Source organism: Sphingomonas sp. CD22, from assembly GCF_034556155.1.
In the GTDB taxonomy this organism is placed as follows: domain Bacteria; phylum Pseudomonadota; class Alphaproteobacteria; order Sphingomonadales; family Sphingomonadaceae; genus Sphingomonas.
The window spans coordinates 1-56,470 of record NZ_JAYDYX010000003.1 but is presented as its reverse complement, the minus strand read 5'-3'; the positions used below and the strand labels follow the sequence as shown (position 1 = coordinate 56,470).

The following is a 56,470-nucleotide window of genomic DNA, read 5'->3' as shown; positions in this document are numbered from 1 at the left end:
CCGCGTGTCCGCGGCACTGACCGCCGCCGAATGCGCGCACATCGCCAATGCCGCGAACGACCTGCTGGCCCCGGCCGCGGTCGTCGACCCGCAAACCGGACGGCCGATCCCGCACCCGATCCGCACGTCGGACGCGGCGGTGCTCAGCCCGGTGCGGGAGGACCCGGTGATCCGTGCGATCAACGTGCGGATCGCCGCGCTCAGCCACACCCAGGTGTCGCAGGGCGAGGCGCTGACGATATTGCGCTACCGCCCAGGCCAGCAGTTCCGGCTTCACGCCGATATCCTGCCCCATGTCCGCAACCAGCGGGTCACAACGGTCCTCGTCTATCTCAACGACGGGTTCGGCGGCGGCGAGACGACCTTTCCCGACCACGGCCTGACTATCCGCCCAAAAGCCGGCGATGCGATCATCTTCGATAACGTCGACGCGCAGGGTCGGCCACTCACCACCGCCCGCCACGCCGGCGAGCCCGTCCGCAGCGGCGTCAAATGGCTCGCGACGCGGTGGATCCGCGCGCGGCCGTTCGACGTGTGGACCGGCCCCGAGGCGGTCTGATCACACCCACCCCCGCGCATAGCGCTGCCCCAGCAGCGTCAGCAGCTCATATTGCGACATCCCGCTCGATGCCGCCGCCGCGGGCAAAGCGAAATCGAGCGTGACCCAATCCCCTTCCGCCAGACCGGGCGCGGCGGTGACGTCGAGCGCCATCAGGTCCATCGAGACGCGGCCGATCACCGGCAACGTGCCGCCCGCCGCGCTGCCGGCGTCGGAAAAGCCGCGGACATAGCCGTCGGCATAGCCGAGGTTGAGGATCGCGACCTCGGTCGTGCGCGGCGCCGTCCAGGTGGCGTTATAGCCGACCGTCTCGCCGGCGGGAACGGTGCGGCGTTGCAGCACCTGCGCCTCGGGCGTCGCCACCTGACGGATCGTGCCGGCGAACTCCGGCCGGACGATGCCGCCGTACAAGGCGATCCCCGGGCGGGTGAGGTCGAAGGCATAGTCCGGCCCAAGCGCGATGCCGGCGGAATTGGCGAGGCTCATCCGCCGCGCGCGCGTCACCCCCGCCAGCGCCGCGAAGGCGGCGCGCTGGCGATCGTTCATCGCGCTGTCCTCGTCGGCGCAGGCGAGATGGCTGATCAGCGTCTCGATCCCCAGTCCGTCGAGCAGGCCGTCGCGCACCGCCGCGGGCGACACGCCAAGCCGGTTGATGCCGGTATCGACCATCACGTCGCAGGCGCCGCCGCCCGCCGTCCGCCAGCGCGCGACCTGCGCCTCGCTGTTGAGCACCGGGCGCGCGATGCCCTGTAGCGCCAGCGGCATATCCTCGGCGCGGACGCCGTGCAGCACCGACAGCGGCAGGCCGAGCGGCGCCAGCCGCGCCGCCTCGGCCCAGGTCGCGACGAAGAAGTCGCGGCAGCCGGCGGCGGCGAGGTGTTCCGCAACCGCGGTCGCGCCGAGGCCGTAGCCGTCCGCCTTGATCGCCGCGCCGCACGCCGCCGCGCCGCTCATCCGGTCGAGCGCGCGCCAATTGTCGGCGAGGGCATGGCGGTCGAGGCGGAGGCGGAGGGGAAGGGTCACGCGGGGGCGTGTAATCGCCCCGATGGCCGGCGTCGAGGTACGGCGGCTCAGTCGAGCCGCGCGCGTACCCCGATCCACAGCGTCCGCGGCGTCGCGCGTTCGACGATATCCGCGCCGCTGATCCCCGCCTCGACGCGGGCGTCGAAGACGTTCTCGGCGCGCGCCTCGATCGTCAGCACGCGCGTCAACGGCAGCGCGGCATAGCCGTCGAGCGTCGTCGCGGGGGCAAGGCTGCGGCTGTTCTGGTCGTCGTCGAACTGGCGCGCGACATGGCGCAGCGTCGCCGACACCGCCGCGCGCCGCTGCCGCCAGCCGAGCGTCCCGGATAGCGCGTCGCGCGGCGTCTGTGCCGGACGCAGGCCGTCGAGCGCCACCGCCGCGCCCGATGCGCGCACCCGCGCGTCGACATGGCTCCACGAGGCGAGCGCGGTGAACGGCCCGGTCGCATAACGCGCATCGACCTCGACCCCGGTCGAGCGGATCGCATCGAGGTTGCGGCGGACGCGCATGGCGCTGGTCGGCGTCGAGGAGAGCGTGACGTTGGCGATCGCGTCGTCGAGCCGGTTGTGGAACAGCGTCGCCGCCAGGCTGGCGCCGGCGAACGGGGTCAGCGTGACGCCGCCTTCGATCCCGGTCAGCCGTTCGGGCGAAAGCCCGGCATTGGCGGTGGTGACGTCGTTGCCGACCCGGAACGGACGATACAGCTCGTTGAGCGTCGGCAGCCGCCAGCCGCGATAGCCCGCGGCGCGCAGCGTCACCGCGGCGGCGGCGCGCCAGGCGGCGCCGAGCCGGCCGGTGAATTCGCTGCCGTCGCGATCGGCGAAGCGATTGTCGGTCAGCGCCGCGCCGCCGGCGAGCGGCCGCTCGCTGAGATAGCCGCCGTCGATCCGCCACCAGTCGACACGCCCGGCGCCGGTCAGCGTCAGGTCGCCGAGCGCGACGCTGCCATCGGCGAACAGGCCCTGAGTGCGGGTCGATCCGCCCGCCTCGCGGCGGCGGGTGGGGCTGGCGTTGACGAAGGTGAACAGCTCCTGCGTCTTGCCGGAGACGTCGCGGATGTCGGCGCCGAGCCGCAGGTCGATCGCCGCGCCGACCGGCGGCTGCACCTCCAGCCGCGCGCCGAGGCCGGTAGCCGGCGTGTTATATTGGTCGAGCGACTGGCTGATCGTCGTCCGCGCGGCGTTGATGCTGGCGAAGCTGGAGGCGAAGGCACGGGTCTGCAGATAGGCGAGCGCCGACCAGCCCCAGGCGCCGCGGCCGACGAGGCGCAGGCTGGCGTCGGCGCCGTCCGAACGATTGGCGGTGAACGCCGTGCCGCGGTCGCGTCGGTCGGTGAAGGCGCTGACATTGGCCTGCACTTCTGTCGACGGCGCGACCGTCACGACGGTGCGCAGCGCGCCCGACGCCTGTTCGTAGGGCGCGGCGCGATCGACCGGGCCGCGGCGCGACGCGACCGTCGGCACGAAACCGTCGCCGCGTGCATAGGCGCCCGACAGCGTCGCGAAGCCGCCGTCGCGGACGAGCGCCGCCGACCCCTGCGCCTCGACCGAATCGCGGCTGCCGTAGAACAGGCTGGCGTCGAGCGGCGCCAGCTGGTCGGGGGTCGCACTGTCGAGCTGGACCGTGCCGGCGAGCGCGCCGGGGCCGAAATAGCCGCTGCCGCCGCCGCGCGTCACCCGCACCTGGCCGAGCCGCCCGGTGGCATAGGCCGGAAAGGCGACCCAGCCGCCGAACGGATCGGCCTGCGGCACGCCGTCGAGGATCAGCAGCGCGCGGCTGGAGGCATTGCCGCCGATGCCGCGCAACGTGATGCCCTGGCTGGTCGGATTGGCGGTGCGGCTGTCGGAGCGGCGGAACTGCTGCAACCCGGCGACGTCGGCGAGCACGCTCTCCAGCCGCGCGCTGGCATTGGCCTGAAGCCGGTCGCGATCGATCGTGACGATGTCGAACGCGCGCTCGCCCGGCGAATCGGGCAGGCCGCGGCCGGTGACGACGATATCGGGCGCCGGGTCCGGGCCGGCCTGTGCGAGAGCGGGGACGACGATCGCCGAAGCGAGCAGGACGGCGGCGGGAAGCAGGAGACGCATCGCGCCCCCATGGCGGTTTCCGTCGGCGAGGAGAATGAAGAACCGCACTGATTCAGGTGGATGTACCGGCAAGCGCCTGCGGGATTACGGATTGGTTCGCGACCTCATCACCTACTACGACCGATCGACATTCATGTCGTGGACGATGACAATTCCTCCCCCTGGCGGGGGAGGAATTTCGCTCCGACGATGAATGTCGATCTCGCCCAAGCCGCCGCCATCCCGCCGGTATGTGACACGGACGTTGCAACGTCGCCGCGGATCGGGAACGATCTGGGTCGCGCTGCGCTTGCTGCTGAATCGAAGGAGACGATCATGGCCGGTCCTTATTCTCTGCCGCTCGCGCCAGTGCCGCAGCCGGTGTCGCGATGAGCCGGCCGGTGCTGGGGGCGTCGGCGCTGCGCGACGAGCTCAATCAGGCGGCGTTGCGGCTGTCGCTCGATAGCGAGGGAGCGAAGATCGAGTTCATGCTGCCGACGCTCGCCGATCCCTGGGACGGCAAGGCCGGCCACAATTGGGACGTGCAGGCCTTTTGCCCCGAAGAGCTGGACGCGATCGCGCGCCGTGCGGTCGAACAGGTCGCCGCGGCGTGGGACCTCGACCCGCACAATACCGAGGATGAAGTGACGTTCGTCGCCGACCGCTGATCGCGGTGCCTGCGTCTCTTGCGTCTCAGGTGCGCGATCGGCGCGACGTGCACCATTGTCGCGGGGCGATCGGGTCCCTAGAATAACTCTGACAATTTCCGAGAGAGGTATTTCCATGATCGACGGCGCCCTGCTGATCGGTGGCGAAGCACGCCAGGCCGCGAACCGGTTCACCGCGGTGAACCCGGCGAGCGGCGAGACGCTGACCCCGGACTTCTCGTCGGCGAATGCCGATGCGGTGACCGAGGCCTGCACGCTCGCCGAAGACGCGTTCCCGACTTATGCCGCGACCGACCTCGAAGCGCGCGCCGCGTTTCTGGAAGGCATCGCGCAGAACATCCTCGAAATCGGCGACGAGTTGATCGAGCGTGCGATCGCCGAAAGCGGCCTGCCGCGCGCCCGCCTGGAAGGCGAGCGCGGCCGTACGGTCGGCCAGCTCAAGCTGTTCGCCGGCGTCGTGCGCCAGGGCGATTTCCTCGACGCGACGATCGATCCCGCCCTGCCCGACCGCGCGCCGCTGCCGCGCCCCGACCTGCGCCGCGTCAATCTCGCGATCGGCCCGGTCGCGGTGTTCGGTGCGTCGAACTTCCCGCTCGCTTTCTCGGTGGCGGGTGGCGACACCGCCTCGGCACTCGCCGCCGGCTGCCCGGTGGTGGTGAAGGGCCATCCCTCGCACCCCGGCACCGGCGAGCTGGTCGCGCGCGCGATCCAGAAGGCGGTCGCGGACGCCGGCCTGCCCAGTGGCGTCTTCTCCTATCTGCCCGGCGAGACCAACGAGCTGGGCGGCGCGCTGGTCGCCGATCCCCGCATCCAGGCGGTCGGCTTCACCGGTTCGCGCGGCGGCGGCCTCGCCCTCGTACGCATCGCCGCCGAGCGTGACGAGCCGATCCCCGTCTATGCCGAAATGTCGAGCATCAACCCGGTCGTCCTCTTCCCCGCCGCGCTCGCCGCGCGCGGGGCGGCGCTGGCCAAGGAATTCGTCGGCTCGCTGACGATGGGCGCCGGCCAGTTCTGCACCAACCCCGGCCTCGTGCTGGCGGTCGACGGCCCCGATCTCGACGCCTTCGTCGAGGCGACAGGTTCGGCGCTGACCGAAAGCGCGCCGGCGACGATGCTGTCGCCCGGCATCCACGCCAGCTTCGAAAAGGGCGTCGAGGCGCTCGCCGGCCATCAGGCGGTGCGCACCGTCGCGCGCGGCAAGAGCGGCGATGGCGTCAACCAGGCGGTCGGCGCGTTCTTCGAGACGACCGCCGACCAGTTCCTCGCCGACGTCAAGCTGTCGCACGAGGTGTTCGGCTCGTCGTCGATGCTGGTCCGCTGCCGCGACCTCGGCGAGATCGCCTCGGTGATCGCCAAGCTGGAAGGCCAGCTCACCGCGACGCTGCAGATCGATCCTGCCGACGAGGCGGAGGCGGCGAAGCTCGTGCCCGTGATCGCGCGCCGCGTCGGCCGCATCCTCGCCAACGGCTGGCCGACGGGTGTCGAGGTGGCGCCGGCAATGGTCCACGGCGGCCCCTTCCCCGCGACGAGCGACGGGCGGACGACCTCGGTCGGCACGCTGGCGATCGCGCGCTTCCTGCGCCCGGTTTGCTTCCAGAACCTCGCGCCGGCGCTGCTGCCCAAGCCGCTGCACGACGACAACGCCTGGAGCATCGCGCGCCGCCTCGACGGCAAGCGCGAGGCGAGCCCGCGGTAAACCGAAACCGATCCCTCCCTCGCTTCGGCGGGGGAGGGCTATCGAACCGGATTGCCGGTCTGGGGTTCGCGTCCGCTTCCACCCGTTACCCCGGACGTGTTCGAGACGTCTGCGAAGCGCCTGACGTATCGCTGGTGTGGAGCGCACCGACTTTCGTAGAAGTCTCGACCCGTTCCGAAGTGACGAAGATGGTGGAAAACCGTTCCGAGCTTCAGGGACTGCCCGCCGAAACCGGCACCCCCTACAGCGCCACCGGCGTCACCGGCACGCCCGCCACACCGGGATCGAAGGCGAAGACGTTGCCCGCCTCGGGTTGGTCCGCCAGCGCTGCCTCGTCCAGTCCCTTGCGCGCGCTCGTCGCATAGGCCGTGCGCAGGTCTGCGCCGCCGAACGCGATCTTGGTGATGTTGGATGCCGGCAGCCTGACCGTGCCGATCAGCCGACCCGACGGGTCGTAGCGCCGCACGCCCCAGCCGCCCCACAGCGCCACCCAAAGGCAGCCCTCGGCATCGACCACCGAGCCGTCGGGATGCCCCGTGCCCTCCTCGATCGTGACGAACGGCACCGCCTCGCCGAGCGTGCCGTCGGCATCGATCGTCGCGCGCCAGATCGTCTTGCCGATCGTGTCGGTGTGGTAGAGCGTCACGCCGTCGCCGGCGATCGCGGGGCCGTTGGTGATGCACACCGGCGCGAGGCCGCTGTCGGTGACGACGCCGGTGGCGTGGCGATAGACGCGGCCGCTCCTATCGGTCTCGGCATCGTCCATCGTTCCGAACCAGATCCGCCCCGCACCGTCGGTCGCGGCGTCGTTGAGCCGGTTGCCGGCGGGATCGCCCTCGGGCCGGGCGAGGAAGGTGAAGCTGCCGTCCGCGGGGTGGAAACGGTGCAGCCCGGTGCGCAGGCCGGCGATCATCCCGCCATCGGCGCTCGGCAGCATCCAGCCGACCTGGTCGGGCGCATCCCAGCGCTGCGTATCGCCGGTCGCCGGGTCGTAGCGGTGGATGTGGCGGCTCTTGATGTCGACGAACCACAAGGCCTGTTCGCGCGCGACCCATACCGGCCCCTCGCCGAGCACCGCCTGCACCGGCACCACGGTACGAACATTATGATCGGTCATCGCCATTCCTCTCCTGATCTGGTCGCGCGCTTCATCCACCGAAGGGCGGCATCCGTCTAGTCTGACAAATGCCGCCGGACGCTTCAATCCATGTCGAACAGGTCGCGATACTGGCGCGGTTGCGAGCGCAGATACTGGTCGGGTGCCTTGACGTGCGCGCCGAGATGCGCGGCGGCATGCCACGGCCAGCGCGGATCGTAGAGGATGGTGCGGGCGAGCGCGATCATATCGGCATCGCCGGTGCCGACGATCGCCTCGGCCTGTTCGTATTCGGTGATGAGGCCGACCGCGACGACCGGCAATCCGCAGCCTTGTTTGACCGCACGCGCGAGCGGCACCTGATAGCTCGGGCCCGCCGGGATCTGCTGCCGCGGATCGAGCCCGCCGCTCGACACGTGGATCGCCGCGCAGCCGCGTGCCTCCAGTGCGCGGGAGAAGGCGACGGTCTGTTCGGCGTCCCAGCCGCCCTCCACCCAGTCGCTGCCCGAGACGCGCATCGTCACCGGCTTGTCCGCCGGGAAAGCGGCGCGCACCGCATCATGGACTTCGAGCGGGAAGCGCATCCGGTTCTCCAGGCTGCCGCCATAATCGTCGGTGCGTCGGTTGGAGAGCGGCGAGAGGAACTGATGCAGCAGATAGCCGTGCGCGCCGTGGAGCTGCACCGCGTCGATGCCGAGCCGCGCGGCGCGGCGGGCGGATTCGGCGAAGGCCTCGACGAGGCGCTTGAGATCGTCGGTGGTCAGCTCGGTCGGCGGATTTTCACCCTCGGCGAAGGATAGCGGCGACGGGGCGACGGTCTGCCAGCCCTCGGCGTGGGTCGGCGCGATCTGCTTGCCGCCCTTCCACGGCAGATCGGTCGACGCCTTGCGGCCGGCATGGGCGAGCTGGATCGCGATCGGCATGTCGGAATGGCGGCGGACCGATTCGAGCACGCGCGCCATCGCTGCCTCGGTGGCATCGTCCCACAGGCCGACGTCGCCATAGGTGATCCGCCCCTCCGGCACGACCGCGGTCGCCTCGATCGTCAGCAGCCCGGCGCCGGACAGCGCGAGATGGCCGAGGTGGATCAGATGCCAGTCGGTCATCCGGCCATGCTCGGCGGAATATTGGCACATCGGCGCGATGACGATGCGATTGGACAGGGTCGTGCTGCCGATGGCGATCGGCTGGAACAGGGCAGAAGACATGGAGACCTCGCGAAGGGGATGCAGGCGTTACGCTTCGGACGGCGATTGGTGCCGTGCGGGTACGCTGACCCGTGCCTCCAATCCGCCGCCCTCGCGCTCGGCGAGCGTCAGCCGGCCGCCGTGCAGCTCGGCCAGTTCGCGCACGATCGCGAGGCCGAAGCCATGGCCCTCGCCGCGCTCGTCGAGCCGCACGCCGGGCTGGGTGACGCGGGCGCGGTCGGCGGCGGGGATGCCGGGACCGTCGTCGGCGACGATCAGGTCGAGCCGGCGCGCGTCGCCGGGTTGCGCCCGTACCGCGACGGAGACCTGCGTCGCGGCGTGACGCGCGGCATTGTCGAGGAGGTTGCCGAGCAATTCGTCGAAATCCTGCGCGTCCATCGCCGCGACCGGATCGCCCGCGACCGCATGCGTGACGGCGATGCCGCGCCCGGCGTGCAACCGGCCGATCGCCACCGCGAGATCGGCGACCGCAGGGGCGACGCGGGTGCTGGCGCGGGCGTCGACGGTCCCGGCGCGGGCACGCGACAGATGGTGGCGGATCGTCGCGTCGATCCGCGCGACCTGAGCCGCCCGCGCCGGATCGTCGCGCACGCTCAGCGCCAGCGTCGCCACCGGCGTCTTGAGCGCGTGCGCGAGGTTCGCGGCGGACTGGCGCGCGGTGGCGAGCGCCGCGGCGCGATCGGCGGCGAGCGCATTGAGTTCGGCGGCGAGGCCGCGCAGCTCGACCGGCTGGTCCTCGTCGACCTGCGTCAGGTCGCCGTTGCGGATCGCGGCGACCTGCGCGCGCATCCGGCCGAGCGGCTTCAGGCCGAGCCGCAGCTGGACGATCGTGGCGAGCGCGAGCAGCCCGGCCAGGATCGCCAGCGCCGCGAGCAACGGCACCAGCGCATCGCGCAACGGCCGCGCAATCACCGACCGCGGCGCGGCGGCGAGCAATGCCACGTCGCCGCGGCCGGTCTTCAGTTGCAGCCGGCGTGCGTGGACGCTGCGCCCGGCATGATCCCAGCCCTCCAGCACCTGCGGACCCTCCGCGGCGTCGCGCAGCATCGGCGGCGGACCCGGCGGTCCTTCCCCCGGCTGCGGTCCGGCGCGGAGCAACGGCGTATCGGTCGAGCCGATCGCGCCGTCCGGCCCCTCGATCCGCCAGTGCCAGCCGCGCCCCGCCTCCAGCGCGCCCGCGCGCGCATCCAGCCGCGCGCGATCGACGCGGCCGTCGCGGTCGACCGTGCTGGCCAGCAACGCGATCTCCGCATCGAGCCGCCGGTCGATCCCCTCGGTCACGACGCGTTCGAGCACGCCGGCGATCGCCCAGCCGGCGATGGCGAGCGCGGCGAGGATCGCCACCGCCGACAGCAGCAGCATCCGGCCCTGAATTGATCTGGGCATAGGTTCAGCCCTCGCCGCAGGTCAGGCGATAGCCGCGACCGCGGATCGTCTCGATCATCTCCGCGCCGATCTTGCGGCGCAGTCGGCCGACGATCACCTCCAGGCTGTTCGAATCGACATCGGCGTCGCCTTCGTAGACGCGTTCGAGCAGGTCGAGCCGCTCGATCACCGCCTTGCGCCGCAGCATCAGCGTCGACAGGACGCGCCATTCGAACGCGGTGAGCTTGAGCGGCAGTCCGTCGAGCTCGAAATGGCCGATCTGCGTATCGAACGACAGCCGCCCGCAGGCGAGCACCGGTTGCGCATGGCCGGCGGCGCGGCGGACGAGCGCGCGCAACCGCATCACCAGTTCCTCGACGCGGAACGGCTTGACCAGATAATCGTCGGCGCCCGCCTTGAAGCCGGCGACCTTGTCCGACCAGCCGTCGCGCGCGGTGAGGATCAGCACCGGCAGCGCGCGCCCCGCCGCGCGCCAGTCGCGCAGCACGGTGATGCCGTCCTTGCCGGTCAGTCCGAGGTCGAGCACCGCCGCGTCATACGTCTCGGTCTCGCCGAGATGGCCGGCGTCGATGCCGTCGGCGACGAGGTCGACCGCAAAATGCTCGGCGCGCAGCGCGCGCGCGATCGCCGGGCCCAGTTCGTCATCGTCTTCGACTAGCAAGATACGCATGATGTGGCCCTATCCTCCCCCACTAAACCGAAACTGAACCGCCCGGTTCAGCGGGGGTCGGACGAATCACCCTAGAAGCCTGTCATCGACACACGAAATGGAGACGATCGATGGCAAGACTACATATCGGAACCCGCCAGCGTCTGGCACTCGGCGCAGCGGCCTTGATCGCGGTCGGCGCCGCCGGCGGCGCAGGTGCGGTCGCCCTGACCCGGCCGAGCATCGAAATGGCCCCGACGATCGCGACGCCGATCGCCAAGCTGGCGAACACCGGCGGCATCGTCACGATCAAGGGCCGCGTGGCGGAGGTGTTCGGCGACCGCTTCGTCGTTCAGGACGGCAGCGGCCGGGCGATGATCGACGCGGGGCGTGACGGCACCGCCAACGTCGCCCGCGGCAATGCGGTGCTGGTGCAGGGCCGCTACGACGAGGGTCAGCTGCGCGCCCACTTCCTCGTCGGCCCGTCGGGTCAGGTGAGCGAAGTCGGCCCGCGCCCCGGTCCGCACGGCCCCGGTGGTCCGGGTGGTCCCGGTGGCCCCGGCGGTCCTGGCGGCCCCGGCGGCCCCGGCGTCGGTCGCCCGGACGGCCCGCCGCCGCCCCCGCCGGGTGCAGGCCCCGCCGGCACCCCGCCGCCGCCGCCCGTCGCCGGTCGCGACGCACCGCCGCCGCCGCCGCCCGCCAACGGCCGCGACGTGCCCGCGCCGCCGCCCGCGGCCAATGCCCCGGCCGCAGCGCCCGCCCCGGCACCCACGCCGGCGCGCTGAAGCAACGAAGGACCGGTCGCCGCGTGCGGCCGGTCCTTTTCTTTGGGCGGACGGGAAGAGGTTCGCGCGAAGACGCGAAGACGCGAAGATGTTGCGCCTGCTCTCCCGCGAAGGCGAAGGGCAGTCGCATGGGCTGCGGTGATGAGGCTCGATCGATCGGTCCGAACGCCCCGTCACCCCGGACGCGTTCGAAACCGCTGCGAAACACCGGATGCACCCCGGCGAAGGCCGAGGCCCAGTTGGGAAAGCCGTTGTGGTCATTACAAACCTTCGCCCAACTGGGCCCCGGCCTCCGCCGGGGTACAATGCTGGTGTGGGGCGTACCGGCTTCCGCAGAGCGAGCGAGCAGCAAAGTGTTCCTGCGGAAGCAGGAGCCTAGGGCCACGCAGAACAACGTCTTACGGCGATCGAGACTCCTGGGCTCCTGCTTTCGCAGGAGCACTGGGGCGGTTGCAGGGGTCCAGACCGATACAGGGCGACGGGTCGGACGTCCGCGCCCAAGCCGTTACTTCGTCACCGCATTCGCATTGCCGACATCGTCGTCGGTGTCGCCGTCGCCGGTGCCGGAATATGGCATGCCGCTCTGCCCGCCGTGCCCCATGAAGCCGCCACCGACGTCGTCCTTGCTGCTCTTGCCGGTATGCGGGTTGGGATAGGCGCCGCCTTCGCTCTCGCCGGCGGACTTGCCCGACGGTTGCTCGACGCCGTCGTTACGGGCGGGCCTGGCGGCGGAATCAGGGTCGGTCGCTTGCATCGGCTGCTTGTCGGTCATCTCGAATCTCCTCGACTCCACCAACGATGCAGCGAGCGATTGCGTTGCGCGCCGCCCTCCCCCACATAGGTCCGTAATACACCAATGGGGAACCAATGGCCGATCCATATCAAACCTTGGGCGTCGCCCGCGGCGCGTCCGAGGCGGACATCAAGAAAGCGTACCGCAAGCTTGCCAAGGAACTGCATCCCGACCGCAACAAGGACAATCCCAAGGCGTCGGAGCGGTTCAGCCAGGTCACCAATGCCTACGACCTGCTGAGCGACAAGGACAAGCGCGCGCGCTTCGATCGCGGCGAGATCGACGGCGACGGCAACCCCGCCGCGCCGTTCGGCTATGGCGGCGCCCGGCCCGGCGCCGCGCGCGGCGGACCCGGCGGGTTCAGCAGCGCCGGCTACGAATTCGGCACCGGCGGCGACGCCGACATGAGCGACATCTTCGAGGGCCTGTTCGGCGGCGGTCAGGCGCGTGGCGGCGGCGGGGGCTTTGCCAGCGGCTTCGGTCGCCGGCCGCAGCCCAAGGGCGCCAACATCACCTATCGGCTGCAGGTGCCGTTCGTCGATGCCGCGACGCTCGCACCGCAGCGCGTGACGCTGGGCGACGGCAAGACGATCGATCTCAAGCTGCCCGCCGGCGTCGAGAACGGCACGCAGATGAAGCTGGGCGGCAAGGGCGAACAGGGTCCCGGCGGCGCCGGCGATGCGATCGTCTCGATCGAGGTGCAGCCGCATCGCTTCTTCGCCCGCGACGGCGACGACGTGAGGCTCGACCTGCCGATCACGCTCAAGGAAGCGGTGGCGGGCGGTTCGGTGCGCGCGCCGACGGTCGACAAGCCGGTGATGCTGACCATCCCCAAGGGCACCAGCTCGGGCAAGACCCTGCGCCTCAAGGGCAAGGGCTTCCACAAGAAGGACGGCACGCGCGGCGACCAGCTCGTCACGCTGATGATCGACGTGCCCGCGGATGATGCAGCGTTGCAACAGTTCGTGGCGGGCTGGACCGATCCGCGGAACCCGCGGGGTGCGATGGGCGTCTGACGGCGACGTGACCGACGAAACCGCCCTTACGCCCGAGGCCCGCGCGCATCAGCGCCACGGCGCTCGCCACCAGCTCGCGAAGCTGAAACCCGGCCCGGCCGCTTGGGAGATCACCAAGCGCGCCGTGCTCGGCGTCTTCAACGACGGCTTCATCCACGCCGGCAACCTCGCCTATCTGGCGTTGATGACGGTGTTCCCGTTCTTCATCACCGCCGCGGCGGTGCTGTCGCTGCTCGGCCAGAGCGCGGAGACGCAGCGCGCGGTCGCCTCGTTCCTCCACGTACTGCCGCCCAACGTCGCCGACATCCTGCGCAAGCCGATCGCCGACGTGCTGATGGCGCGGACGGGGTCTCTGCTGTGGCTGGGCGGGCTGGTCGGCCTGTGGACGGTCGGCAGCTTCGTCGAGACGATCCGCGACATCTTCCACCGCGCTTATGGGCTGAAGGCCACCGCGCCTTTCTGGCGCTCGCGCTTGTCGTCGTCGGGGGTCATCATCCTGTCGGTGATCATCGCGCTGATGAGCTTCCTGGTGCAGGGTATCCTCACCGCCGCCGAACAGTTCATCTACCGCCTGCTGCCCTTCGCCGAAGGCGTCGCCGGCTGGGTCGGCCTGTCGCGGGTGATCCCGGGGCTCGTCATGTTCGGCGCGCTCTATCTGCTCTTCTATTCGGTGACGCCGTCGAAATACCGTTATTCCACCTGTCGCAAATGGCCGGGCGCGGCGTTCACCACCGTCTGGTGGGTGGGCATGACGACGTTGTTGCCCTGGGTGCTCGGCCAGCTCGGCGGCTATGACCTGACCTATGGTAGTCTTGCCGGGGTGGTGGTGATGCTGCTGTTCTTCTATCTGATCGGATTGGGCTTGGTGTTCGGCGCGCATCTCAACGCGGCACTGGCGGAACCCCCCGAACCGGCGCTACAGGGGACGCCGACGACTATGGAGGCGAAGACGGCGTGACGGGTTTGATGGCGGGCAAGCGTGGATTGATCATGGGCCTGGCGAACGACAAGTCGCTCGCCTGGGGAATCGCCAAGCAATTGTCCGAACACGGCGCCGAGCTCGCCTTCTCATACCAGGGCGCGGCGATGGAAAAGCGGGTGCGCCCGCTCGCCGAACAATTGGGCGTGGCGCGACTGTTCGACTGCGACGTGTCCGACATGGCGGCGCTCGACGCGACCTTCGCGGCGCTGGCAGCGGAATGGCCGACGATCGACTTCGTCGTCCATGCGATCGGCTTTTCCGACAAGTCGCAGCTGCGCGGCCGCTATTACGACACGACGCTCGACAATTTCCTGATGACGATGAACATCTCGGCCTATTCGCTGGTCGCGGTGGCGCAGCGCGCGCGGCGGCTGATGCCCGAGGGCGGCTCGATCCTGACGCTGACTTATTATGGCGCCGAAAAGGTCATTCCGCATTACAACGTGATGGGGGTCGCCAAGGCGGCGCTGGAGACCAGCGTCAAATATCTCGCGGTCGACCTCGGTCCGGAGAATATCCGGATCAACGCGATCTCGGCTGGCCCGATCCAGACGCTGGCGGCGCGCGGCATCGGCGACTTCAACTATATCCTGAAGTGGAACGAGCTGAACGCACCGCTGCGCCGCACCGTGACGATCGAGGACGTCGGCGGCGCCGGCCTCTACATGCTCAGCGACCTGGCGAGCGGCGTCACCGGCGAGATCCACCACGTCGACGCCGGCTATAACGTGATCGGCATGAAGGCCGAGGACGCGCCGGATATCGCGCTGGCTTGAGTTACGCCAAGATCAGGTAGCTTGACCCCATCGTCCGCTAAGGAGATGGCCGGAAAATGAGCATCAATTCCTTCGGTCATCTGTTCCGCTTCACCACCTGGGGCGAGAGCCACGGGCCTGCGATCGGTGCGGTCGTCGATGGCTGCCCGCCGGGGATCGCGCTCGGCGAGGCGGATATCCAGCCGTGGCTGGACAAGCGCCGCCCCGGCACGTCGCGCTTCACCACGCAGCGTCGCGAACCGGATCAGGTGCGCATCCTGTCGGGCGTGTTCGAGGGCCGCACCACGGGGACGCCGATCAGCCTGATGATCGAGAACGTCGACCAGCGCTCGAAGGATTATTCGGAGGTCGCGCTCGCCTATCGCCCCGGTCATGCCGATTACGCCTATGACGCCAAATACGGTTTCCGCGACTATCGCGGCGGCGGCCGTTCGTCGGCGCGCGAGACGGCGTCGCGCGTCGCCGCGGGGGCGGTGGCGCGCGCGGTGATCCCGCAGGTGCGCATCCGCGGCTGGGTCGAGGCGATCGGCGGCGACGCGATCGACTATGCCGCGTTCGACGACGCGGCGATCGACGCCAACCCCTTCTTCTGCCCCGATCCCGCCGCCGCGATGCGCTGGGAGGCGCTGGTCGACGGCGCACGCAAGGCGGGATCGTCGCTCGGCGCGGTGGTCGCGTGCGAGGCGACGGGCGTGCCCGCCGGCTGGGGCGCGCCGCTCTACGCCAAGCTCGATGCCGAGCTGGCACATGCCTGTATGGGGATCAATGCGGTCAAGGGCGTCGAGATCGGCGACGGCTTCGCGGCCGCGGCGCTGACCGGCGAGGCCAATGCCGATGCGATGCGCCCCGGTGCAGACGGCCCCGATTTCCTCGCCAACCATGCCGGCGGCATCACCGGCGGCATCGCCACCGGGCAGCCGATCCGGCTGCGCGTCGCGTTCAAGCCGACCAGCTCGATCCTGACCCCGGTCGAGACGATCGACCGCACCGGCCAGGCCGCCGATATCGCCACCAAGGGCCGCCACGACCCCTGCGTCGGCATCCGCGGCGTTCCCGTGGTCGAGGCGATGATGGCGCTGGTGCTCGCCGACCAAGCGTTGCTGCACCGGGGCCAGACGGGGCGCTAATCGTTAACCAAATGGAACACTCTCTAACCCAACCCGTTGGGGGCCTGCAAGATTTTGCAGGAGAGAACGATGCGTAAGATCATTCCAATCATGGCAGCGGCCATGCTGATCCCCGCCGCAGCTTATGCTCAGACGACCACGGGTGGCACCGCAGGCGGAACGATGGGTGGCACGACGTCCGGCAGCCCGACCGGAACGATGGGCGGCTCGATGGGCGGTCAGACGACCACCTCGCCGACCGACTCTTCGGCAACTTCGGGCACGATGACGCAGAGCCGTTCGGGCAAGAAGTCGCGCAGCAGCCGTAGCAGCCGTTCGACCGGCACCGGTTCGACGTCGACCACCGATAGCGGCTCGACCACGGGCACCATGGGCGGTTCGACCGACACGATGGGCGGCACCACGGGCACCGGCACCGGTTCGACCACGGGCACGATGGGCGGCGGCACGACCGGCACCATGGGTGGCACCTCGACCACCGGCACGATGGGCGGCACGACCGGGTCGACCACCGGCGGCACCCCGACGCCGCAATAAGCATCCTAACCGATGAAGCAAAAGCCGGGCGGGTCACACCGCCCGGCTTTTTCGCGTCCGGCGTCAGTCGGCGAAGGGATCGCGGACGAGGATCGTGTCCTCCCGCTCCGGGCTGGTCGAAACCAGCGCCACCGGGCAGCGGATCAGTTCCTCGACGCGGCGGATGTACTTGATCGCCTGCGCGGGCAGATCGGCCCAGCTCCGCGCGCCCGCGGTCGATTCCTGCCAGCCTTCCATGACTTCGTAGATCGGCTCGACCGCCGCCTGGTCCGCGGCATGCGCCGGGAAATAGTCGAGCTCCTGTCCGCGCAGGCGATAGCCGGTGCAGATCTTCACCTGCTCGAAGCCGTCGAGCACGTCGATCTTGGTCAGCGCGATCCCCGTGATGCCGCCGACCGCCGCCGACTGGCGCAGCAGGACGGTATCGATCCAGCCGCAGCGCCGCTTGCGCCCGGTCACCGTGCCGAATTCATGCCCGCGCACGCCGAGCCGCTCGCCGGTCTCGTCTTCCAGCTCGGTCGGGAACGGCCCCGAGCCGACGCGGGTGGTATAGGCCTTGGCGATGCCGAGCACGAAGCCCACCGCTGCCGGCCCGAGCCCCGACCCGCCCGCCGCGGTGCCGGCGATCGTGTTGGACGAGGTGACGAACGGATAGGTGCCGTGATCGACGTCGAGCAGCACGCCCTGCGCGCCCTCGAACAGGATCCGCTTGCCCGCCGCGCGTGCCGCGTTGAGGTCGCGCCACACCGGCTTGGCGAAGGGCAGTACGAAACCGGCGATGTCGCGCAGCTCGGCGATCAGGCCGTCGCGGTCGATCGCCGGCGAGCCGAAGCCGGCGCGCAACGCATCGTGATGCGCAAGCAACCGGTCGAGCTGCGGCCCGAGATCATCGAGATGCGCGAGGTCGCAGACGCGGATCGCGCGACGGCCGACCTTGTCCTCATAGGCCGGGCCGATGCCGCGACGCGTGGTGCCGATCTTGCCCGCACCCGACGCATCCTCACGCAGCCCGTCGAGGTCGCGGTGGAGCGGCAGGATCAGCGCGCAATTGTCGGCGATGCGCAACGTCTCCGGCGTCGCCGAGACGCCCTGCGCCGCCAGCCGCTCGATCTCGGCCTTGAGCGCCCAGGGATCGAGCACGACGCCGTTGCCGATCACGCTCGGTGTGCCGCGGACGATGCCCGAGGGCAGCAGCGACAATTTATACACGTTGTCGCCGACGACGAGCGTGTGCCCGGCGTTGTGGCCGCCCTGAAAGCGGACCACCATGTCGGCGCGCTCGGCGAGCCAATCGACGATCTTGCCCTTGCCTTCGTCGCCCCATTGCGCGCCGATGACTGCTACATTGGCCATGGATACAGGTCTCCGCCTGCCGGCGTTGATCCGTGCGCCCTTCGACAGGACTCGGCACACGAACGGTCCTGAGATGCGAAGGCGCGCCTACCGGGGTGCGCCCGCGGGGTCAACCGTTGGGCGGGCGATTGTCATCGCCGCGCGGATTCGCTATAAGGGTGGTGCCAAACGACATGGCTTTGCCATTGGATGAACCCCCGCCACGGCAATGGCGGGGGTTCTTTCGTTGGGGACGCGCGGCAACGCGCCCCCGCCCGTGGCCTACCTGTGACGCGCCACCTCGACAACCTTCAACAGGAGGGTGCCGAAGCCGAACAACGCCGCCAGGAAAAGGCACAAGTCGCCAAACGACATGATGCTCTCCATCGGATCGACGGCAGGATCGCCGCCGCGGACAGCCTAATCGTCGGCCTGCGACTTTGTCATCGGTCTTTACGGCAGCGCAACGATCAGAGTGCCCGCGCCTCACCTTCTGCGTAGAGGTGCGTGCACAATTGCGCTTCGGGCGTGTCGCCGGGCGTCAGTGCCGCGACCGCTACCCAGCCGGCGGCGCGCATCGTGGTGCCCGCCTCGGCCGGCGTGCCGAAGGGCAGGAACAGCCGGCGGCGATCGACCGTGCCGGCGGTGGCGAGGATCGCATCGGCATAGAGCGAGAAGCCGGTCGCCGCCTCTTCGGCGCCATCCTCGTGCATCACCGCATAGGTGCCGCCGCGGCCGACCTCGCGCGCCGCACCGGCGATGAACAGCGAGAAGCCGAGCCACGACTGATATTCAAAACCATGCCGCTCGGTCGGATCGAGCGTCAGCGCGACGCCCTCCCCCAGCCCCGCCGCGATCGCGGCAAGCCCGTCGAGCCGGCTGGCGAGCACCTGCCCGGTATCGAAGGCGCGCAACCGCGCGATCGCGCTGTCGAACGGCCCCGCCGCCTCGATCAGCGGCAGATAGCCGGGGGCGATCGCGGCGACCGCGCCGGCATCCTTGGCGTCGAGCCGGTCCTGCAGCAATGCGATCCGATCGGCGGCGACCGGCAGCGGCCCCGCCGCCAGCGTATCGACCAAATCGGGCAAGGTGAAATCGATCGACAGGCCGGTCGCCCCCGCAGCCGTCAGCGCCGACACCGCGACCCCGACCACCTCCTGCGCGGCGGGGATCGAGTCGAGCCCGATCAGCTCGCAGCCGATCTGCCGCCATTCGCGCGCCGGGGCGAGTTCGGGGCTGCGCAGCTTGAGCACCGGCCCGGCGTAGGACAATCGCACCGGGCGCGGGTGATGCCCCATGCGCGTCGCCGCGATCCGCGCGATCTGCGCGGTGACGTCGGGACGGATCGCCAGCGTCCGCTGCGACACCGGATCGACGTAGCGCACCGCATCGGTCAGCGCGCCGTCCTTGAGCCGCGAGCCCAGCGCATCGGCATATTCGACCAACGGCGGATCGGCGCGCTCATAGCCGTAGAGGCGCGCCGCCTCGATCACGCGCGTCTCGACGGCGGCGGCGGCATCGGCGTGCGGCGGCAATCGGTCGCGAAAGCCTTCGGGAAGCAGGGGTGTCATCGTGCGCTTCCCCTATCCATGGGCGGGAACGGGGGCAACGCCGTATCGCGACGGCATTGCCCCTGCCCCATCAGCAGGAAGCGATCAGAACGTTAGGCCCATCGCGGTCTTGACGCCGGGCAGCGCCTTGACCTTGGCGAGGAGTTCCCCGTCGACCGGCTCGTCGACCGAGAGCAGCAGCACCGCCTCGCCACCCGCCGAGCGGCGGCCGAGGTGGAAGGTGCCGATGTTGACCCCCGCCTCGCCCAGCGCGGTGCCGAGCCGGCCGATGAAGCCCGGCGCGTCCTCGTTGACGACATACAGCATCGGCCCGACCAGATCGGCCTCGACCTTGATGCCGAACAGCTCGACAAGGCGCGGCGCCTGATCGCCGAACAGCGTGCCGGCGACCGAGCGCTCGCCGTCGGCGGTCTTCACCGAGACGCGCAGCAGCGTGTGGTAATCGCCCTCGCGCTCGGTACGCACCTCGCGCACCTCGACACCGCGGTCGCGCGCCAGCAGCGGCGCGTTGACCATGTTGACCGTGTCGGTCTGGTTGCGCAGGAAACCGGCGAGCACCGCGCTGGTGATCGGCTTGGCGTTCAGTTCCGCCGCCGCGCCCTCGGTATGGACCGAGATACGCGTGATCGCGCCGGTGGTGAGCTGGCCGACGAGCGACCCGAGCTTTTCGGCGAGCGCCATATAGGGCTTGAGCTTGGGTGCTTCCTCCGCCGACAGGCTCGGCATGTTGAGCGCGTTGGTGACGCCGCCCGACACGAGGAAATCGGCCATCTGCTCGGCGACCTGGATCGCGACGTTGACCTGCGCCTCGGTGGTCGACGCGCCGAGATGCGGCGTGCTGACGAAATTGGGCGTGCCGAACAGCGGCGAGGCCTTGGCCGGCTCCTCGACGAACACGTCGAGCGCGGCGCCGCCGATATGGCCACTGTCGAGCCCTGCCTTGAGCGCCGCCTCATCGATCAGGCCGCCGCGCGCGCAATTGATGATCCGCACACCCTTCTTGGTCTTGGCCAGCGCCTCGGCGGACAGGATGTTGCGCGTCTGGTCGGTCAGCGGCGTGTGCAGCGTGATGAAGTCGGCCCGCGCCAGCAGCTCGTCGAGCGTCACCTTCTCGACGCCCATCTCCACCGCGCGCTCGGGGGTGAGGAACGGATCGAACGCCACCACCTTCATCTTGAGCCCGCGCGCGCGATCGGCGACGATCGAGCCGATATTGCCCGCGCCGATCAGGCCGAGCGTCTTGGCGGTCAGCTCGACGCCCATGAAGCGGTTCTTCTCCCACTTGCCCGCCTGGGTCGAGGCATCGGCCTCGGGCAACTGGCGGGCGAGCGCGAACATCAGCGCGATGGCATGTTCGGCGGTGGTGATCGAATTGCCGAACGGCGTGTTCATCACCACCACGCCCTTGGCGGATGCCGCGGGGATATCGACGTTGTCGACGCCGATGCCGGCGCGCCCGACGACCTTCAGATTGGTCGCATGTTCGAGGATCGCCTTGGTCACCTTGGTCGAGCTGCGGATCGCGAGGCCGTCATACTGGCCGATGATCGCGATCAGTTCGTCCGGGGTCTTGCCGGTGATCTCGTCGACCTCGACGCCGCGCTCGCGGAAGATCTGCGCGGCCTTGGAGTCCATTTTGTCGCTGATGAGGACTTTGGGCATGGGTATGTCTTTCGAATAGGGAAGTCGGGGGACGCCCCCCTCTCGTCACCCCGGCGAAAGCCGGGGCCCATGGACACGGCGCGCATCATTGGCGCACGGACCGCATCCATGGGTTCCGGCTTTCGCCGGAATGACGAAGGTGGGGCGGAAAGGGTTAGGCCGCCGTCTTGGCGGTGGCGTAGGCCCAGTCGAGCCACGGCCCGAGCGCCGCGATATCGGCGGTGTCGACGGTCGCGCCACACCAGATGCGCAGGCCCGGCGGGGCATCGCGATAGCCGGCGACGTCGAACGCCGCGCCTTCCTTTTCGAGCAACGACGCCATCGCCTTGATCAGCGCCTCGTCGGCACCCTCCACGGTGAGGCAGACGCTGGTCTTCGATCGCGTCGCCGGATCGGCGGCGAGATGGCCGAGCCAATCGCGCTCCGCCACGATTGTGTCCAGCGCGGCGGCATTGGCGTCCGACCGGCCGATCAGGCCCCGCTCACCGAGCGACTTCGCCCATTCGAGGCTGACGATGACGTCCTCGACCGCGAGCATCGACGGCGTGTTGATCGTCTCGCCCTTGAAGATACCTTCGGTCAGCTTGCCCTTGGAGACGAGGCGGAACACCTTCGGCAGCGGCCAGGCCGGCGTATAGCTTTCCAGCCGCTCGACCGCGCGCGGCCCGAGGATCAGCACGCCATGGCCGCCCTCGCCGCCCAGCACCTTCTGCCAGCTGAACGTCGCGACATCGATCTTCGCCCAGTCGATGTCATAGGCGAACACGCCCGAGGTCGCGTCGGCGAAGCTCAGGCCCTCGCGATCCGCCGGGATCCAGTCGGCATTGGGTACGCGCACGCCGCTGGTGGTGCCGTTCCAGGTGAACAGCACGTCGTTCGACCAGTCGACCGCGTCGAGGCCGGGAAGCTGGCCGTAATCGGCGCGGATGACGGTGGGATCGATCTTGAGCTGCTTGACCGCATCGGTCACCCAGCCCTCGCCGAAGCTCTCCCAGGCGAGCGTCGTGACCGGCCGTTGCCCGAGCATCGTCCACATCGCCATCTCGAACGCACCGGTGTCGGAGCCGGGGACGATGCCGATACGGTGCGTGTCGGGCAGACCGAGCGTCTCGCGCATCAGTTGAATCGCATATTGCAGCCGCTGCTTGCCGATCTTCGAACGATGCGAGCGGCCGAGCGAGTCGGTGGCGAGCTGCGATGCGTCCCAGCCCGGAGGCTTGGCGCAGGGACCGGAGCTGAAAAAGGGGCGAGCCGGCTTCGTGCCAGGCTTGGTCGCACCCAACGCGGGTGCGGTAGCGGTATCCGTCAATGTATCTCTCCTCACAGAGAGCACGCGCCGCGTTGGGGCGGCGTGGCCCGTCGACCGCCCTAGAGACGGTCGGTGCATCGCGCAAGCCGGGATCGTGCCGGGGCGGACTTGTTTGTGGCGGGCCGTCTGGCGCATGATCGCGGTCGTGTTCCAGTATCCGCGTATCCTCGGCATCGTCATGATGCTGACCCTGCTCGCCGCCTGCGGCCGTCGCGAACGGCCCGCGCCCGCCCCGCGTGATTCGATCGTCACCGTCTCCGCCCGCCAGACCGCGCAATGCCTTGCCGACCTGCGCCAGATGGACGTCAGCTACCGCGTGCTGCCCGACAAGGATTTCGGCAACGGTTGCGGTCTTTCCGGCGCGGTGCAGCTCACCGACATCGGCGTGCCCGTCACCGGCATCACCGCGATCCGCTGCGGCGAGGCGCGTGCCTTCTCGGGCTGGGTGCGTAATGCGCTGGCACCGGCGGCGTACCAGATCCTCGGCAGCGAACTCGCCAGCGTGCAGAGCATGGGCAGCTATGCCTGCCGGAACGTCGTCGGCACGCGCCGCGGCGGCGACCGCCGTTCGGGCCATGCGATCGCCAATGCGATCGACGTCGGCGGCGTGACGCTCAAGGACGGGCGGCGGGTGACGATCCTCAATGACTGGACCTCGCCCGACCCGCAGGTGCAGCGCTTCCTCTCGACGATCCATGCCTCGGCCTGCAAGCGCTTCGGCACGGTCCTGTCGCCGGCCTATAACGCCGCGCACCGCAACCATCTGCACCTCGAAGACGATCGCGCCGGCCTGTGCCGGTGACGATCGCGAGCGGATCCGGCATCTCGCTGGCGGCGAGCAGAACCGAGCGCGACCACGGCGCAAGGCCGGGGTGCCGAGGGCGACGACACTGCGCCAGGCAGATCGGGCGTTGAGCCCTTTCGGGCTTTGCTCTAACGCCCGCGGATGACCGATACACGCCTTCCCGAACGGGTCTTCCCCCGCGCCAGCCAGGACGCCGCGAGCGCGCAGCAGGCGATCTCGACGCCGCAGACCGAGCATCCCGCCTATAAGCTCGCCTTCCAGGACATGGACTTCCTGCTGCGCGAGGACCTGCGTCCCGTCCGCTTCCAGCTCGAGCTGCTGAAGCCCGAATTGCTGCTCGAGGAGGCGCAGATCGCCTCGACCTTCGTGATGTACGGCTCGGCACGCATTCCGGAGCCCGCCAAGGCGCATGCGATGCTGGAGATGGCGAGCGACGACGCCAGCCGCGCGATCGCCGAGCGACTCGTCGCCAAGAGCCGCTATTACGACGTCGCCCGCGAGCTGGCGCAGATCGCCAGCCGGGTACCCCGCGATCAGCGCGGGATGCGCCAGTTCGTCGTCTGCTCGGGCGGCGGCCCGTCGATCATGGAGGCGGCCAATCGCGGCGCGGCGGATGTCGGCGCCGAATCGATCGGACTCAACATCGTCCTGCCGCACGAACAGGCGCCCAACCCCTATGTCACGCCGTCGCTGAGCTTCCAGTTCCACTATTTCGCGCTGCGCAAGATGCACTTCCTGCTGCGCGCCCGCGCACTGGCGGCGTTCCCCGGCGGCTTCGGCACGTTCGACGAATTGTTCGAGCTGCTGACGCTGATCCAGACCGGCAAGATCAAGCCGATTCCCGTGTTGCTGTTCGGCCGCGAATTCTGGGAGAAGGTCATCAACTTCCAGGCGCTGGTCGACGAAGGCGTGGTCAGCCAGCGCGACCTCGGCATCTTCACCTATGTCGAGACCGCCGAAGAGGCGTGGGACGTCGTGCGCGAATTCTACGAGGAACAGGCGAAGAAGGAGGGGTAAGGCGGGCAGCGGCATTCGCCCTAAAACCGTTCGATACTCAGGTTTCCAACTAAAATCCTCCCCCGCCAGGGGGAGGTGGCATGCCGAAGGCATGACGGAGGGGGAGGTAAGTGGCACGTGTGTTCCGTGTCCTCCCCCTCCGTCACGGCTGCGCCGCGCCACCTCCCCCTGGCGGGGGAGGATTTTAACTTGAATGTTAATTCCGCCGGCGCAGGGTGAAAGCGAGCGGGGGCTCTCGCGTCCTCACCGATAAACCCGCTTACTTCCCCGCCTTGGCGCCTTCGATCGCGGCGTTCGGATCGACCGACGGCGCGCCCGAGGCGGGCGTGCCGGTGTTGCCGAGGTTGTTGACCGCATCGGTGTTGGTCACCGAATCCTTGCCCGCCGGCGCCTTGGCATCGGGCTTGGCGGCGGCCGCCCCGGCCGGCGGCGCCGCGGGCAGCGGCAGGTTCGACCCCTGCGAATTGAGATAGGCGATCACGTTCGCGCGATCCTGCGGATTGCCGAGCCCGGCGAAGGTCATCTTGGTGCCCGGCGCGAACTTGCGCGGGCTGGTCAGCCACGCGTTCATCTTGTCGAAGTCCCAATTGCCGCCGACGCCCTTCAGCGCGTCGGAGAAGGCGAAGCCGCCCTTGCCCTGGCCGATGCCCTCGCCCAGCGTGCCGTAGAGGTTCGGGCCGATGCCGTTCGGGCCACCCTGCGTCACGGTGTGGCAGGCAGCGCATTTCTTGAACACTTCCGCGCCCTTGGCGACGTCGGCGGTGGGCAGCAGCGTGGCGATCGGCACTTCGGCGGCGGCGCCGCCGGCGGCACCTTCGGCCTCGACGCCTTCGATGGCATAGCCGAGCTTCTCGGGGCGCTCGCTGTGGAAGGCCATGCCGCCGACGATCGACAGACCGAGCGCAATCCCGCAGGCTGCCAGCGTCCACCCGGCGATCGTGTTGGTGCGGTTATCCATCTGCCTAACGCTGCCCCTATTTTTTGCTTTGCGCCGTGAACCCATAGGAAACGGCGTCTGGCTCCGCAAGCATGCGCTTGCTGGCCGGCGGCAGGCGCTCTACCGCCTCGGCGCGATGGAGACCTATGCCGCCCCCGCCCGCCCGCTCGTCGCCGCGATGACCGCCGCCGCCGCCGCCAGCCCGGATCGCGCGGTCGCCTTTCAGGGCGCGCCCGGCGCCAACAGCCATGTCGCGGTATCCGAAGCCTTTCCCGACGGCCTGCCGTTGCCCTGCTTCACCTTCGAGGATGCGATCGACGCGGTGCGCGACGGCCGCGCCGATTGCGCGATGATCCCTATCGAGAATTCGCTGCACGGCCGCGTCGCCGACATCCATTTCCTGCTGCCGGAATCGGGGTTGGTGATAACCGGCGAACACTTCCTGCCGATCCGCCACGCGCTGATGGCCACCGGCAGCCGCGACGAGGTGCGCGAGGCGATGAGCCACCCGCAGGCGCTCGGCCAGTGCCGCCACTGGCTGAAGGCGCACGGCATCCACCAGGTCTCCTATCCCGACACTGCCGGCGCCGCCGCCTATGTCGCCGAGCGCGGCGACCCGCGGATCGCCGCGCTCGCACCGCCGGGCGCGGCGGCGCTGTACGGGCTCAACCTGCTCGGCGTCGACATCGCCGACGCGGACCACAATACGACGCGCTTCGTCGTGCTCGCGCGTGGCGGCAAGCCGCCGGTCGGCGACGGCCCGTGGATGACGACGCTGATCTTCGAGGTGAAGAACGTCCCCGCCGCGCTCTACAAGGCGATGGGCGGCTTCGCGACCAACGGCGTCAACATGACCAAGCTGGAAAGTTACCAGCGCTCGGGCACCTTCGCCGCGACCGAATTCTACGCGGATATCGAGGGCCGGCCCGGCGACCCCGCGGTCGACCACGCGCTGGAGGAGCTGGGCTTCCACTCCAAATGGCTGCGGCTGCTCGGCACTTACCGGCGGGCGCGAGAGCGGGGGTAACCCAATCCCTCCCCGCCAGGAGGGAGGTGGCGGTGCGAAGCACTGACGGAGGGGGAGGATACGGTAAGCTTCCCGTTTGCGGCAAAGCCCCCTCCACCACCCGGCTCCGCCAGGCGGTCCCCCTCCCCCGCTGCGCGAGGGAATTACTTGGTAAAGCTGATCCGGATGCGCACCCAGGCGCCGATCTGTGGCTTGCCGTTGATCCGCGGCGGGCGGACCTTGAACTGCCACGCCGCCTCGCGGATGCTGCGCGCGAGCCCCGATCCCGGCTGCGAATCGCCGAGCTGGACGCAATCCTCGACCGTGTATCTGGCGGCGGTGCGGCACGCGATCTCCGCCCAGGCGCCCTTGGGCACGTTGGGCGGCAGATAGGGCGACAGCTGCGACTGCGCCGGCTCGACATACCATTCGGCGTTGTACAATCGCTGCCCGCCCGGTCCGACGCCCGCCGCCGCGCTCGAATCGCCCGCATCGCCGTCGCCCGCGCCATCCGCCGCGGCGAGCTGCTTGCCTGCGCTGCCGCCCGATTTGCGCGACGGCATCTTGCCGACGTCGGAGGCGGCGAAATCGTTCTTGTTGAGCACCAGATAGCCGGGGAACGGCGTATCGACCGGCGGCGGCACGGAAGTGTCGGGCGCCGGCGTCTTGGGCGCGGCGGGCGGCTCGGGCGCGGTGCGGCGGCTCGCCTTGGCAGCGGCGCGCGCGGGCGCCTTGGTCGACTTGGTCGCGGTCGATTCATTGTCGCCGACCGGCAGCATGTTGACGGTCAGCGACCGCCCCGGCTCCTTGGTCTGGTCGAACACCGGCGCGAGCTGCCACAGCAGGAACGCGATCAGCAGATGCGCGGCGATCGTGAGGGCGAGGGAGATTGCCCGGCGACGGTCCGACGAAGGCTGATAGGACCGCATGGGACGCTGCGCGTAGCGCGCGGATCGGCGCGCCGCAACCACTTGCGCGCCGCCATGCCAATGCCACCTTCGCTTGTCATCGCGACGTCATGCAGCCGACAGCCTACCCGCCTGAAACGCGTCGACGAATCGCGATCTACGACCTCGACCGGACGATCACCCGCGCGCCGACCTGGACGCCGTTCCTGCTTCACGCGGTGCTGCGGCACGCGCCGTGGCGGCTGGCGCTGTTGCCGGTCGTGCTCGGCGCGGCGGCGCTCAAGGGCGCAGGGCTGATCCACCGCGACCGGCTGAAGCAGGTGATGCATCGCGCGGCGCTCGGCACGCTGTCGCCGGCGCGGGCGGAGCGGCTCGCGGCGGACTGGCTCGTCCGCTTCGGCCCGGCGCAGATCCGCCGCAAGGCGCGCGCGCAGATCGCCGAAGACCGCGCCGCCGGCTATCGCATCGTCGTCGCCACCGCCGCCTATCGCTTCTATGCCGAGGCGATCGCACGCGACGTCGCCGCCGACGCGCTGATCGCCACCGCCACAGCGATCGACGCGCGCGGCCATCTGCTGCCGCGGATCGCGGGCGGCAATTGCTACGGCCCCGCCAAGCGCGCGATGATCGAGGCCTGGCTCGCCGACCAAGGCATCAACCGCGCCGCCGCATACGTCCGCGTCTATTCGGACCATGTCTCCGACGTGCCGAGTTTCGACTGGGCGGACGAGGCGATCGCGGTCAATCCGCATGCGGCGCTGCGCCGCGTCGCCGGGCAGCGCGGCTGGCGGATCGTCGACTGGAACGACTGAGCGTCAGCCCCGCTCGACCAGCCCGCGCACCAGATCGAGATCGGCGGGCTTGTCGACGTCGACCGCCGCCAGTCCGTGCCGCGCCGCCACCGCCGCCGCCCGCACCCCGACCAGCGCGCCCAGCCGCGCCAGCGCGCCATCCAGCGTCAGCCGCCCGGTGGCATAACGCAGCAGCGTCCCCGGCCCCAGCCGCCGGACGATCCGCCACGGCCGTTTGCGGTCCCGCTCGACCGACATCCACAGCCCGATCGCCGCCTCCGCCGCGGGAGTGCGCAGCAGGAACAGATTGCACCCCGACCAGCCGCCATCGGCGAAGCGCAGATAGGTGCGGCGCGTCGGCGGCGCGTCGCGCTCGACCAGGTCGCGCCGCGCCAGCAGCGCCGCGACATCGGCCTCCGCCGGCGCATCGGCGAGGAAGTCGGTGATCCATTCGGGCCGCAGCAGCGCATGGTCGGCGGTGGTGACCAGCAACGGCGCGCCCAGCGCGCGCAATCCCTGCAACGTGCTGAGGCTCGGCCCCGCCGCCGCATCGACCGGCTCGGCGCCCAGCCGCAGCGCCTCGGCACGCACCGCAGGGGCATTGGCCGACACCGCGATCCGCGCCACCCCCGCCGCGCGCAGCGCCACGACCACCCGTTCCAGCATCGTCGCGCCATCGATCCGGATCAGCGCCTTGTCCGCGACCCCGGCATAGTCCGCCAGCGGATCGACGCCACCGCGCGATCCCGCCAGCACCAGCGCGTTGACGCTCATGACGCGCGCGTCTGCCACACCCGCCACATCACCCCCGGCGCGGCGAGGATCGGATGCCGCTCGCGCCAGCGCGTCAGCGGCAGGTCGACGCCGGTATGGCGTTGCAGCTTCCACAAGCCGTAGCGGCCCGCCCCCTCGAAGGTGAAGGCGGCCTTCATCAGCCGCGCCGCATTGAGCCATTTGCCGAGCCGCTGGCGCAGCCACCAGGCGGCGAGCGTCGCGCGCGCGTCGCGCTCGGCGACGACGGGCGCATAGTCGCCCCCCCGCCGCTCGTGCCCGATCCCCGCCCCCTGCCACGCCAGCGGCAGCAGCGCGTCGAACCGGTCGGGGACGAAGGCGAGGATCTGCCGTTCGCGCCCCGGCGCCTCGACGCGCAATTCGGCCGAATAGGTCTGCCGGAACAGCGCCAGCCAGAAATCCGCCGGCTGGCCATATTGCGGCCCGAGCACCGCGGCGAACCGCGCCGCCGTCGCCGCGGCATAGGCCACCGCGCGCACCACCCGCGCCTGCACCAGCGGATCGGCCGCCCAGACCAGCGCTGCGGGCTGCGCGAAGCGCGTCCAGATCGTCGTGTCGATCGTCCGCCCCTCGACCGCGCGGCAGAAAGTGTCGAGCGGCATCGCTGCCACCTTGGCGCGGATCACCCGCGCGCCGAGCGTGATCTCGTGGAAGCTGACGTCGGGCCACAGCGTCCGCGTCGCCCAGGCGCGCAATCCCCAGCCGCGCGCTGGCGGGGTCAGCACGTAGAAGTCGAGCACGCCGTCCAGGTCGCCGGTGCGCAGCACCGATCCGTAGAACAGCACCGCGACACCGCCCAGCCGCCGCGTCACCTCGCGTGCCGCCGCGGCGATCGGCGCGCTCACCTCCGCCTCCAGTTCGTCGGCGACGAACGACAGCAGCGTCTGCGTCACGGGGCGGCGAACCGGATCGGCGCTCCCGCCCGGATGGTCAGGTCGCCGCCGGCGAACAATTCGCCGTCGAGGATGAAGCCCTCGTCCGCGGTGACGCGGAGCTGGTGCGGATCGGTGCGCGCGAAGCCCTTGGCCACCGCCGGGCTGCCCGCGGTGCCGGTCAGGATCGGCGACAGCATCCGGAACAGGTGGCGCGGCGGCGCATCGACCGTCAGCAGCTTGAGCCCCGGCCGCGGCCGCCCGAACGGCTTCAGCCCGACCGGCATCCGCTCCAGCGTCGAGGCGAGCAGCAGATAGAGCTGCCGCGTCACCGGCGTGCGGCCGTCCTCGCCGACGCGGATCGTCGTGCCGCGGCGCCATTCGTTGTCGGCGCCGCCGAACAGCGTCTGCGCCATGCTCCAGCCGAGCGACAGCGCCACCGCGACGCCGTTGAACGCGCCGACGCGATGCGTGCTCTGCGCCAGTTCGGTGGCGCGGACGAAGCCGCCCATGCCGAGCAGAAAGCCGCGCGCCGCCGGCCGCCGGTCGTCGCCGCGCAGGATCTCGACCGGCGCCCGCTGGACGAATCGGCCGGCGCGCGCCGCCGCGATCGCGTCGCGCACCGTCCAATCGTCGGGAATGCCAAGGTCGAGCGCCAGCGCATTGGTCTTGCCCGACGGGATGATCGCCATCGCCGGCAGCGTGTCGAACACGCGCGCCGCCGCGGTCATCACGTCGCGCAGCGTGCCGTCGCCGCCATTGACCACCAGCAGCCCGATGTCGCGCGCCGCATAATCGCGCAGCGTCTCTTCCAGTGCCTCGAACGTATCGGGCGCGGCATAGGAGACGTCGGGCCAGTGGTCGAGCCGCATGCCCTGCTTGAGGTTGCGATGGCTGCGCCCGTTGGCGATCACCCCGACGCGCAGTACCGCAGGCGCCGGCGCCGGCACGCGCGGCACCGACAGGCGACCGGTGCGCGGCGCGTCCGGCAGCGCGTTGCGGCGGCACAGCGCGTCGCCAACGCGTTCCGCCATTGTCTGCCCGGCCGGCAATCGTCCATCAATCCGAGTCGCCAACCTGCGCCCTTCCGTCACGAGTTCTTCATCAAACTGTCACAGAGGAAATGGGCAGGATTACGGCCCCAACAAGAATTTGCGCCGATATTTTCGCAATTTCGCTCGTTCAGCCTGTCGCGGTCAAACTCGCGCCGGGTCGCTTGGTTTCACCCGCAGCAGCGATTGCGTCGCCAGGCCGAGCAGGATCGCGACGACGAAGGCGTTGACCAGCACCGCGATCGACACGCCGATCACCTCCAGCGACGGGCTTAACCAGAAGCTGACGCCGAACAGCGTGACGATGCCGACGGCGCGCGCGATGAACGTCGCGCCGATCCGGTTGGCGGCGAGCAGCAACGGTTCGAACCCGACGGTGACGAGGTCGATACATCCCGCGGCGGCGAGCCACAGCAGGATCGGATAGGCGCGGCCGAACGCCTTGCCGCCCATCAGCGTCAGCACCGGATGGCCGAGCAGCACGACGAGCAGGAACGCGACCGCACCGACGATGGTCGCCATCAGGAACGAGCGCAGGATCATCCGCCGCACCCGCGCGAGTCCCCCCGCGGCGACCGCGCGCACGATCTCGGGGAAAGCGGCGCGGGCGAGCAATTGCGACACTTTGGTCAGCGCCTGCGCCAGTTGCAGCGCCAGCCGGAACGCGCCGGCCGAGGCGGTGCCGACGGTGCCGCCGACCAGCAGCAGCGGGATCTGCTTGCTCGACAGGCCGAGCGACGAACTGGCGTTGGTGGCGAGCGAGAAGCGGATGATCCCCGGATGATCGACGACCACGTCGCGCACGCCGATGCCGCGCGCGAACAGCAGTTTCAGGTCGCCGGTCCGCGCCAGCGCCGCCCAATAGGCCGCCGCGGTCAACACCTCCGCCAGCCCCCAGGCGACGAGGAAGCCGCTGACGCTCGGCACGAACACCGCCGCGACGACTGCGCCGAGCAGCCGCATCACCGGCGTCACGCTGTCCGCCGCCGCAGCGAACGAGAACCTGTCGCGCAGCCGCAGGATGCCGAGCGGAGTCGAGCGGATCGAGAGCAATTGCGCGATCGTGAACAGCATCGTCGCTCGCATATGCACCGGCCGCACGCCGAGCGGCTCGCCCCAGGTGCGGATGATGATCGCGGCGAGGATCACCCCGATCACCGCGCTCGCCATGTCGAGCAGCCCGCACGCCTTGAACAGGCGTGCCAGCCGCGTCTCGCCGCCGGGAGCGAGATGTTCGGTGCCGTATCGGACGATGATCTGCCACGTCTGGAAGCCGACGACGGTGGCGAGCGCCTGGCTCGCGCCGGTGATCAGCGCGAACCGGCCGAACCCCGATACGCCCAGCGTCCGCGTGACGATCGCCAGATAGACGAGGCTGAGCACCGCCAGCACGCCGCGGCTCGCCAGCATCCAGCCGAGATTGCGCGCGATCGCGCGCATCGGCCCGCCGGGGAACATCCCCGCCTCGATCCCCGCCTCGACGCCGGCGTCGGGCAATTCCGGGGTCACGCCAGCCAGCTGACGATCCTCCGCCCGCGCGCCTTCGCCGCCATCGCCTGCCCCAGCCGGACGAGGTGGACGACCAGCGACAGCATCGTCCACACCGCCACCGCGACGATCCCCCAATCGGGCCGCCCGATCAGCAGCCCGGCGAACAGGATCACCATATTCGGGTTGCGCCGCGCGGTGACGAGCCGGAAGCGGCTGTCGAACCGCTCCCAGACGTGGATGTGCATCCCGAACCTGGCGATGAACGCGCCCTCGATCAGCCGCTGCGCGACATAGCCGAACAGCATCGCCGCGATCACCGCGACGAACGTGTCATGGTCGAGCGGCCGGCCATAGGCCGCGCACCCCGTCGCCCACGCCCACCACCAGAACGGCGGATGGACGAGGTCGACGCCATGATCCCAGGCATTGCCCAAGGCCGACGACGTGATCGTACACCGCGCCAGCTTCCCGTCGACGGTGTCGAGCACCATGAAGACGAGGCCGATCGCCAGCCCGCTCCAGAACCAGCCATACCAGAAGGCGATTGTCGCGACGATGCACAGCACCGATCCGATCGCGGTCACCTGATTGGGCGAGATCCCCGCCCGCGCGCACAGTCGCGTCAGCCACAGCGCCCATTCGGGCCAGAGATATTTGGTGAGGAGATCGGTGACGCCCTTGTACGCGCCGGTATAGCTTGCCCGCTCGATTGCGGGGACGCTCGCCGGGGTCAGCCGATCGGCGAACGGCCGCTCGCGCTTGCGCAGCGCCTCGTTGAAGATGCCGTTCTCATCCTCCGCCTCGATCACCGCGAGCCCGTCGAGCGCCACCGGCCGGTCGGCCAGCATCGCGGCCTTCACCCGCTCGGCGTCCCCGGCGGCGACATGCCCCAGTACCGGCACGCCCGCGCGGGTCAGCACCGTCCCCGGCCGGCCCAGCAGATGCGGCAGCCACGACGGATCGAACGCAAAGGCGAGATTGGCGAGCAGCACGTCGTCGCCGACCGCCTCGCCGAAGCGCAGCTTGCGCGCGACGGCCATCCGCCGCAGCCGCTCGGCGTTGGTCATGCCCCAGATCGGCGTGGGATTGTCGCCGACCGGGACGACGGTCGGCAGGGTCGAAGGATTGGCAACCATCCCCGCCGGATAGCGCCACCCGCACGATCCGGATAGCCGTTGGTGGTCGCAGCCGCATGTGGGGGCTGCCGGTGTGGCATTTCGGTTCGCGCGAAGCCGCAACCGCCCAGTGCTCCGCGCACGCAGGAGCACTGAAAATTCGCTGAGGTCTCGGATCAGTCCCGGTTTACGCGGCTTCGCGCGAACTACCCCCGCAACACCGCCAGCACCGCCGCCGCCGCCCGCGCAGGCGCGACCCCGCTGACATCCCCCAGCGACTCCGCCGCGAACCACCGCTGTGCTTCGACGAACCGCGGATGAATCGCGACGGCCCGCTCCAGCGCCGGCAGCAGCACGTCGAGGTCGGTCACCACCTCCCCCGCCCGCCACATATCGTAGCTCGCATCCCCCGCCCATGCGACGCCGCGCGGATCGAGGAACACGCACGGCCGCGGCCGCATCAGGAATTCGACCACCTGGCTGGAGGTATCGCCCAGATAGACGTCCGCCGCCGCGGTATAGCTGCCGTCGACCATCGCGAAGCTGTCGAGATCGACGTGCACGTCCCCCCGCCCCGCCAGCCCGGCCGCGAATCCGCGCAGCCCGGGCGCCTTCTCGGTCAGCCGCTGATGCGGCGCGAAAATGAGATTGTAGCGCCCGGACGCGACGATCCGCCGCACCGCCGCCTCGCCCCAGTCCCACCACGACGAGCGATGCCGCTGCCAGTGCGGCGCATACAACAGCAGCGGCCGCGCCTCCGCGAACTGTAGCGCGGCCCGGCTGCGCTGCCGGAACCCCGCCTTGATATATCCCGTCACCGCGACCGCGGCGGGATCGACCCCATGCGCCGCCAGCGCCGCCCGCTCGCGATCCGCCGCGACGATCGTCAGCGTCGCCGCCTTCCGGCGCCGGTCGTCGCGATTCATCATCGACCCCGCGCCGTGCAGGATGTTCACGTAGCGGCCGCGCGTCGGCAGCAAGGCGGGGATCCACAGGCTGGTCTGCTCGGCGGACACCACCACCCGCGTCCCCCACAGCAACGGCGCGAGCCGCGCGAGCAGCGGCAGCTTGGCGGGCAGCGGCGGATTGCGCCCCGCCGCCCACGCGCCGAGATCGCGATAGCCCGGCGCCCGCCGCACCCGCACCCCCGGCCGCGCGCCCAGCCAGCCGCGCACCAACCCCTCGTGCATCGAGGTCGCCACCCATATGTCGACGCGCAGTCCGGGCGCCTGCTCCACCAGCGCCTCCAGCACCGGATACAGATGCGGGATCAGCAACGTCTCGCCGAGGAACAGGAACGCGACGTCGGTCCTCATCCGTGCCGGCCGGTCCAGGCGGCGATATCCTCGGGCTGGTCGATCTCCTGCCACGCCCCCTCGCCCGCGACGATCGCGCGCACCGGCGCATAGCCCGCCAATTCGGCGATCACCGCATGATGGAAGGCATGGAGCCCGTCGGGGCGCGCGATCACCCGCTCCAGCGCCTCCGCATAGGAGTCGCCGCCCTGCGATACGATCACGCCGAGCGAGCGATGCGTCGCGACGTCGAGCGGCAGATCCTTGGCGACCGCGCAGACCTGCCGGTTGGCGACGGTGACGAGCATGTCGTCGGTCACCGCCGCGCGCAGCGGCTCGACCAGCAGGCCGACGCCGTCGCCCGGCGCATCGATCGCCGCGGCGACCAGCTCGGCCGCGAACACCGTGTCGCCGTTCATCAGCACGAAGGGATCGCCGAGCAGGTCGCGCGCCATCCACACGCTGCCGATACTGCTCGCCACCGACCAGAAGGGGTTGAACAGCAGCCGCACCGGCAGCGGCGGCGCGGCCCGCGACAGATGCGCGCCGATCTGCCGATAGCGATAGCCGCCGACGATCACCGCCTGCGCGACCCCCGCCGCGTGCAGCGCCGCCAGCTGATGGTCGAGGATGCTGCGCCCGCCGACCTCGACGAGGCATTTGGGGATTTCGCGCGTCAGCGGCAGCAACCGCGAGCCGATGCCCGCGCTGAGGATCACAGCTTGCATCGGCGAGCCTGTAGCGCGGCTGGCAAGCCAGGCCAAATCAGCGCACTAGGCCCGGCGGTTCCCGCCCGGCGAAATGCGCGTCGAGATTGGCGACGACCATCGCCGCCATCGCCCCGCGCGCCTCCACCGTCGCCGAGCCCTGGTGCGGGGAAAGCACGACCGCGTCGCGGATCAGCGCGGCGGGTACCGTGGGTTCGTCGGCGAACACGTCGAGCCCCGCCCCGGTGATCCCGCCCGTATCGAGCGCCGCGATCAACGCCGCCTCATCCACCAGCGACCCACGCGCGACATTGACCAGCACCCCCTGCGGCCCCAGCGCCGCCAGCACCCCGGCGTCGACCGCGCCGTCGGTTTCCGGCCCGGCGGCGGCGGCGAGGAACAGCACGTCGCTCGCCGCCGCCAGCGCGCGCAGGTCGGGCACGAACCGCCACGCCACGTCCTTCTCGCTACGTGCAGTATACAGCAGCTCGGATGCGAACGGCGCCGCCCGCGCCGCGATCGCCCGCCCGATCGCGCCCAGCCCGAACACCCCGATCCGCCGCCCCGACGCGCGCCGCGCGAGCGGCACGTCCCAGCCGCCGCCGCGCACCGCAGAATCGTTGCTCGCGATCCGCCGCTCGACCGCCAGCCACAGCCCGATCGCGAGATCGGCGACATCCTCGGTCAGCGTCCCCGCGGTGATCGCGAGCGCAACACCGCGTGCGTCGAGCGCATCCTTGTCGATCCCGTCATGCCCGACGCCATGCACCGCGACGAACTCGAGCATCGGCAGCCGCGCGAGCATAGCGGCATCGAGCCGCATCGCCCCACCGCCGACCAATGCGCGTATGCGGTCGAGCGGCGCGGCGTCGAGCCCGACATGAACGGTGAACCGCCCGGCCAGCGAGGGGGCCAGCGTGTCGGGCAACGGCGAAAGCGCGAGGATGTCGATCAGGGGAGGCTCAACGCATCCGACGTCGATCCGTCCCCTCCGTTCGTCATCCCGGCGAACGCCGGGATGACGAACGGGAAGCCCCCCTCACACGCTGACCACGCTCTCCCGCCGCCCGTCCGTCCCGAAAATCCGCAGATAGCGCGCGATCTCCGCCGGCTCGCCGGTCGCCTTGGCGGGATTGTCGGACAGCTTCACCGCCGGCCGCCCGTTCGCGCGCGTAACCTTCGCCACCAGCGAGATCGGTTCCAGCCCCGCCGCGCCATCTGGGTCGCAGCCGCGGAAGTCGTTGGTCAGGTTCGTCCCCCAGCCGAAGCTCATCCGCACCCGGCCATGGAAATGCCGGTAGACGCGCTCGATCGAATCGACGTCCATCCCGTCGGAGAAGATCAGCAGTTTCTCGGCAGGGTCCTGGCCGTGCGCCTGCCACCAGGCGATGATCTGCTCGCCCGCCTCGACCGGCGGCGCGCTGTCCGGGCGAAAGCCGGTCCAGCCCGCCACCCAGTCGGGAGCATCGCGCAGGAACGCCGCCGTCCCGAACGCGTCGGGCAGTACGACGCGCAGGTTGCCGTCGTAATGCGCCTGCCATTCCTCCAGCACGCGATACGGCGCGCTCGCCACCCCGGCATCGTCGTCGGCGAGCGCGGCGAGCACCATCGGCAGCTCGTGCGCATTTGTGCCGATCGCCTCCAGATCGTTGTCCATCGCCAGCAGCACGTTGGACGAGCCGATGAAGCGGCTGCCCAGCCCCTCCTTCAGCGCCTCGACGCACCAGCGCTGCCACAGGAAGCCATGCCGCCGCCGCGTCCCGAAATCGGAGATCACCAGATCGGGCAGCGCGCGCAGCCGCTCCACCTTGTCCCACAATTTCGCCTTTGCCCGCGCATAGAGCACGTCGAGCGCGAACCGCCCCTTGTCGCGCAACGCCGCGCGCGCGCGCAGCTCGTTGACGATCGCCAGCGCCGGAATTTCCCACATCGTCGTATGCGTCCACGGCCCGTCGAAGGTCAGCTCGAACTGGCCGTCGACGCGGTGCAGCTCGTAGGGCGGCAACTGGAATTCGCTCAGCCACTGGATGAAGTCGGGCGCGAACATCCGCTGCTTGCCGTAGAAGCTGTTGCCCGCCAGCCAGATCAGCTCCTTCTTGGCGAAGCGCACGCTGCGCGCATGATCGAGCTGCGCGCGCAACTCCCCCTCGTCGATCACGTCGGCGAGTCGCACCGACGCGGTCCGGTTGATCAGGCGGAAGGTGGCGTCGACGTCGCCGTGCAAATGGCGGATCATCTGCAACATCAGCAATTTGTAGAAATCGGTATCGAGCAGGCTGCGCACGATCGGGTCGAGCCGCCAATTGTGATCCCAGGTGCGCGTCGCGATGTCGGTAACGGCCATGCCGCCCCGCTAGCCCGGATGCCGCGACGCGCCAAGGCTTCCCAAGGGCAGGCACGCCGCCTACGCTTGTCTGACAACAAGGGGAGAGTGGATGGCCAAGGGTGAACGGCGCGAGCCCGCACATACGGTAATCGCACGCGATCTCGGCATCGCCATCGTCACCGGCCAGCACCCGCCCGGCAGCGTCATCCCCGGCGAGATCGACATCGCCAGCCAGCGCGGCGTCTCGCGCAGCGTCGTGCGCGAATCGCTGCGCATGCTGTCGGCCAAGGGGCTGGTCGAGAGCCGGCCCAAATCGGGCACGCGGGTGCGCGAGCGCGCGCTCTGGAACCTGCTCGACCCCGACGTGCTCGCCTGGATGTTCGAGGGCGAACCGCCCGCCACCTTCGTGCGCAGCCTGTTCCAGTTGCGCATGATCGTCGAGCCCTCCGCCGCGGAGATGGCGGCGACCTTCCGCACCGCCGACCAGCTCGCCCGCATGGACGCGGCGCTGACCCGGATGGCGACGCACGGCCTCGACACGCCGGAGGGTCAGGCCGCCGACCAGACCTTCCACAATGCGATCCTGGAGGCGACGGAGAACGAATTGCTCGTCAGCCTGTCGGGCAGCATCGGTTCGGCGGTCCGCTGGACGACGATCTTCAAGTTCCGCGACCGCCGCCGCCCGCGCGATTCGATGCCGCAACACCGCCGCCTCTTCGACGCCATCGCCGCCCGCGACCCCGCCGCCGCCCGCGACGCGACGATCGTCCTCCTCCAACAGGCCCACGAAGACACCGAACGCCTGCTGCGCGCGTGAGGGGGATTGCGCCCATCGTCATCCCGGCGAATGCCGGGATGACGGATGTTGGGCGGAAATAACGTAAAAACTCGTCATCCCGGCGGACGCCGGGATGAAAGAAGGGGGGACGAGTCACCCCAGCCCCCACCCGCATCAATGGTTGTCGCGCGGCAGCCCCATCGTCTGCGCGATCCGCTGGTATTTCTCGGCGCCTTCCAGGATCGCGCCGGTGTTCATCTGGCCGACGACCGCACGCTGGATCTCCTGCCACGGCGTCTGCGATGCCGGATAGGCATAGCCCCCCGCCGCCTCGAGCGCGCGGCGGCGCTCCATCAGTTCGGCGTCGGAGATCAGCACGTTCGCCGTTCCGGTGTTGAGGTCCACCCGCACCCGGTCGCCGGTCTTGAGCAGCGCCAGACCGCCCATCGCCGCCGCCTCGGGCGAGGCGTTGAGGATCGACGGCGAACCGCTCGTCCCCGATTGGCGGCCGTCGCCGATGCAGGGGAGAGCATGCACGCCCTCGGTGATGAGATACGCGGGCGGCCGCATATTGACGACCTCCGCCGCGCCGGGATAGCCGATCGGGCCCGCGCCGCGCATGAACAGCAGCGTCTCGGGCGTGATCCCGGTCGCCGGATCGTCGATCCGGTGATGATAATCCTCCGGCCCGTCGAACACCACCGCCGGCCCCTCGAACGCGTTGAGGTCGCCGGGGTTGGACAGATAACGCTGACGGAATTCGGGCGAGATCACGCTGGTCTTCATCACCGCCGCGTCGAACAGATTGCCCGACAGCACGATGAAGCCCGCATCCTCGACCAGGGGCTGGTCGAAGGGACGGATCACCTTCTCGTCCTCGATGGCGACGCCGCGGCAATTCTCGCCCATCGTCTTGCCGTTGACGGTCAGCGCGTCCTCATGGATCAGGCCCTGGCCGATCAGCTGGTTGACCACCGCGGGCACGCCGCCGGCGCGGTAATAATCCTCGCCGAGATATTCGCCCGCCGGCTGCAGATTGACCAGCAGCGGCACCTTGTGCCCCTCCGTCTCCCAATCCTTGATCGGCAGGTCGACGCCGATGTGGCGCGCGATCGCGGCGAGGTGGATCGGCGCGTTGGTCGAGCCGCCGATCGCCGAATTGACGCGGATCGCATTGTGGAACGCCTGTTTGGTCAGGATGTCCGACGGCTTGAGGTCGTCGCGCACCATCTCGACGATGCGCTTGCCGGTGAGGTACGACACCTCCTGCCGGTCGCGATACGGCGCGGGGATCGCCGCCGAGCCGGGCAGCGACATGCCGAGCGCCTCGCACAGCGAGTTCATCGTCGTCGCGGTGCCCATCGTGTTGCAATAGCCGGTCGACGGCGCCGACGAGGCGACGAGGCGGATGAATTCGGCATCGTCGATCTCGCCCGCGGCGAGCAACTGGCGCGCCTTCCACACGATCGTGCCCGAACCGGTCCGCTCGCCCTTGTGCCAGCCGTTGAGCATCGGCCCAACCGACAGAGCGATCGCCGGGATGTTGACCGTCGCCGCCGCCATCAGGCACGCCGGCGTCGTCTTGTCGCAGCCGATCGTCAGCACGACGCCGTCGAGCGGATAGCCGTACAGCGTCTCGACGAGGCCGAGATAGGCGAGGTTGCGGTCGAGCCCCGCGGTCGGCCGCTTGCCCGTCTCCTGGATCGGATGGACCGGGAATTCGAGCACGATCCCGCCCATCTCGCGCACGCCCTCGCGCACCCGCTCGGCGAGCACCAGGTGATGGCGGTTGCAGGGCGACAAGTCGCTGCCGGTCTGCGCGATGCCGATGATCGGCTTGCCCGATTGCAGCTCCTCAAGGCTCAGCCCGAAGTTGAGATAGCGCTCCAGATAGAGCGCGGTCATGTCGATATTCGCCGGATTGTTGAACCAGGCGCGGCTGCGCAATTGCGTCATCTTATTTGGCCACCGAGAGTTTGTAGATCATGACGTGACGATACGGCTTGCCGGGATCGACCCGGGCCGAGGCGAAATTGGGGTGGTTGGGCGCGTCCGGGAATTTCTGCGGTTCCAGCGCGACGCCGTCGCCCATGCGATAGACGTGGCGGCTCTTGCCGATGTAGCTGCCGTCGAGGAAATTGCCGGTGTACATCTGCACGCCCGGCTCGGTGCTCGACACTTCGAGCACGCGGCCCGAGGCGGGGTCTTCCAGCCGCGCGGCGAGGCCCGGCGTCGCGGTCACGCCCTTGTCGAGCGCGAAATTGTGGTCGTAGCCGTGCCCCATCACGATCTGCGGATCGCGGCCGTCGCGCACGCCGTCGGCGAGGATGCGGCCGTTGCGGAAGTCGAACACCGTGCCCGCGACCGGGCGTAGCTCGCCGGTCGGCACCAGATTGGCGTCGACGGGCGTGATCGCCTTGGCCGGGATCGTCAGCCGGTGGCCGAGCGCGCCCATCGGCGATCCCTCGCCGGCGAGGTTGAAGATCGCGTGGTTGGTCATGTTGACCACCGTCGGCTTGTCGGTCTTCGCACCGAAGGCGATCGTCAGCGCGCCGTCGTCGCTCAGCGTGTAGGTGATCGTCACGTCGAGCTTGCCGGGATAGCCCTGGTCGCCATCCGGGCTGGTCAGCGCCATCGTCACCGACCCGTCCTTGATCGTGACGATCCGCCACGGCTGCTTGTCGAAGCCGACCTTGCCGCCGTGCAGCGAATTGACCTTGTCGTTGAGCGGCAATTGATAGCTCTTGCCGTCCAGCGTGAACTTGCCGCCGCCGATGCGGTTGGCGAAGCGGCCGACGGTCACGCCGAAGTAATTGGGATGTTCGGCATAATCCTTGGCGTCGTCATAGCCGAGCAGCACGTCGGCGACCTTGCCGTCGCGGTCGGGGCCGGAGAAGGCCTGCAACGTCGCGCCATAGGTGAGCACCCGCGCCGAGACGCCGTTCGCCGCCGACAGCGTCACCGCCTCGACCGCGGTGCCGTCGGCGAGCGTGCCTGCCGAGTCGCGCCGCGCGGTCGCGGCGTCCGCCTGCGCGGCGACCATCGCCATGAACCCGATGCCTGCGATGATGAGTGCCTTTCGAAGCTTCATTGCCCCCTCCTTGGATGCATCCCCGGCATTGACCCGGCGTGTCTGCGCTATATAGTCTGACAAATACCCGGCGCGCAAGGCAGCCGAGCAGCGCGACAGGCGGAGAGGACGAGATTATGGCAGGACCGATTGGGGTAACGACGAACGGCGCGGCACCCGCCGCTTCAGGCGGGGGCGGATCGTACCGTAAAGCGTTGAGCCTGTTGGCAAGCCTCTTCTTCATGTGGGGCTTCATCACCGTCATCAACGGCGTGCTGCTGCCGCATCTGCGCTCGGTGTTCGAGCTGGATTACACGCAGACGACGCTGATCGAATCGGTCTGGTTCATCGCCTATTTCTTCGCCTCGATCCCCTCGGCCAAGCTGATCGAGCGGGTCGGCTATCAGCGTGCGATCGTCATCGGCCTGCTCATCATGGCCGCCGGCGCGCTCGGCATGACGCTCGCCGCCAGCCTGCCCTCTTACGGCGTGACGCTCGTCATGCTGTTCGTCATCGCCAGCGGCATCACGCTGCTGCAGGTTGCGGCGAATCCGTACGTCACCGTCATCGGACCGCCCGAGACGGGTTCGTCGCGTCTCAATCTGGTACAGGCGTTCAACTCGCTCGGCACCACGCTGGCGCCGCTGTTCGCGGGCTATCTGATCCTCGGCCGCAGCCGCAGCGGCACCGCCGAGGCGGGCGCGACGATCAGCCAGGCGCAGCGTTATGCCGACGCGCAGTCGGTCATCCTGCCCTACGTCCTCGTCGCGATCGTGCTGGTCGTGCTCGCGGTGGTCATCGCGCGCTTCCCGCTGCCCGCTCTGGGTGGCGCGACGCAGCGTGCCGCCAAGGCCGATCGCCACCAGCATTCGCTGTGGAAGCATCGCAACCTGACGCTCGGCATCCCGACGATGATCGCCTATCTGCTCGCGGAAATCGGCGTCGCCAACCTGTTCGTCAATTTCGTCTCGCAGCCGCAGATCGCCGCGACGACGCACGAACAAGCGTCGCGCTATCTGTCGCTGCTGTGGGGCGGGATGATGATCGGCCGCTTCGCCGGCAGCTTCATCATGCAGAAGATCGCGCCGGAGCGCGTGCTCAGCGTCTTCGCCTTCGGCGCGCTGATCGTCGTCGCCATCGCCACCTTCACCACCGGACCGGTGGCGATGTGGTCGCTGATCGCGGTCGGGCTGTTCCATTCGATCATGTTCCCGACGATCTTCACGCTGGCGATCCGCGGCCTCGGCCCGCTCACCGAGGAAGGCTCGGGGCTGATGATCATGGCGATCGCCGGCGGCGCGCTCGTCGTGGTGCAGGGCTGGCTGGCCGATCATTACGGCCTGCAGAATTCGTTCTTCCTGACCATGGCGTGCGAGATCATCGTGCTCGCTTATGCTCTGTGGGGATCGAAGCCGACGGCCGACCTCGGCGACCAGACCGTAAGCTGAGGACGTCCTACCCGTGACCAGCGGAACACCGCCCCGCGACGGCGCGATCATCGCCGTCGATTGGGGGACGACCAACCGCCGCGCCTATCGGATCGAGGCGGACGGCAGCATCGGCGACCGGATCCGCGACGATCGCGGCGTGCTGGCGATGGCGGCGACGGATTATCCCCCCGCGCTCGCCGCGCTGCGCGACCGGCTCGGCGACCTGCCGGTGATCGCCGCGGGGATGATCGGCTCGACCCGCGGCTGGTATGAGGCGCCGTACGTCCCCGCCCCCGCCGACCTGCACGCGCTGGCGATGGCGGCGCTGCGCATCGACGAGGCCGGGCTGACCATCGTCCCCGGCGTCTCGCTGCTCACCGACACCCGCGCCGACGTGATGCGCGGCGAGGAATTGCAGGTGCTCGGCGCGATCGCCGCCGGCCTCGCCCCCGCCGACGCCCTGTTCTGCCAGCCCGGCACGCACAACAAGTGGATCGCCACCGAAGCGGCGCGGATCGTCGACGTCGCCACGGTGATGACCGGCGAATTGTTCGCGCTGCTCAAGGGCCACGGCATCCTCGCCGGCATGCTCGACGGTCCGGTCGCCGACGGTGCCGCCTTCCGCGACGGCATCGCCCGCGGCGCCGGCGCGACGGACCTCGGCACCGCCCTGTTCGAGGTGCGCGCGAGCGTCCTGCTCGGCCGCCGCGCCCCCGACGACGCCGCGGCCTATGCCAGCGGCGTGCTGATCGGATCGGACGTCGGCGCGCGCGCGCTCGACGGCCGCACCGTGCATCTGCTCGCCGAGGGTGCGCTCGCCGACCTCTACAAAGTCGCGATCGAGGCGCGCGGCGGCGTCACCGTCGCGGTCGACGCCACCGCCGCCTTCCTCGGCGGCGTCCACCACCTGCGCGGGCACTTAGGGCTGTGACCGCGCGCCCGTCGCATAACCCCCGTCACCCCGGTCTTGAGCCGGGGTCCCGCTACCTCATGACGGTGGAAGAAGCGGGACCCCGGCTCGAGGCCGGGGTGACGAACGATGGCGAACGTCGTTCACCCCTCATCCGCCCATTTCCGGAGCAACCCAGATGACCGATCCCGCCACCCGGTTCGCCGAGGCCTTCGCCGCCTGCCCGCTCGTCGCGATCCTGCGCGGCCTCACCCCCGCCGAGGCCGAGGGCGTCGGCGACGCGTTGGTCGACGCCGGCTTCACCCTGCTCGAAGTCCCGCTCAACTCGCCCGATCCGCTGACCAGCATCGCCGCCATGGCGAAGCGCTACGCCGGCCGCGCGATGGTCGGCGCCGGCACCGTCCTCACCCCCGAGGCGGTCGCGCAGGTCGCCGACGCCGGCGGCGAGCTGATCATCTCGCCCAACACCAACACCGACGTCATCCGCGCCTCGGTCGCGCGCGGCCTCGTCTCGCTGCCCGGCTATTACAGCCCGAGCGAGGGCTTCGCCGCACTCGCCGCCGGCGCGCATGCGCTCAAGCTCTTCCCCGCCGACGGCGCCAGCCCCGCCTTCCTCAAGGCACAGCGCGCCGTGCTGCCCAAGACCACCCGCGTCCTCGCGGTCGGCGGCATCTCGCCCGACAATATGGCGCAATGGCGCGCCGCCGGTGCCGATGGCTTCGGCCTCGGCTCCAACCTCTACCGCGCCGGTAAGTCCGTCGCCGACGTCGCGCGCGATGCCGCGGCGTTCGTCACCGCCGCCAAGGATCTCGCATGACCGCCTCCCGCCTTCTCCAGCAACGCCTGCCCGACGGCACCCGCCGCGTCCTCCTCGCCGAGGAGACCGCCAACGTCCTCACCGGCGTCGCCACCACGCGTGAGCTCGCGACGCAGGCGATCGCCGAGCGCGTGTCGCTGCTCGACGCCGCCCGCGCCCGCCGCTCCGACGAGACGGTCGACCTCGCCGGGGCGCTCGCCGCCGGCACGTTGCTGCCCGCGATCGACCATCCCGATACGGCACGGCTGATGCTCGCCGGCACCGGCCTCACCCATCTCGGCTCGGCCGCCGGCCGCGACGCGATGCACAAGGCCGCCGCCGCCGGCACGCAGACCGATTCGATGCGCCTGTTCCTCGAAGGGATGGAGGGCGGCCGCCCCGCCCCCGGCGCGGTCGGCGCGCAGCCCGAATGGTTCTACAAGGGCGATGGCCAGTCACTCGTCGCCCCCGAGGCACCCTTGGTGTCGCCGTCGTTCGCGCAGGACGGCGGCGAGGAGCCCGAACTCGCCGGCATCTATCTGATCGGCGACGACGGCACCCCCTTCCGCCTCGGCATCGCGCTCGCCAACGAATTCAGCGACCACGTCACCGAGCGGCACAATTATCTTTGGCTCGCGCATTCCAAGCTGCGTGCCGCATCGCTCGGCGCCGAATTGCTGCTCGGCGAGCCCCCCGCGGACATCCAGGGCACCAGCCGCATCGAGCGCGACGGCGCGACTTTGTGGGAAAAGCCGTTCCTCACCGGCGAGGCGAACATGTCGCACACGCTCGCCAATCTCGAACACCATCACTTCAAATATGCCTCGTTCCGCCGCCCGGGCGACATCCACGTCCATTTCTTCGGCACCGCGACCTTGTCGTGCGCCGACGGCGTGCAGACGCAGGCCGGCGACGTCTTCTCGATCCAGGCGGCGCCGTTCACGCTGCCGCTCCGCAACCCCCTCGCGCTTGCCGATGCGGCGCCCGTTCAGGTGACCGCGCTGTGAGCCAGAAGATCCGTCTCGCCCTCGTCGGCATGGGCAAGATCGCCCACGATCAGCACGTCCCCGCGATCGCCGGCAATGCCGACATCACCCTCGCCGCCACCGTCAGCCGTCATGGCGAAGGCGTCGCCGACGTGCCGCATTTCAGGGACATCGACGAACTGATCGCCAGCGGGCTCGGCATCGACGCGGTGGCGCTCTGCACCCCGCCGCAGGTGCGCCGCGCCATCGCCGCGCGGGCGATCGCGCAGGGGTGGCACGTCTTCCTCGAAAAGCCGCCCGGCGCGACGCTCGCCGAAGTCGCGCAGCTCCGCGCCGCCGCGGACGCGGCCGGGATCAGCCTCTTCGCCAGCTGGCATTCGCGCTACGCCCCCGGCGTCGAGCCGGCGCGCGCCTTCCTCGCCGATGCGACGATCACCAAGGTGACGGTGACCTGGCGCGAGGATATCCGCGTCTGGCATCCCGGACAGGCGTGGATCCTCGAAGCCGGCGGCTTCGGCGTGTTCGATCCGGGCATCAACGCGCTGTCGATCGTCACCCGCATCCTGCCGCGGCCGTTCTTCATCGAGGAGGCCGAGCTCGACTTTCCGGCGAATTGCGACGCGCCGATCGCCGCGCGCATCCGCTTCTCGGACGATGCCGGCCTGCCGATCGAGGCCGATTTCGACTTCCGCCAGGAAGGCCCGCAAAGCTGGGACATCGCCGTCGAGACCGACCGCGGCACGCTGACGCTGCACGACGGCGGCGCCCGCCTCGTCCTCCCCGACGGCAGCGAGGCCGAGCAGCAGGCGGCGCTGCACGGCGAATATGCCGGCCTCTACCACCGCTTCGCCGAGATCGTGCGCGCGGCGACCAGCGACGTCGACATCGCCCCCCTGCGCCACGTCGCCGACGCCTTCCTCCGCGGCCGCCGGATCACCGTCGAACCGTTCGTGGAATAACGGTCGCGAAGAAGGGGTTTCGCGCAGAGACGCAGAGACGCAAAGAAGAAGGACGGGCCGCGTCAGCGGTCCATTTACCGTCCCGCCGTTGGTACAGAGGGCGCTTCGCGCCGGGTCCAACACCTCCGCGCCTCCGCGCCTCTGCGCGAACAACCCTTCTTCCTTCCCTTCGCGCCTTCGCGCCTTCGCGTGAAAAATTCGACGCCGGCGTCCCGGACCGGAGCCATCGACCGATACGTACTCGGCATCGCAAAAGAAGATTATCACGCGAAGGCGCGAAGGCGCGAAGGCGCAAAGAGAAGAAGGGTTCACGCGGAGGCGCGGAGGCGCGGAGATGAACCGCACGGCGCAAAGCCCCGCCCGACAACACCGGTAGAAAAGCGGCGACGCTAACCCAACCCGTCCGTGCCGAGCCATCAAAGCACGGTGAGACTCGAGCCCTCTTCTTCTCCGCGCCTCCGCGTGAATCGCCTTCTCTGCGCCTCTGCGCGAACTCGCCTGTCCTACACCCCGCGCATTTGCTACCAAGGCAAACGACGAACACCGCTCTTTCTCATCAGTGCAGAAACGGAAACGATCAGGAGGGGATCGTTTCCATTCAGGTGTCCAACTTGTCCATGTTGCCGCATTTCAGCCGCAATTGGCCGCCGCGTCGCCGATCGCCGTATAGACCGCATCCAGATCGGCATCGTCGATGCAATAAGGCGGCATCACATAGACGGTATTCCCCAACGGCCGCAGCAGCAGGTCGCATTCGCGGAAGAACGCCAGCAATCGCGGCCCGAGCGCGGACAGATAATCCGCCCCGTCCGCGCCCAGATCGACCGCCGCGATCGTCCCCAGCACCCGCGGATTGCGCACCCCGCGCAAACCGCCGAGCCGCACCGCCTGTCGCGCCGCCAGATCGGCGACCCGCGCCAGCACCGGCTCGTCTTCCCAGATCGCGATATTCGCCGCCGCCGCCGCGCAGGCGATCGGATTGGCGGTGTAGCTGGACGAGTGGAAGAACATCCGCGCGCGATCGTCGCTGTAATGCGCCTGATAGATCGGCTCGGTCGCCATCGTTACCGCCAGCGGCACCGCACCGCCGGTCAGCCCCTTGGAAAGACACAGGATGTCCGGCACGACCTCGGCCTGTTCGCACGCCAGCAGCGTGCCGGTCCGCCCCCAGCCGGTCATCACCTCGTCGGCGATGAACAGCACGCCATGACGCGCGCAGATCGCCCGCATCTCGGCTAGCACCCACGCCGGATAGGTCAGCATCCCGCCGGCCCCGACGATCAGCGGCTCGACGATCAGCGCCGCCGGCGCGTCGCGGCACGCCGCCTCCAGCGCATCGAGCGTCGCCTGCTCCGCCCCCGCCGCGGGAAAGGGGATCGTCGCCACGTCGAACAGCAACGGCGCATAGGCCCGGTTGAACGCCCCCCGCGCGCCCACCGACATCGTCCCGATGGTGTCGCCGTGATAGCCGTGTTCGAGCACGAGGATGCGATGCCGCGGCTCGCCCCGGTTGAGCCAATAGCCCAGCGCCATCTTCAGCGCGACCTCGACCGCGGTCGACCCCGAATCGGAGAAGAACACCCGCGTCAGCGCCGCCGGCATCAGCCGCAGCAACCCCGCCGCCACCGCCTCGGCGGGTTCGTGGCTCCACCCGGCGAAGATGATCTGGTCGAGCCGGTCCGCCTGCGCCGCGATCGCCGCCATGATCCGCGGGTTGCGATGGCCGTGCGTCGTCACCCACCAGCTCGAGATCGCATCGACGATCCGCCGCCCGTCCCTGGTGAACAGCGCGGCGCCCTCGCTGCGCACGACGGTGGGGATCGGCTCGCCGAGACCATGCTGGGTGAAGGGGTGCCAGATCGGCGAACTCATACGAAATCCTCCGTCCTGAATCCCTTGGCGAACGCCTGCGCCAGCGTGTCCGCATCGAGCGGCGCGATCCGTCCCAGCCGTCCGAGCCGCCGCACCCCGCCGACCCGCGCGATCGTCGCCTCGCTGTCCTCCTGCGCATCGCCGACGAAGGCGACGCCGAGGATCGGCACGCCGCGGCTGCGCAACGCCTCGATGCTGAGCAGGCTGTGGTTGATCGTCCCCAGCGCGGTCCGCGCCACCAGCACCACCGGCGCCCCCCAGCGCGCGAACACGTCGGCGTAGAGCAGATCGTCGGCCAGCGGCACCAGCACGCCGCCCGCACCCTCGACCACCAGCGGCCCGTCGACCAGCGGCAGCGCCAGCCGTTCGGGATCGATCGTCACCCCGTCGATCGCCGCGGCGCGATGCGGCGAACACGGCGTCGCCAGCCGATACGCCTCGGGCAGCACCCGGGTCACGCCGAGCCGCCGCGCCGTATCGCCGTCGCCGCCCTCGTCCAGCCCGGCCTGCACCGGCTTCCAATAGGTCGCGCCGAGCGCCGCCGCGAGCCCCGCGGCGAACACCGTCTTGCCGATCTCGGTATCGGTCCCCGTCACCACGATCGTCGTCATCGCAGCACCTCCCCCAGCCCGGCGATCGCCGCTTCGTCGACGTTGAGCGTGACCGACACGCGCAGCCGCGCGGTACCCGCCGGCACCGTCGGCGGACGGATCGCCCGCACGTCGTAACCCGCCGCCCGGCACCGTTCGGCAAGCGCCACCGCCGCGCCGTCCGCGCCGACGATCACCGGCACGATCTGCGATCCCGTCGCCCGCCCCAGCGCCGCCTCCGCCGCCGCGATCAGGTCCCAGAGCCGCGCCTGCCGCTCCGGCTCGTCGGCGAGGATGCGCAGGGCTTCGCGCACCGCCACCGCCATCAGCGGCGACGGCGCGGTCGAAAAGATGAACCCGCGCGCGCGGTTGACCAGCATGTCGCGCAGCACGTGGGGCACGCACAGCAAACCGCCCTCCGCCCCCAGCGCCTTGCCGCAGGTGTGCAGGGTGACGACGTTCGGCCGGTCGTGAAGCCCCGCCGCGAGCCCCCGCCCGCCCTCGCCGAACACGCCCGTCGCATGCGCCTCGTCGATCAGCAGCATCGCCTCGTGCCGCTCGGCCAGCGCGACCAGCGCGGCGAGCGGCGCCCGGTCGCCGTCCATCCCGTAGAGACTTTCCACCGCGATCCACGGTGTTCCCTTGCCGCCGCCGGCGCGCCAGTCGCGGATCGCATCCTCGAACGCCGCGATGTCGTTATGCGCCGCCGCCACCCGCGGCGCCCGCCCCAGCCGCATCCCGTCATGCGCGCTCGCATGGATCAGCGCATCGTACACGACCAGATCGCCCGGCTGCGGCAGCGTCGCCAACGCCGCGACATTGGCGGCATAGCCGTTGGCGAAGAACAACGCCGCCTCGCTGCCGAAATACGCCGCCGCCTCCGCCTCCAGCGCTTCATGTTCGGGATCGTTGCCGCGCAGCAGCCGCGATCCCCCCGAACCGATGCCGACCCCGCGGTCGAGCGCCGCCGCCACCGCGCCGCGCAGCCGCACCGACGCGCCGAGGCCCAGATAATCGTTCGAGGTGAAATCGGCGCCGCTGCGCGGCACCAGCCGTCTCAGCCGGTCCGCGCCCGCCAGCCGGGCAAGATCGTCGCGATAGAATTGCAGCATCGCCGCCTCTTAGCGAAACCGTGCGCGCATGCCATCATCCAGCGCTGGCCATCCCCCCGCCGCATCCGATACGGCGGCACGATCGATGCGCGACGACCGAAGGACCATGCGACGATGTTGAGGCGATTCCTTGCCGCCCTCCTGCTGCTGGCGGTGCCGGCTGCCGCCGGTGCCGCACAGCGCGGGCCGACGCCGGTCGTCCTGCCGCGCACGATCCTGTTCATCGGCAACAGCTTCACCCAGGGCGCGCATTCGGCGGTGCGCAACTGGCACGCCGGCACCGTTACCGACCTCACCGGCGCGGGCTATGGCGGCGTGCCGGCCTTGTTCAAGGAATTCACCGAGGAGGCCGGACTGCGCTACGCGGTCAGCCTTGAAACGCAGGGCGGCCAGAGCCTCGCCTTCCACTACGATCAGCGCCGCCATCTGTTCGACCGGGCCTGGGACGTCGTCGTGCTCCAGGAATTCAGCACGCTCGACCGCGACCGCCCCGGCGACCCCACCCGCTATATCCGCAGCGTCGGCCAATTGGCCGCCCTGTTCCGCGCGCGCAACCCGGCGGTCCGCGTCGACCTGATGGCGACGTGGAGCCGCGCCGACCAGACCTATCTGCCGAACGGCCGCTGGTACGGCCGCGGCATCGCCGCGATGGCCGACGACCTGCGCATCGCCGCCGAACGCGCGCGGCGCGCGCATCCGACGATCACCGGTGTCATCCCGGTCGGCCAGGCGTGGACGCGCGCCTTCGCGGCGGGCGTCGCCGATCCCAATCCCTATGACGGCACCGCCTACGGCCAGGCCAATTTCTGGTCCTACGACCAATATCACGCCAGCACCGCGGGCTATTATCTGGAGGCCCTGATGGTGTTCGGCCGCATCACCGGCGTCGACCCGCGCACCCTAGGCCGCAACGAGCGCGCCGCCGACGAACTCGGCCTGTCCCCCGATCTTGCCGCCTCGCTGCAACTCATCGCCCGCGAGCAATTGGCCGCGGGCTGATCCTCCACCGCCAGTCGCCCGACGGATGGCCTACCAGGCCGCGAAGCGCGCCTTCGGCACCGCCGGTCCGGCCCGCGGCGGTCCCAGCCGACCGTCACGCCCCACCGGCAGCACCGCCATCGCCGGGCTGCGCTCGTTGGCGACCAGCATCTCGCCCGCCTCCGGCCGCAACAGGAAGAACCGCGGCCAGTCGCCGCCGCACGGCGCCTGCTCGATCAACCGCGGCCGCAGCGGATCGTCGAGCGCGAACACCGCGATCGTGTTCGGCCCGCGATTGGAGGCATAGAGCCGCCGCCCCTGCGGATCGATCGCGATATGGCCGACATAGCCCTTGCTCCCCGCCGGCAGCGTCGGCTGCACGTCGAGCGCGGTCAGCCCACCGTCCGCCTCGATCCGCAGCGTCGTCAGCGTGCTGACCAATTCGCTGACGACGTACGCGAGGCGCTTGGTCGGATGCCAGGCGAGATGGCGCGGCCCCGATCCCGCCGGCGCCTGCCAAGCGATCCGCGTCTCGACCGCGCGCCCCTGTTCGATCCGATGCGCGAATACCGCGTCGGCGCCGAGATCGACCACGTAGAGCCAGCGCCCATCCGCGCCGAACCCCACCCAATGCGGATGCGGCCCCGCCTGCCGCGACGCGTTCGGTCCGGAACCGCGATGGCGGATCAGCGTCGGGGCGCCCGGCACATTGCCGCGCAGGCGATGGAGCGACACGGTCCCGCCGCTGTAATCGGCCACCGCCGCCACCGTTCGATCGGGTGCGATCGCCAGATGCACCGGCTCGCCGCCACCCGTCGCCGCCTCGCCGCGTGCTCGCCAGCCGCGATCGAAGCCGATCAGCCGCCCGCCGCCCTTGCGCGTGAAGACCGCGAGCCGTCCTCCCGCGCCGTCGGGCACGACCCATTCGAGACCGTCGCCGATTTCCAGCGGCCGTACGCCCCCGCCCGCGACAAGTGCGAACGCCCCGCCGTCGGAGGATGCCGCGACGCCCTCGCCCGCCGCGCGCGTCGCTGCGGCGGGTACGGCGATGCCGACGCCGATCCCGGCGATCAGCGCACGCCGGTCGAGCGCGAACCCGTCATCGCCCAGCGGATCAGACCCGCATCGGCATCAGCACGTAGAGCGCCGGTGCCTTGTCGTTCTCGCGGATCAGCGTCGGCGCCGCGGCATCGTTGAGATGCACCTCGACGACGTCGCCGTCGATCTGGCCGAGGATGTCGAGCAGATAGCGGCTGTTGAAGCCGATCTCGAACGGCAGCGAGACGTATTCGCCCGGCACTTCCTCCGCGGCGGTGCCGTTTTCGGGGCTGGTCACCGACAGCGTGATCTTGTCGCGATCGAGCGCCATCTTCACCGCGCGCGTCTTTTCGGTGGCGATCGTCGAGACGCGGTCGACACCCTCCTCGAAGCTGCGCGGATCGAGTTTCAGGATCTTGTCGTTCGCGGTCGGGATGACGCGCGAATAATCGGGGAAGGTGCCGTCGATCAGCTTCGAGGTCAGCACCGCCTGCCCCAGGTCGAAGCGGATCTTGGTCCCCGACAGCGACACGCCGACCGAACCGTCGACCTCGTCGAGCAATTTGCGCAGTTCGGCGACGCATTTGCGCGGCACGATCACGTCGGGCATCCCCGCCGCGCCCTCGGGCCGCGGCAGCGTCACGCGCGCCAGCCGGTGGCCGTCGGTCGCCGCCGCCTTGAGCGTCGGTTCGGCGGCATCGTCCTGGACGTGGAGGAAGATGCCGTTGAGATAATAGCGCGTCTCTTCGGTCGAGATCGCGAAACGCGTCTTGTCGATGATCTGCTTGAGCGTCTCCGCCGGGATCTCGAACTGCGTCGGCAGCTCGCCCTCGGCGATCACCGGAAAGTCGTCGCGCGGCAGCGTGCCGAGGCTGAACCGCGCACGGCCCGCGACGATCGACATCCGCCCTTCCGATGCGGCAAGCTGCACCTGGCTGCCGTCGGGCAGCTTGCGCGCGATGTCGAACAAGGTGTGCGCCGACACCGTCGTCGATCCCGGCTGGTCGACCGCCGCCGCCACCGATTCGTTGATCTGCAAATCGAGGTCGGTCGCCATCAGCCGCAACTGCCCCTCGGCGGTCGCTTCGAGCAGCACGTTCGACAGGATGGGGATGGTGTTGCGCCGTTCCACCACGGACTGGACATGGCTCAGCCCCTTGAGGAGCGTTGCGCGTTCGATGGTCGCCTTCATGATCTTAATCCCCGTCCCCCGAGTCCGGGGCAAGTTTCCCCTGTCCTACCCATGAAAAAGGGGTTGGAGCAAGCGCGAGCACCCCTCGGGCGATTCCGGTTAACGGTGGGTTAGCGGCGCGGGGGCGGCGCCGCGGCGAAAGCCGTTGCTTTTGCCGCACCGCGATCCGACACGGACGGCATGACGCAGCCCCCCGCCCCCTCCGCCCGCCAGGGCCGCGACTTCATCGCGCGCCACGGCGAAACCGTGTTCAACGCGGCGCGGCGGTTGCAGGGCGACCATCCGCATACCCCGCTGACCCGCGCCGGCTTCGCGCAGGCCGAGGAGATGGGGCGGGCGCTGCGCGCGCGGCTCGGCGCGAAGCCGGCGCTGACGCTCTGGGCGTCGCCGACCGGCCGCGCGTTGCAGACGCTGAGCGTCGTCGCCGAACATCTCGAACTCGACTGGCACGCGGCGCATACCGACGCGCGGCTGGTCGAGATCGGCATGGGCGCCTGGGGCGGGCGCTATTATGCCGAGGTAATCGGCGAGGTGGGCGCGGTGGTGACCCCCGACGGGCTGCTCCGCCCCGCCCCGGACGGCGAGGATTACCGCCAGATCGCCACGCGCGTCTCGGGCTGGCTGGCGGACACCGACGCGCCCGGCGACCGGCTGGTCATCATGCACGGCATCTCCAGCCGGGTGTTGCGCGGCGTGATGACCGGCGCAGCCGCGCACCCCGAATGGGGGGCGCCGATCGCCGCCGGCCTGCCGCAGGGATCGTTGGTCTGCATCGAAGGCGCGCGCGAATTGATCGCGCACCTCGGCAGCGGGCACGCGCCGGCGTGAAGGCGCTGCTCCTCGCGCTGCTGATCGCCGCGCCGGCTGGCGCGCGCGACACGATCGGCGTCTACCGAAGCTGGGGGGCGTTCCGCGATACGGTGCCGGCGCGCTGCTATGCGATCGCACGCCCGGTCACCGCCGGCGGCCGCAGCACCGGCTGGGCGAGCGTCGCGACCTGGCCGGGTCGCGGCCTGCGCGCCTCGCTCCACGTCCGCCTGTCGCGCCCGCGCGACCGTTCGGCACCGGTGACGCTGACCGTCGGCGAGCGCCGCTTCGACCTCGCCGCCAACGGCCTCGACGCCTGGGCGACCGACGGCCCGAGCGACCATGCGATCGTCACCGCGATCCGCTCCGGCCGCAGCATGAGCGTCGAGGCGGTCGCCACCGGCGGGCGACCGTTCGCCGATGTCTACCTGCTCGCCGGCGCCGCGACCGCGATCGATGCGGCGGCGCTGGGGTGCGTCCGCTAGCCGGTCCGCCGCCCGTTGCCGAAGGCATGGCAAATCGCGCCATTTTCGCCTATATGCCGGCGATGCTCGACAGCGTTGCTCCCCCCATGCCCATTCCGGGCCATATCGATCCCGTGCCGGTGCCGCGCGCCAAGACGTTCCGCGAGGACGGGCGGATCGACCTGATCGGCCTCGGCAAGGACGCGTTGCGCCAGACGCTGCTCGACGCCGGCATGGAGCTGCGGCAGGCGAAGCTGCGTGCCAAGCAGATCTGGCATTGGCTCTACAATCGCGGCGCCACCGAATTTTCGGCGATGACCGATATCTCCAAGACGATGCATCCCTGGCTCGAGCAGCGCTTCGTCATCGGCCGGCCCGAGGTGGTCGAGGCGCAGGTGTCGACCGACGGCACGCGCAAATGGCTGCTGCGCTCGCCCGACGGGCAGGATTACGAGGCGGTGTTCATCCCCGACGCGGATCGCGGCACGCTCTGCGTGTCGAGCCAGGTCGGCTGCACGCTCAACTGCCGCTTCTGCCACACCGGCACGATGCGCCTCGTCCGCAACCTCACCGCGGGCGAGATCGTCGGCCAGGTGATGCTCGCGCGCGACGCGCTCGGCGAATGGCCGAGCCAGCCCGAGGGCCGCATGCTCACCAACATCGTGATGATGGGCATGGGCGAGCCGCTCTACAATTTCGACGCGGTGCGCGACGCGCTGAAGCTGGTGATGGACGGCGACGGCCTGGCGCTGTCGAAGCGCCGCATCACGCTGTCCACCAGCGGCGTCGTGCCGATGATGGCGCGCGCCGGCGAGGAGATCGGCGTCAACCTCGCGGTATCGCTGCATGCGGTGACCAAGGAGGTGCGCGACGAACTCGTGCCGCTCAACAAGAAATACGGTATCGAGGAGCTGTTGCAGGCCTGCGCCGATTATCCCGGCGCGAACAACGCGCGCCGCATCACGTTCGAATATGTGATGCTCAAGGACAAGAACGATTCGGATGCCGAGGCGCATGAACTCGTTCGGTTGCTGCGCAAATACGACCTGCCCGCCAAGGTGAACCTGATTCCGTTCAACCCCTGGCCGGGCGCCGCCTACGACACGTCGACGCCCGAGCGCGTGCGCCGGTTCAGCGAAATCATCTTCGAAGGCGGCATCTCGGCGCCGGTCCGCACCCCGCGCGGCCGCGACATCGACGCCGCCTGCGGCCAGCTCAAAACCGCCGCCGAGAAGAAGAGCCGCGCGCAGATGGATCGCGAGGCGGAAGAGAAGATGGCCGCGCTTGGCTGATCCGCTCACGCTCGCCCTCGCGGCGGGCGCGGGTCTGCTCGGCGGCGCGATGAACGCGCTCGCCGGCGGCGGCTCGTTCGCGACGATGCCGACGCTGATCGCGCTCGGCCTGCCCTCCACCGTCGCCAATGCGACCAGCAACGTCGCGGTCCAGCCCGGTGCGGTCGCCAGCGCCTGGGCCTATCGCGGCGGGCTCGCCCCGCTCGGCGGGGTCGGGGTGCGGACGCTCTCGGCGATCACCTTCACCGGCGGGCTAGCCGGCAGCCTGTTGCTCGTCTGGACGCCGGCGCGTGCGTTCGACGTCATCGTGCCGTGGCTGCTGCTCGCCGCGACGATCGCGATCGCGCTCGGCCGCCACGCCTCCGACTGGCTGAGCGCGCGTTTCACCGCCGGGCCGCGCAGCCTCGTCGCGGGACAGGCGCTGCTCGGCGTCTACGGCGGCTATTTCGGTGGCGGCGTCGGCATGATGCTGACCGCGATGTGGGGGCTGCTGACCGGCGCCAGCCCCGCCGAACTCGCTGCACCGCGGACGCTGATGCTCGCGGTCGCCAATACCGCGGCGACGATCGTCTTCGTCGCCAGCGGCATGGTCGCCTGGGCCTTGTGCCTGCCGATGATGGTCGGCTCGATCGCCGGCGGCTATCTCGGCGCGCTGGTCGGGCGCAGCCTGCCACCCGGTGTGATCCGCGGCTGGACGCTGCTGGTCACGACGGTGACCACCGCGGTGTTCTTCTGGCGCGCCTACGGCTGAGGCGGCGCACGACGCGGCCTCCGGTACTCCTGAACGAGCCAAGCCTTTTTCGAACGTCGACCCGTGACATACCGGACCGTACCCCGGCGG

General features: G+C 70.0%; 54 protein-coding genes (1 of these 54 cut by a window edge). 25 read left to right on the top strand and 29 right to left on the bottom strand.

Annotated features, from left to right (window positions below):
• Positions 1–559, top strand: the 3' portion of a protein-coding gene (locus SFC76_RS06625) for a 2OG-Fe(II) oxygenase (RefSeq protein ID WP_322848702.1). It extends 410 nt beyond the left edge of the window; only the last 559 of its 969 coding nucleotides appear in the window; its start codon lies off the left edge, out of view; its stop codon occupies positions 557–559.
• Here SFC76_RS06625 and SFC76_RS06620 read toward each other — a convergent pair whose 3' ends face one another.
• Positions 560–1,582: an alanine racemase gene (locus tag SFC76_RS06620; RefSeq protein ID WP_322848701.1), complete on the bottom strand. Its 1,023-nt coding sequence runs from the start codon at positions 1,580–1,582 to the stop codon at positions 560–562. It lies immediately after the preceding gene.
• 47 nt (positions 1,583–1,629) lie between these two features.
• Positions 1,630–3,669 carry a TonB-dependent receptor gene (locus SFC76_RS06615; RefSeq protein ID WP_322848700.1) on the bottom strand — a complete coding sequence of 680 codons (2,040 nt, stop codon included), beginning with the start codon at positions 3,667–3,669 and terminating at the stop codon, positions 1,630–1,632.
• Between the two features lie 189 nt (positions 3,670–3,858).
• On the opposite strand from SFC76_RS06615, the gene SFC76_RS06610 reads away from it, so the two are divergent.
• The 3 genes from SFC76_RS06610 to SFC76_RS06600 all read left to right on the top strand — a co-directional run bounded on the left by SFC76_RS06610 (position 3,859) and on the right by SFC76_RS06600 (position 6,012).
• Positions 3,859–4,041: a hypothetical protein gene (locus tag SFC76_RS06610; RefSeq protein ID WP_322848699.1), complete on the top strand. Its 183-nt coding sequence runs from the start codon at positions 3,859–3,861 to the stop codon at positions 4,039–4,041.
• Entirely contained in the window at positions 4,038–4,316 is a 279-nt protein-coding gene (locus tag SFC76_RS06605; protein ID WP_322848698.1) for a hypothetical protein, read from the top strand. The genes SFC76_RS06610 and SFC76_RS06605 overlap by 4 nt, the downstream gene beginning before the upstream one ends.
• Positions 4,317–4,431: 115 nt before the next feature.
• Positions 4,432–6,012: an aldehyde dehydrogenase (NADP(+)) gene (locus tag SFC76_RS06600; protein WP_322848697.1), complete on the top strand. Its 1,581-nt coding sequence runs from the start codon at positions 4,432–4,434 to the stop codon at positions 6,010–6,012.
• A gap of 241 nt (positions 6,013–6,253) precedes the next feature.
• Here the strand turns inward: SFC76_RS06600 and SFC76_RS06595 are convergent, their stop codons facing one another.
• The 4 genes from SFC76_RS06595 to SFC76_RS06580 all read right to left on the bottom strand — a co-directional run bounded on the left by SFC76_RS06595 (position 6,254) and on the right by SFC76_RS06580 (position 10,372).
• Positions 6,254–7,129 (bottom strand): SMP-30/gluconolactonase/LRE family protein, encoded by an 876-nt coding sequence (locus tag SFC76_RS06595; protein WP_322848696.1) that lies wholly within the window; start codon positions 7,127–7,129, stop codon positions 6,254–6,256.
• A gap of 83 nt (positions 7,130–7,212) precedes the next feature.
• Positions 7,213–8,316 carry an NADH:flavin oxidoreductase/NADH oxidase gene (locus tag SFC76_RS06590; protein WP_322848695.1) on the bottom strand — a complete coding sequence of 368 codons (1,104 nt, stop codon included), beginning with the start codon at positions 8,314–8,316 and terminating at the stop codon, positions 7,213–7,215.
• A 27-nt stretch (positions 8,317–8,343) separates the two neighbouring features.
• Positions 8,344–9,702 (bottom strand): HAMP domain-containing sensor histidine kinase, encoded by a 1,359-nt coding sequence (locus tag SFC76_RS06585; RefSeq protein ID WP_322848694.1) that lies wholly within the window; start codon positions 9,700–9,702, stop codon positions 8,344–8,346.
• Positions 9,703–9,706: 4 nt separating this feature from the next.
• A complete protein-coding gene (locus SFC76_RS06580) occupies positions 9,707–10,372 on the bottom strand; it encodes a response regulator transcription factor (RefSeq protein WP_322848693.1) in 666 nt (221 codons plus the stop codon).
• Between the two features lie 110 nt (positions 10,373–10,482).
• Here SFC76_RS06580 and SFC76_RS06575 point away from each other — a divergent pair, with 110 nt between their 5' ends.
• The gene (locus tag SFC76_RS06575) at positions 10,483–11,136 is read left to right on the top strand and encodes a hypothetical protein (protein WP_322848692.1); all 654 of its coding nucleotides are present in this window, start codon (positions 10,483–10,485) and stop codon (positions 11,134–11,136) included.
• Between the two features lie 505 nt (positions 11,137–11,641).
• On the opposite strand, the gene SFC76_RS06570 is transcribed toward SFC76_RS06575, so the two are convergent.
• Positions 11,642–11,908: a hypothetical protein gene (locus SFC76_RS06570; RefSeq protein WP_322848691.1), complete on the bottom strand. Its 267-nt coding sequence runs from the start codon at positions 11,906–11,908 to the stop codon at positions 11,642–11,644.
• 95 nt (positions 11,909–12,003) lie between these two features.
• Between SFC76_RS06570 and SFC76_RS06565 the strand changes: the two genes are divergently transcribed.
• From SFC76_RS06565 to SFC76_RS06545, 5 genes are all read left to right on the top strand, one after another.
• Positions 12,004–12,945: a DnaJ C-terminal domain-containing protein gene (locus SFC76_RS06565; protein ID WP_322848690.1), complete on the top strand. Its 942-nt coding sequence runs from the start codon at positions 12,004–12,006 to the stop codon at positions 12,943–12,945.
• A 7-nt stretch (positions 12,946–12,952) separates the two neighbouring features.
• Positions 12,953–13,903: a YihY/virulence factor BrkB family protein gene (locus SFC76_RS06560; protein ID WP_322848689.1), complete on the top strand. Its 951-nt coding sequence runs from the start codon at positions 12,953–12,955 to the stop codon at positions 13,901–13,903.
• The gene (fabI, locus tag SFC76_RS06555) at positions 13,900–14,703 is read left to right on the top strand and encodes an enoyl-ACP reductase FabI (protein WP_322848688.1); all 804 of its coding nucleotides are present in this window, start codon (positions 13,900–13,902) and stop codon (positions 14,701–14,703) included. The genes SFC76_RS06560 and fabI overlap by 4 nt, the downstream gene beginning before the upstream one ends.
• A gap of 56 nt (positions 14,704–14,759) precedes the next feature.
• Positions 14,760–15,830 carry a chorismate synthase gene (aroC, locus tag SFC76_RS06550; RefSeq protein WP_322848687.1) on the top strand — a complete coding sequence of 357 codons (1,071 nt, stop codon included), beginning with the start codon at positions 14,760–14,762 and terminating at the stop codon, positions 15,828–15,830.
• A 69-nt stretch (positions 15,831–15,899) separates the two neighbouring features.
• Positions 15,900–16,367 (top strand): hypothetical protein, encoded by a 468-nt coding sequence (locus SFC76_RS06545; RefSeq protein WP_322848686.1) that lies wholly within the window; start codon positions 15,900–15,902, stop codon positions 16,365–16,367.
• Positions 16,368–16,430: 63 nt separating this feature from the next.
• Here SFC76_RS06545 and SFC76_RS06540 read toward each other — a convergent pair whose 3' ends face one another.
• From SFC76_RS06540 to SFC76_RS06525, 4 genes are all read right to left on the bottom strand, one after another.
• Entirely contained in the window at positions 16,431–17,720 is a 1,290-nt protein-coding gene (locus SFC76_RS06540) for an adenylosuccinate synthase (RefSeq protein ID WP_322848685.1), read from the bottom strand.
• Positions 17,721–18,169: 449 nt separating this feature from the next.
• Positions 18,170–19,270, bottom strand: a complete 1,101-nt coding sequence (locus tag SFC76_RS06535; RefSeq protein WP_322848684.1) for an ATP phosphoribosyltransferase regulatory subunit — start codon at positions 19,268–19,270, stop codon at positions 18,170–18,172.
• Positions 19,271–19,354: 84 nt separating this feature from the next.
• Complete coding sequence (gene serA / locus SFC76_RS06530) at positions 19,355–20,932, bottom strand: phosphoglycerate dehydrogenase (protein WP_322848683.1); 1,578 nt, start codon at positions 20,930–20,932, stop codon at positions 19,355–19,357.
• Positions 20,933–21,086: 154 nt separating this feature from the next.
• Positions 21,087–22,241 carry a phosphoserine transaminase gene (locus SFC76_RS06525; protein ID WP_322848682.1) on the bottom strand — a complete coding sequence of 385 codons (1,155 nt, stop codon included), beginning with the start codon at positions 22,239–22,241 and terminating at the stop codon, positions 21,087–21,089.
• A gap of 133 nt (positions 22,242–22,374) precedes the next feature.
• Between SFC76_RS06525 and SFC76_RS06520 the strand changes: the two genes are divergently transcribed.
• A complete protein-coding gene (locus SFC76_RS06520; RefSeq protein ID WP_322848681.1) occupies positions 22,375–23,043 on the top strand; it encodes an extensin family protein in 669 nt (222 codons plus the stop codon).
• Between the two features lie 144 nt (positions 23,044–23,187).
• Positions 23,188–24,063 (top strand): TIGR00730 family Rossman fold protein, encoded by an 876-nt coding sequence (locus tag SFC76_RS06515; protein WP_322848680.1) that lies wholly within the window; start codon positions 23,188–23,190, stop codon positions 24,061–24,063.
• Between the two features lie 259 nt (positions 24,064–24,322).
• Here SFC76_RS06515 and SFC76_RS06510 read toward each other — a convergent pair whose 3' ends face one another.
• Positions 24,323–25,021, bottom strand: coding sequence for a cytochrome c family protein (locus tag SFC76_RS06510; protein ID WP_322848679.1), 699 nt, complete (start codon positions 25,019–25,021; stop codon positions 24,323–24,325).
• Between the two features lie 115 nt (positions 25,022–25,136).
• On the opposite strand from SFC76_RS06510, the gene SFC76_RS06505 reads away from it, so the two are divergent.
• A complete protein-coding gene (locus tag SFC76_RS06505) occupies positions 25,137–26,027 on the top strand; it encodes a prephenate dehydratase (RefSeq protein ID WP_322849081.1) in 891 nt (296 codons plus the stop codon).
• A gap of 143 nt (positions 26,028–26,170) precedes the next feature.
• Here SFC76_RS06505 and SFC76_RS06500 read toward each other — a convergent pair whose 3' ends face one another.
• Complete coding sequence (locus SFC76_RS06500; RefSeq protein WP_322848678.1) at positions 26,171–26,935, bottom strand: hypothetical protein; 765 nt, start codon at positions 26,933–26,935, stop codon at positions 26,171–26,173.
• An 89-nt stretch (positions 26,936–27,024) separates the two neighbouring features.
• Here SFC76_RS06500 and SFC76_RS06495 point away from each other — a divergent pair, with 89 nt between their 5' ends.
• On the top strand, positions 27,025–27,726 hold the full coding sequence (locus SFC76_RS06495) for an HAD-IB family phosphatase (protein ID WP_322848677.1): 702 nt from the start codon (positions 27,025–27,027) through the stop codon (positions 27,724–27,726).
• 3 nt (positions 27,727–27,729) lie between these two features.
• On the opposite strand, the gene SFC76_RS06490 is transcribed toward SFC76_RS06495, so the two are convergent.
• The 9 genes from SFC76_RS06490 to pncB all read right to left on the bottom strand — a co-directional run bounded on the left by SFC76_RS06490 (position 27,730) and on the right by pncB (position 37,373).
• On the bottom strand, positions 27,730–28,497 hold the full coding sequence (locus SFC76_RS06490; protein WP_322848676.1) for a nucleotidyltransferase family protein: 768 nt from the start codon (positions 28,495–28,497) through the stop codon (positions 27,730–27,732).
• Complete coding sequence (locus tag SFC76_RS06485) at positions 28,476–29,390, bottom strand: hypothetical protein (protein WP_322848675.1); 915 nt, start codon at positions 29,388–29,390, stop codon at positions 28,476–28,478. Before SFC76_RS06485 ends, SFC76_RS06490 begins: the two co-directional genes overlap by 22 nt.
• Positions 29,387–30,403, bottom strand: coding sequence for a diacylglycerol/lipid kinase family protein (locus SFC76_RS06480; protein WP_322848674.1), 1,017 nt, complete (start codon positions 30,401–30,403; stop codon positions 29,387–29,389). The genes SFC76_RS06485 and SFC76_RS06480 overlap by 4 nt, the downstream gene beginning before the upstream one ends.
• A 162-nt stretch (positions 30,404–30,565) precedes the next feature.
• Positions 30,566–31,930 (bottom strand): lipopolysaccharide biosynthesis protein, encoded by a 1,365-nt coding sequence (locus SFC76_RS06475; RefSeq protein ID WP_322848673.1) that lies wholly within the window; start codon positions 31,928–31,930, stop codon positions 30,566–30,568.
• Positions 31,927–33,048 (bottom strand): CDP-alcohol phosphatidyltransferase family protein, encoded by a 1,122-nt coding sequence (locus SFC76_RS06470; protein ID WP_322848672.1) that lies wholly within the window; start codon positions 33,046–33,048, stop codon positions 31,927–31,929. The genes SFC76_RS06475 and SFC76_RS06470 overlap by 4 nt, the downstream gene beginning before the upstream one ends.
• Positions 33,049–33,233: 185 nt before the next feature.
• Positions 33,234–34,343: a hypothetical protein gene (locus SFC76_RS06465; protein ID WP_322848671.1), complete on the bottom strand. Its 1,110-nt coding sequence runs from the start codon at positions 34,341–34,343 to the stop codon at positions 33,234–33,236.
• Positions 34,340–35,050, bottom strand: coding sequence for an NTP transferase domain-containing protein (locus tag SFC76_RS06460; RefSeq protein ID WP_322848670.1), 711 nt, complete (start codon positions 35,048–35,050; stop codon positions 34,340–34,342). The genes SFC76_RS06465 and SFC76_RS06460 overlap by 4 nt, the downstream gene beginning before the upstream one ends.
• Before the next feature lie 37 nt (positions 35,051–35,087).
• A complete protein-coding gene (locus SFC76_RS06455) occupies positions 35,088–35,957 on the bottom strand; it encodes an NAD(P)-dependent oxidoreductase (protein ID WP_322848669.1) in 870 nt (289 codons plus the stop codon).
• 111 nt (positions 35,958–36,068) lie between these two features.
• On the bottom strand, positions 36,069–37,373 hold the full coding sequence (gene pncB / locus SFC76_RS06450) for a nicotinate phosphoribosyltransferase (RefSeq protein ID WP_322848668.1): 1,305 nt from the start codon (positions 37,371–37,373) through the stop codon (positions 36,069–36,071).
• A gap of 91 nt (positions 37,374–37,464) precedes the next feature.
• Between pncB and SFC76_RS06445 the strand changes: the two genes are divergently transcribed.
• Positions 37,465–38,172: a FadR/GntR family transcriptional regulator gene (locus SFC76_RS06445; RefSeq protein WP_322848667.1), complete on the top strand. Its 708-nt coding sequence runs from the start codon at positions 37,465–37,467 to the stop codon at positions 38,170–38,172.
• Between the two features lie 135 nt (positions 38,173–38,307).
• Here the strand turns inward: SFC76_RS06445 and SFC76_RS06440 are convergent, their stop codons facing one another.
• Positions 38,308–40,089 carry an IlvD/Edd family dehydratase gene (locus SFC76_RS06440; RefSeq protein WP_322848666.1) on the bottom strand — a complete coding sequence of 594 codons (1,782 nt, stop codon included), beginning with the start codon at positions 40,087–40,089 and terminating at the stop codon, positions 38,308–38,310.
• 1 nt (position 40,090) lies between these two features.
• Positions 40,091–41,182, bottom strand: a complete 1,092-nt coding sequence (locus tag SFC76_RS06435; protein WP_322849080.1) for an aldose epimerase family protein — start codon at positions 41,180–41,182, stop codon at positions 40,091–40,093.
• 158 nt (positions 41,183–41,340) lie between these two features.
• On the opposite strand from SFC76_RS06435, the gene SFC76_RS06430 reads away from it, so the two are divergent.
• From SFC76_RS06430 to SFC76_RS06410, 5 genes are all read left to right on the top strand, one after another.
• A complete protein-coding gene (locus SFC76_RS06430; protein ID WP_322848665.1) occupies positions 41,341–42,651 on the top strand; it encodes a sugar MFS transporter in 1,311 nt (436 codons plus the stop codon).
• A 13-nt stretch (positions 42,652–42,664) separates the two neighbouring features.
• A complete protein-coding gene (locus SFC76_RS06425; RefSeq protein WP_322848664.1) occupies positions 42,665–43,564 on the top strand; it encodes a 2-dehydro-3-deoxygalactonokinase in 900 nt (299 codons plus the stop codon).
• Positions 43,565–43,721: 157 nt separating this feature from the next.
• Positions 43,722–44,360, top strand: coding sequence for a 2-dehydro-3-deoxy-6-phosphogalactonate aldolase (locus SFC76_RS06420; RefSeq protein ID WP_322848663.1), 639 nt, complete (start codon positions 43,722–43,724; stop codon positions 44,358–44,360).
• A complete protein-coding gene (araD1, locus tag SFC76_RS06415) occupies positions 44,357–45,346 on the top strand; it encodes an AraD1 family protein (RefSeq protein WP_322848662.1) in 990 nt (329 codons plus the stop codon). The genes SFC76_RS06420 and araD1 overlap by 4 nt, the downstream gene beginning before the upstream one ends.
• Positions 45,343–46,284 carry a Gfo/Idh/MocA family protein gene (locus SFC76_RS06410; RefSeq protein WP_322848661.1) on the top strand — a complete coding sequence of 314 codons (942 nt, stop codon included), beginning with the start codon at positions 45,343–45,345 and terminating at the stop codon, positions 46,282–46,284. Before araD1 ends, SFC76_RS06410 begins: the two co-directional genes overlap by 4 nt.
• Positions 46,285–46,914: 630 nt before the next feature.
• Here SFC76_RS06410 and SFC76_RS06405 read toward each other — a convergent pair.
• From SFC76_RS06405 to SFC76_RS06395, 3 genes are read right to left on the bottom strand one after another with little or no spacing between them, the layout of a single operon-like run.
• Entirely contained in the window at positions 46,915–48,156 is a 1,242-nt protein-coding gene (locus tag SFC76_RS06405; protein ID WP_322848660.1) for an adenosylmethionine--8-amino-7-oxononanoate transaminase, read from the bottom strand.
• Complete coding sequence (gene bioD, locus SFC76_RS06400; protein ID WP_322848659.1) at positions 48,153–48,767, bottom strand: dethiobiotin synthase; 615 nt, start codon at positions 48,765–48,767, stop codon at positions 48,153–48,155. The genes SFC76_RS06405 and bioD overlap by 4 nt, the downstream gene beginning before the upstream one ends.
• On the bottom strand, positions 48,764–49,858 hold the full coding sequence (locus tag SFC76_RS06395) for an 8-amino-7-oxononanoate synthase (RefSeq protein WP_322848658.1): 1,095 nt from the start codon (positions 49,856–49,858) through the stop codon (positions 48,764–48,766). Before SFC76_RS06395 ends, bioD begins: the two co-directional genes overlap by 4 nt.
• Positions 49,859–49,972: 114 nt before the next feature.
• On the opposite strand from SFC76_RS06395, the gene SFC76_RS06390 reads away from it, so the two are divergent.
• A complete protein-coding gene (locus SFC76_RS06390; protein WP_322848657.1) occupies positions 49,973–50,857 on the top strand; it encodes an SGNH/GDSL hydrolase family protein in 885 nt (294 codons plus the stop codon).
• A 30-nt stretch (positions 50,858–50,887) separates the two neighbouring features.
• On the opposite strand, the gene SFC76_RS06385 is transcribed toward SFC76_RS06390, so the two are convergent.
• Together SFC76_RS06385 and dnaN are read right to left on the bottom strand one after the other, a co-directional pair.
• Entirely contained in the window at positions 50,888–51,754 is an 867-nt protein-coding gene (locus SFC76_RS06385; RefSeq protein WP_322848656.1) for a lactonase family protein, read from the bottom strand.
• A gap of 196 nt (positions 51,755–51,950) precedes the next feature.
• Positions 51,951–53,066, bottom strand: coding sequence for a DNA polymerase III subunit beta (gene dnaN / locus SFC76_RS06380; protein WP_137897391.1), 1,116 nt, complete (start codon positions 53,064–53,066; stop codon positions 51,951–51,953).
• A gap of 180 nt (positions 53,067–53,246) precedes the next feature.
• Between dnaN and SFC76_RS06375 the strand changes: the two genes are divergently transcribed.
• Genes SFC76_RS06375 through SFC76_RS06360 form a run of 4 tightly spaced genes read left to right on the top strand, consistent with a single transcriptional unit; the run spans position 53,247 to position 56,380 of the window.
• Positions 53,247–53,894, top strand: a complete 648-nt coding sequence (locus SFC76_RS06375; RefSeq protein ID WP_322848655.1) for a histidine phosphatase family protein — start codon at positions 53,247–53,249, stop codon at positions 53,892–53,894.
• Positions 53,891–54,358, top strand: coding sequence for a hypothetical protein (locus tag SFC76_RS06370; protein WP_137897389.1), 468 nt, complete (start codon positions 53,891–53,893; stop codon positions 54,356–54,358). Before SFC76_RS06375 ends, SFC76_RS06370 begins: the two co-directional genes overlap by 4 nt.
• A gap of 26 nt (positions 54,359–54,384) precedes the next feature.
• A complete protein-coding gene (gene rlmN / locus SFC76_RS06365) occupies positions 54,385–55,629 on the top strand; it encodes a 23S rRNA (adenine(2503)-C(2))-methyltransferase RlmN (protein WP_322848654.1) in 1,245 nt (414 codons plus the stop codon).
• Complete coding sequence (locus SFC76_RS06360) at positions 55,622–56,380, top strand: sulfite exporter TauE/SafE family protein (protein ID WP_322848653.1); 759 nt, start codon at positions 55,622–55,624, stop codon at positions 56,378–56,380. Before rlmN ends, SFC76_RS06360 begins: the two co-directional genes overlap by 8 nt.
• Positions 56,381–56,470: the final 90 nt, after the last annotated feature.

Excerpts from the sequence above, each read along its gene's own strand:
- SFC76_RS06615 (WP_322848700.1), bottom strand. The coding sequence starts at position 3,669 with ATGCGTCTCCTGCTTCCCGCCGCCGTCCTGCTCGCTTCGGCGATCGTC.
- SFC76_RS06610 (WP_322848699.1), top strand. The coding sequence starts at position 3,859 with ATGAATGTCGATCTCGCCCAAGCCGCCGCCATCCCGCCGGTATGTGAC.
- SFC76_RS06605 (WP_322848698.1), top strand. The coding sequence starts at position 4,038 with ATGAGCCGGCCGGTGCTGGGGGCGTCGGCGCTGCGCGACGAGCTCAAT.
- SFC76_RS06600 (WP_322848697.1), top strand. The coding sequence starts at position 4,432 with ATGATCGACGGCGCCCTGCTGATCGGTGGCGAAGCACGCCAGGCCGCG.
- SFC76_RS06595 (WP_322848696.1), bottom strand. The coding sequence starts at position 7,129 with ATGACCGATCATAATGTTCGTACCGTGGTGCCGGTGCAGGCGGTGCTC.
- SFC76_RS06590 (WP_322848695.1), bottom strand. The coding sequence starts at position 8,316 with ATGTCTTCTGCCCTGTTCCAGCCGATCGCCATCGGCAGCACGACCCTG.
- SFC76_RS06585 (WP_322848694.1), bottom strand. The coding sequence starts at position 9,702 with ATGCCCAGATCAATTCAGGGCCGGATGCTGCTGCTGTCGGCGGTGGCG.
- SFC76_RS06580 (WP_322848693.1), bottom strand. The coding sequence starts at position 10,372 with ATGCGTATCTTGCTAGTCGAAGACGATGACGAACTGGGCCCGGCGATC.
- SFC76_RS06575 (WP_322848692.1), top strand. The coding sequence starts at position 10,483 with ATGGCAAGACTACATATCGGAACCCGCCAGCGTCTGGCACTCGGCGCA.
- SFC76_RS06570 (WP_322848691.1), bottom strand. The coding sequence starts at position 11,908 with ATGACCGACAAGCAGCCGATGCAAGCGACCGACCCTGATTCCGCCGCC.
- SFC76_RS06565 (WP_322848690.1), top strand. The coding sequence starts at position 12,004 with ATGGCCGATCCATATCAAACCTTGGGCGTCGCCCGCGGCGCGTCCGAG.
- aroC (WP_322848687.1), top strand. The coding sequence starts at position 14,760 with ATGAGCATCAATTCCTTCGGTCATCTGTTCCGCTTCACCACCTGGGGC.
- SFC76_RS06545 (WP_322848686.1), top strand. The coding sequence starts at position 15,900 with ATGCGTAAGATCATTCCAATCATGGCAGCGGCCATGCTGATCCCCGCC.
- SFC76_RS06540 (WP_322848685.1), bottom strand. The coding sequence starts at position 17,720 with ATGGCCAATGTAGCAGTCATCGGCGCGCAATGGGGCGACGAAGGCAAG.
- SFC76_RS06535 (WP_322848684.1), bottom strand. The coding sequence starts at position 19,270 with ATGACACCCCTGCTTCCCGAAGGCTTTCGCGACCGATTGCCGCCGCAC.
- serA (WP_322848683.1), bottom strand. The coding sequence starts at position 20,932 with ATGCCCAAAGTCCTCATCAGCGACAAAATGGACTCCAAGGCCGCGCAG.
- SFC76_RS06520 (WP_322848681.1), top strand. The coding sequence starts at position 22,375 with ATGATCGCGGTCGTGTTCCAGTATCCGCGTATCCTCGGCATCGTCATG.
- SFC76_RS06515 (WP_322848680.1), top strand. The coding sequence starts at position 23,188 with ATGACCGATACACGCCTTCCCGAACGGGTCTTCCCCCGCGCCAGCCAG.
- SFC76_RS06510 (WP_322848679.1), bottom strand. The coding sequence starts at position 25,021 with ATGGATAACCGCACCAACACGATCGCCGGGTGGACGCTGGCAGCCTGC.
- SFC76_RS06505 (WP_322849081.1), top strand. The coding sequence starts at position 25,137 with ATGGAGACCTATGCCGCCCCCGCCCGCCCGCTCGTCGCCGCGATGACC.
- SFC76_RS06500 (WP_322848678.1), bottom strand. The coding sequence starts at position 26,935 with ATGCGGTCCTATCAGCCTTCGTCGGACCGTCGCCGGGCAATCTCCCTC.
- SFC76_RS06495 (WP_322848677.1), top strand. The coding sequence starts at position 27,025 with ATGCAGCCGACAGCCTACCCGCCTGAAACGCGTCGACGAATCGCGATC.
- SFC76_RS06480 (WP_322848674.1), bottom strand. The coding sequence starts at position 30,403 with ATGGCGGAACGCGTTGGCGACGCGCTGTGCCGCCGCAACGCGCTGCCG.
- SFC76_RS06470 (WP_322848672.1), bottom strand. The coding sequence starts at position 33,048 with ATGGTTGCCAATCCTTCGACCCTGCCGACCGTCGTCCCGGTCGGCGAC.
- SFC76_RS06465 (WP_322848671.1), bottom strand. The coding sequence starts at position 34,343 with ATGAGGACCGACGTCGCGTTCCTGTTCCTCGGCGAGACGTTGCTGATC.
- SFC76_RS06460 (WP_322848670.1), bottom strand. The coding sequence starts at position 35,050 with ATGCAAGCTGTGATCCTCAGCGCGGGCATCGGCTCGCGGTTGCTGCCG.
- pncB (WP_322848668.1), bottom strand. The coding sequence starts at position 37,373 with ATGGCCGTTACCGACATCGCGACGCGCACCTGGGATCACAATTGGCGG.
- SFC76_RS06445 (WP_322848667.1), top strand. The coding sequence starts at position 37,465 with ATGGCCAAGGGTGAACGGCGCGAGCCCGCACATACGGTAATCGCACGC.
- SFC76_RS06440 (WP_322848666.1), bottom strand. The coding sequence starts at position 40,089 with ATGACGCAATTGCGCAGCCGCGCCTGGTTCAACAATCCGGCGAATATC.
- SFC76_RS06435 (WP_322849080.1), bottom strand. The coding sequence starts at position 41,182 with ATGGCGATGGTCGCCGCGCAGGCGGACGCCGCGACCGCGCGGCGCGAC.
- SFC76_RS06430 (WP_322848665.1), top strand. The coding sequence starts at position 41,341 with ATGGCAGGACCGATTGGGGTAACGACGAACGGCGCGGCACCCGCCGCT.
- SFC76_RS06420 (WP_322848663.1), top strand. The coding sequence starts at position 43,722 with ATGACCGATCCCGCCACCCGGTTCGCCGAGGCCTTCGCCGCCTGCCCG.
- araD1 (WP_322848662.1), top strand. The coding sequence starts at position 44,357 with ATGACCGCCTCCCGCCTTCTCCAGCAACGCCTGCCCGACGGCACCCGC.
- SFC76_RS06405 (WP_322848660.1), bottom strand. The coding sequence starts at position 48,156 with ATGAGTTCGCCGATCTGGCACCCCTTCACCCAGCATGGTCTCGGCGAG.
- bioD (WP_322848659.1), bottom strand. The coding sequence starts at position 48,767 with ATGACGACGATCGTGGTGACGGGGACCGATACCGAGATCGGCAAGACG.
- SFC76_RS06395 (WP_322848658.1), bottom strand. The coding sequence starts at position 49,858 with ATGCTGCAATTCTATCGCGACGATCTTGCCCGGCTGGCGGGCGCGGAC.
- SFC76_RS06390 (WP_322848657.1), top strand. The coding sequence starts at position 49,973 with ATGTTGAGGCGATTCCTTGCCGCCCTCCTGCTGCTGGCGGTGCCGGCT.
- dnaN (WP_137897391.1), bottom strand. The coding sequence starts at position 53,066 with ATGAAGGCGACCATCGAACGCGCAACGCTCCTCAAGGGGCTGAGCCAT.
- SFC76_RS06375 (WP_322848655.1), top strand. The coding sequence starts at position 53,247 with ATGACGCAGCCCCCCGCCCCCTCCGCCCGCCAGGGCCGCGACTTCATC.
- rlmN (WP_322848654.1), top strand. The coding sequence starts at position 54,385 with ATGGCAAATCGCGCCATTTTCGCCTATATGCCGGCGATGCTCGACAGC.